The following is a 56,769-nucleotide window of genomic DNA, read 5'->3' as shown; positions in this document are numbered from 1 at the left end:
CACCGGCCGGCAGTCAACATGTTGGCCCGGAGCATCTCGCAATCTTACGGTTGTGCATGTCGCCGACGGCCGTGGTCGAGATCGGTGCTGATCTCGACCTACCCCTGGGCGTGCTCCGCGTACTGCTCGCCGATCTCCACGAGTGGGAATTGGTCTTAATTCGTCCGCCGAACCACGGCGCACTGACGGCCAGTGTGCAACTTCTGGAGGAACTGCTCCATGGTCTTCAGAGACTCTGACAACCCGGCACCGGCCCAGGATCCGGCCTCGGTGAAAATTCTCATCGCCGGAGGGTTCGGCAGTGGAAAGACCACGCTGGTCGCTTCGGTCAGCGAAGTCCGTCCATTTCGTACCGAGGAGGGTCTTAGCCTCCGGTCGGTCGGAGTCGACTCGACCGCCGGCGTCGAAACCAAGCGAACCACCACGGTCGCATTGGATTTTGGACGGATCACGCTCAGTCCGCGGCTCGTCTTGTATTTGTTCGGCACCCCGGGTCAGGACCGGTTCTGGTTCATGTGGGACGAACTGGCGCTCGGCGCGCTCGGTGCGGTCGTACTGGCCGACACTCGCCGGTTGCCCGACTCATTTGCCGCCGTCGACTACTTCGAGCAGCGCGGCATGCCCTTTGCGGTGGCCGTGAACTGTTTCGATGGTGCACCCAAGTATCTGCCGGAAGAGGTGTCCGAAGCGCTGGGGCTGTCCCCCTCGATTCCTGTTGTCCTGTGTGACGCCCGGGATCGAGAATCGACCAAGTACGTCCTCACCACCCTGGTCACCCACGTGCTTGCGCCCAGGGCCCGCGTTCACTGACCAACCCGTACGCGGGGTCCGGCAAAGTCGTCAGGTGATGCCGAGTAGGGCCAGTGATCGGTTGCTGTCGTGGGCGTGGTGGTGGTGGTTGGCGGCGGCGATGTTGGTGACGTCGTTCAGGCGTAGTGTCCGGCCGCCCTGCCGATCAGTACGTGATTCAGCCTGACAATGGTACTTACCAGCAATCGGCTAATGCAGTTCTGAATGCGAGTGCAGTTCGCCATGAAGGAGGATCCTGGATTCGTGGTCGACGTTGCCCCGGCATACGAACCGAATCCAACGACTTGACCAGTCGGTTGGCTCTCGCTACCGCGGCGCCAGTTGTAGATGACCGCTGATGACGACCATGGATGTCCGGTTGCCGTCGCCCCTCGGACACGACCCATAACCCCACGGTGCGCGCTGAGATCAGCTTCAGCGCGCACCGTTTGCGTCTCTGGCTGGTACGTGAGTCGGAGGCCGAGTTGACGGTAGACCTCGGCCTTGTCGGCGGGGTCGGCGTCGCGGAGCACGGTGACGATGTCGCCGAGCGCTTGTACCAGTTTGCTGATTCTGTTCGGTTCATCCGCTGCGAGCTCTTGTTCGGTGTGGCGTGAAGATCGGCTTCGGCACGCGTCCGCTCCGCCTGGGTTTGGGCGATCCAGCTGGTAACGACCGTCGGATCGGCTCCGGCGTCGAGGGCTGCTCGGCAGCGCTCAAGCTTGGCGCCGCAGTCGGCGATGGTTGCCCGGGCTGCGGTGCCGAGGGCGGGTAGATCATCAGCGGCCTGGGCATTAGCCATAGCGCTGATCGTTCGTTCGATGCGGTCCGGGGCGAACGCGGAGGTCAGCCAAGTGTCGAGCGGGTCGGTGAGGGCGTCCTCGCGCAGGTAGACGTTGCGGGGGTGCGCGACCTGGTTGACGAGGGCATATTCCTGGGGGAAGCGGCAGCGGTAGTACGCGTCGCCGTGGTTGTACTGGCCCTGCATTCTGCGTTCGCAGGCGGCGCAGTAGATCAGGCCGCGGAAGACGTACGGGTTGCGGGTGCGCTTCCTGGTTCTTTCGCCGTCGGTTCTTTGCCGACGCTGGCTGCGGAAAGCCTGCGTTTCTTCGAAGGTCGTGTCGTCGATGAGCGATGGGTGGGACGTATGGACCTATAGCTGTACCCGGCCATAACGTTGGTGACAGGCGGCTGGTCGGAAGTCCGCCGAGTGCGGTGTGACGCCGTTGAGTGTTGTACTGCTCGAGCCATGGGGCAAGGGCGGCTGATCGGTCATCGTTCCCTTGCGGACAGGGTCCCGATGAGTTTCCGCCCCGCCGGTTGTCCATCTCTGAGAGCCAACCCCAGTCGCGTACGTTCCACGCGACGCATACCACCGGCGGGGACGCGTAGCTTGTGCCGCCGTCCCCGCGCCACCGGTCCACTACGCCGCCCTGGAGGTTCATGATGTATTCGACGGTCCACTCGTTCCGCACGTTCGGCGGCGTCATCGCGACGGCGGAGGCGTGATGACGACGGTCGAGGCGGACGGCGTCACGCTCGGGGTAGAGCACTTCGGCGACACGGCGGCGCCGCTCGTTGTGCTCGCGGGCGGCACGACCATGCTCTCCTGGCCCGACGCACTCTGCGAGGCGCTCGCGCGCGGCGGGCGCCACGTTGTGCGGTACGACCTGCGCGATTCCGGCGCGTCGAGGACCGTCGATCCCAAGGTTCCGGCGTATACGCTGCGCGATCTTGCAGCCGACGCCGCGGCGCTCGCCCGCGAACTCGACGACCGGCCGGCGCACCTGGCAGGCATCGGCGTTGGCGGGATGGTCGCCCAGGTCGCCGCGCTCGACCACCCGGACGCGTTCTCGGCGCTCACCCTCGCCGGAACGCGGCCCGTTGCTCCAGGCCCGGTCGACGACGACCTGCCTGACCATGACGCGGCGACGATGGACCGGCTGTTCTCGCGTTCGATGCCCGATTGGTCCGACCGCGTCGCGGTGGCCGAGTTTGCCGCCGCAGGCGCAGAGATCCTCGGTGACGACCCCGTCGCCGCGCGCGCGACCGCCGAGCGCAGATGGGACCGCACGCCGGGCACGGAGCCCGCGGTGCAGATGGCCAACCACCTGAGCATGGTGTTCGCCAAGCTCGACTGCAAGCCGCGCTGGCGCGAGCGCCTGTCCGAGCTCGCGATCCCGTCGCTGGTGGTGCACGGTCGCCGCGACCCGTTGTTCCCTGTCGGCAGCGGCGAAGCGCTCGCGCGCGAGATCCCCGGTGCGCGGCTGCTCGTGCTCGAACGGGCCGCGACGGCGATCCCCGATGCGGCCGCCGGTGAGGTCGCGGCGGCGATGCTCGCGCTCTAGCAGCGGAAATGCCTCTCGGTATCTCTCACCACTCCCTCGCCGTCCGTGGACCTCTTGCGGACCTGGCCTCGCTCCCGGCCGATCCCTGAGGAGCATCGGGGTTCGGGGCGGAGCCCCGAGGTCTTCGAGTCCTGGTCGTCTCCAGCGTGGCCGGCCGGCCCGGCCGATGCCGGCCGGAGGTCGCCAGCAGGCCGGGGCCGGGCCGGCGCGGTGGGGAAGTCGGGCTGGCTGTAGCTACTCCTTGGTCGCTACAGCGGCAAGCGCGTATGCAACCACGATCAGGGTGACCATCAGCAGCCGTGGTGACGCGAAGGCTGGGATTTTGAGAGCTCCCCATCCGCAGATGAGGAGACCCGCCAACATCAGGCCGAGGAGGGAGACTGCCCATGGTCGTGGCAACCCGGCGGCCCAGGCGACGAGTAGGCCGAGAATGACGCTGCTCGGGATGCCGACGCCAAGCGTGATCAATACGGTGGATCCGAGGGTTTCCGGACCGTCGACCTCCGGATGGCGGTCGACGACCGAGTCCGCATACTGCGTCGCGAGATAGAGGGCAGCGGAGACCGCAAGACCGGCCAAGACGCCCCGTAACCCACTCAAGACCCAGTCGGACAGGGCGCGGACGGGCGAAGAGGCCATCATCAGTGTCTACCGCATGGTTGTGCACCACTGACACGAGACCCAGCTGAGACGGGAAGTTTGCAGGGCATGCCAGACGTGGTCCACTACTCGAGTACCGACCTGCGTCGGATCTTCGAAGGAAACGTTCCCCAGGCCGCACGGCTGCTCGACGTGGAGTTGCCACGCGCAGCGGGTGTCTTCTTCGAGGCGTATCCGATCGAGCGGGTCAGCCTGTCGAGGGAGTTTCCTGGACGGCTCGGGATCGGCCGGGCGTGGCACGGTATCTGCGAGGTTCAAGTCGACCTTGGCGACGCAGCGGTGTGGTCGGTCGTTGCGGTGGAGGGCGGTCAGCCGGAAGTCGCGTTCATGAACACTGACGTCGATCGGTTCATCATTTTCCTTCAGCGGGTGCACGGCATGGCTCTTCTCGCCGAGGTGGAGGACGGGCCACGGTATCGGGAGCAGGTCGAGGCCGTCAGCCGAGAACTCGCCCGAACGGACGAGCCGGCGACCAGGGAAGGTGCCTGGTGGTCCGGGATCATTGAGGAGATGGTGGCGATGGCATAGACACGCACGTGGATCTGCCGCTGGACCAGTGCCTCCTGCGTCGGGAGATCTTCGGCGTACCCCCAGGCTTAGGGATCGGTTTGTGGCTACCCGTCGTGATTCAAGATCAACGAGCCGCTTCGTTCGTGACTGAGCGGTGGTCGGTGGTGACCGATTCCGACACGCTGCTCTGCGCCGGAAGGCCGCCCCGGGCGCTGACTGCGGATAACGTCACCTACCTGGTCGGGCCGCTGGCGACGCTGGTCATCGTGCAGGCGGGCGACCGGGCCTGGCGGCAATGGGTGCAGAACCTTGACAGCCTGGAACTGAAGGAACCCTTCCCCGAAGCTGTCGACAAGCGGCTCAGCGGGTCAAAGCCTCCGCTGCTCGGATTCGTTCGCATGGCCAAGGGTTATCTCCCGTTGGAGAAGCTGCGCAACCCGGTCAGCCGACACAAGCCGATCAGCATCGACGGCAACCCGTGGCCATGCGGTGGTACGGGCGGCATGACGTGGTGTCTGCTGCGCCTCGCGGACCGCCCGCCGTTCGACGCTCTCGACCAGGTGCGCCGACACCGCGGCAACCCCCTCCCGGTCTCGACTGGGCTCCGCTTCCTGCCGCACGATCCGGTCGCCGCGGTACGCGACTTCGTGGCCGGGTGGTTCGCCGATATCCCACCTGGCGACGACGGACTTGACGACCGAAATGAAGCTCTCCCTGAGCCGCTGCTGGCCTTCTACCGAGCCGCTGCTGGGCGCCGGGAGGTGTTTGGGCTGCACAACGAGATCTACCCTGCCGGCGAGTGCATGACGAGCATGACGGGCGGGTGCTGTTCGGGACGGAGAACCAGGGGGTCTTCGTCATGTTGCTGGATCCGACCGAGGCCGACCCGGCAGTGCAGTACGAGGGACTCGACGCGCAACGGGAGCGGGCGACACCAAGACCTTCACCCGACCAGCAACGCCGGTCCGCGCCGGGCTTGAATTAACCGCTGCCCGCCGACGCGACCCCGCTCCCGCCGGCCGCACGACCGTGCCATCAAGATCAACGAGAGTCACATTGAGGCTCTGGGTCGCCCCGGCGAGGGCCTCCAGAGTGCTGCGTCGTGGGCGGTGAGCGCGACCAACGCGGCCGGCCCGGGTTCGTCCGCGACCTTGCTGGCGGTGTTCATGGGCCGGTAGGCGGCATCGACGTGGGGCCGTTGTCGCCCTGGCACTCGCCATGCTTGCTCGGCGGGCCAGTCACCCTGATGACTGGCGGCCAGGAAATCTAGGCTCGAACGGCTAGACATCTTCTGTGGTGTGGGATACTCTTCTTCGAGTCGAGAGGAAAGATCCGTCAAGACGCAGACGGGCCGTCCAGTCGTGGGGTCACGACGGGCGGCGAGGAGAGGAACGTTCTTAAGCGTTCCCTCTGGAGGCAGTAGGAGCACGTCAGTCCCGGTGTGACACGCGCCGGGGTGCAGGTGGAGCCGAGGCTCTTTTGGGGCTCCGGCTGATGTTCGCCGTACGTGTCGGGGCCATGAAGTCGCGTGGGCTCCGGTGCCGGTGGACCGTACGACAGCAAGGGAAAGAAGTAGCAGAGGAAAGGGAGGGGCGTACACCGTTGGATCGCCCGCCGTCGGCCGTCATGTCAGGCCGGGCGGACACCGCAGTTTCCATCGAACGAGAGGTGGTCTCCGGTCACGCATATGCGATCCTCGCACCCGAGGCCGTCCGTTACGGCTGGTGCGGATACGACAAGCCGACGTTCCTGTCGGTAGATGGTGTTCTGACCCGTAACCCTGGGCCCCGGCGCTTGCGCGCCGGGGCCCTCGACGTGGAGGTGACATGGGGCTGAACCCCGATGACATGTTCGGCGATGAAAACTACCCGGCCTACACCATCGGCCAGGCCGCGGAGATGCTCGGCACCACGCAGGACTTCCTGCGCCGCCTGGACGAGGCGAAATTGATCAACCCGCACCGCTCTACCGGTGGGCATCGCCGCTACTCCCGCTACCAGCTGCGACTGGCCGCCCGGGCCCGGGAGATGGTCGACCAGGGCACCGCCCTGGAGGCCGCCTGCCGGATCATCATCTTAGAAGACCAACTCGAGGAAGCCCTTCGGCAGAACGAGAAGCAGTAGCGTGGGCCGCGGCGACATGGACGGCCAACCCGCTCTCGTGCGAGGTCGTCGGCGGGCGATGAGCCGGATGGCCCGCCAGGCGATGGTCCCCGTCCCCGCCTCGGTCCTGGCAGCCCCGCTCGTCGCACATCTTCACATCCGGCCGGCGACCGAGATGCTGTGCGTGACCGGGTCCGAGGCGCCGCCGTCTGACGCCGGCATGCCCAGGCGCGGCGGCAGCCCGTTCGGCAGGTCTGGTGGGCCACGGGCTGGAGGACTTCGTGTTGGCGGTGCACGAGTTGATCAGCAACGTGGTGCGCCATGGCGGGGGCAGCGGCGAGGTGCGTCTGTGGCAGCACCACGACCTGCTGACCTGCCAGGTCAGCGACAACGGGCATGGGTTGGGTGAGATGGCCGTCGCCTTGCCGTCGCCGGGGGAGGCCGGCCACCGGGGGCTGTGGCTGTCTTGGCCGAGTCGTGCGATCCCGTCGTGCAGAACTGTGCAGTCGGTGCCTCGAGGTATCAGCGCGGCGGCGCTACCGGCGAAGGCGACCAGGCCCGACGTTGAAGCTCTCCGGTAGGGCGTCGGCGAAGTCGTGTGCCGCGGTCCTGGCCGCGTTCAGTGATGCCCGAAAGGCCAGCGGCTGGCCGGGTTGCGTCTGGTGCCCGCTTGTGACCGCTGCGCTCCACCGGTTACTGGCCCGCAGATGGCCCGAGCACGCGCGATCCCTAGCTGGGGCGACCCTCAGCCGTGGCAGCGAAGATCCTCCCCGCCGAGCAGGAAGCTGATCTGAATCTCAATCTTGCCGTAGGTGTTCGGGCGAGGAAATCGCCCATGCACCAGGAGTAGGCGAACCTGTTTCCCGTTCGTCGCAGGCCGCCGCTGGATGCGCGACTGGGATGGCTTCCGTGCCAGGAGGAGGTCGCGTCCTAGATCTTCGGTGCGACGGATTGGGCGATCTTGATCAGTGCCTCCTTGTCGCCCGGCGCACCGTGCACAATCAGCACCCGCATCTGCGAGCCCGTCACCTTCGCGGCGGCGACCGAACCGATGCCGTACACCTCGTCGTAGGCGGCGGTGTCACCGATACCGTTGAGCGGCTCGCCGGTCCGGTTGGACAGGGCGGCGCGGACGTTGGCCTCCGCCGACGAGCCATTGTTCGGCGCGACCGACACGCCGACGGTGAGGAACAGCCGGCCGGCGTTAGCGAAGCTGCCGGGCGCATTGGCCTCGCCCGTGGCTGGGCGTCGACGAAGATCAAGTGAACTGATCTCCCGCTGAGAACGCTCGAGCCACTCGCTGCCGTCGACGCACTGTGAGCGGCGGGGGGTGCCGTGGGTGGTGCAGCAGCGCTGGTGGTGGCCCGGGTCCGGGCTGCCCTGGTCGGCGGCGGCCCGCCGACCAGGGCCACCGGTCAGCGGCGGCCGGTGGCCAGGGCGACGAGGTACTGTCCGCCGCCGGCGTCGACGCTTGCGGTCACCGGCAGTCCGGGCACCAGCCGGGAGAACCGGTCGACCAGCCAGTCCGCCGCCTCCTGGGCGTCCTTCTTGCTCGGACAGCGGGCGACCAGCTCGCGCCCACCCTTGCGTTCGAGTCGCTCGGCGACGGTGATCAGTGGCGCGGGCTCCACCACGTGCAGATGGTCCGGCCAGGCGATGACCACCTTGACCGCGCCCTTGCGAGTGTTGCAGGCACGGTGCGCGAGTCGCTCGGCGACCTTGGCCTTCTTGTCGGCAGTGCGGCTGTCGACGCTGGGACCACGCGGGTCGTTTACCGACATGTCGGCGTCGACCGGCTCGTCGCACACCCAGCATCGCCAACTGTCACGCCTCGCGACGTCATCGAGGAGACTCATCCAAGCAAACTAGCCTGTCAATCCCCGGCCAACGACAGCCCCGGCCGCGGCGAGCGCCGCCAGTCCGTACGGCGCCGCCGCCGTGTTGTTGAAGGAGACGTTGCGGGGCCCGGTGGAGCCGGACGGCGCGCAGCGTGAGCGCGACCGCGGACGACGGCGTCAGCGACGGGTGGGCGCACAGGAAGTAGAGCTGAAGCGTGTCGTCGGCCGGGGCCCCGGGCGTCGGCTCCTCGTCGACGAGGTCCTCACGCCGGCGGCAGGCGGCGTCGGCCCGGTCGCGTCGAGGAACCGGCGCCAGGCCACGGTGACCAGCCAGCCTTCGGGTCCCGCGGCGGGTCGGCCGGCCAGACGCGGATCTGTTCAGGCGAGCGAGGCTGCCGTCGTGACCGTCCGCCAACAGACCGTCATCCTGCCCGGGGCGGCCGCTGCCCTGGTCGTGCCACACGTGGTCACTGACGTCCCCGCCCATCAGCAATGGCGGCTCGGCGTCGCCGAGCCGGCCGAGCACCAGCCTCCGGCACCCGTAGCTTCCTGAGCGGTCGATGAAGGTTTTTACGTGATCGCCGTCTCATGCCGGCCGCAGGTGCGTGCGGCGGGCCTTGCGCCCGCCTCGTACCCGGCGCGCGCGGCCTGCGTTTCGCCGCGCGCGGAGACCTCGGCGACCGGTACGTCCCACCAGGCCCCCGCGTCCGGTCCGGTGACGAGCGGGTCCGTCTCGACATGGATGACGGTGGTCCGGTCGGCGGCCTTCGCGGCGGCCAGCGCGGCCCGCAGCTCCTCGATCGTCACCACTCGGATCAGGTCCGCGCCGAGGGCTCGCCGCATTGGCACCGAGGTCGACGGCGAGCGGAGCACCCGACCGGTCCTGGTAGGCGGTGCCGAGCCGCTGCGCGCCGACGCTCTCGGAGAGCCGCCCGATTGAGGCGAAGCCCCGGCCTGAGCGCGACGCCGGAGCACAGCCAGCTCAAACACCGGTTGAGACCGATGCGCGGGCTACGAACCGACACGACAGCACAAGTGATCATCGCTGGCCACGCGTTCATGCAGAACCTGCGCCGCGGGCACTACGAACTCGCCATCGACACCCCGCCCGCTCTGCGGGTCGTAGCGGCGTTTGTCGAACTCGCCCAAGCGACCTGACCGCCCACCGGCACGGGCTCAACGCGTCTTCCGATCCCACAACGCGACGGCGCCGCGTCGGCCGACCCTGAGCTCCTGGAACCGGTAGAAGTGCGCGACCTCTGCCCGCGTGGTCAGGACGGGCGAGGGGCACGGCGGTCCTTGCGCCGGGCGAGCTCTTCGTCGTCTACCAGGGTGAGCATCGGCTTGCCGGGCTCGCACAGCATCGTGACGGTAAACCGCAGCGGGATGTCGTCGCGGTTGTTGCCGTCCTGGTAGTGGATGATGTCGCCACCCGGCTCCCAGAACGCCTCGCCGGCTCGCACGACCCGCTCAGGCTCGCCTTCGACCTCCAGCAGCATCTCGCCTTCCAGCACGTAACCGAACGCGGGGCCGGAGTGGCGGTGCGAAGGCGTACCGGGGTCGCCCGGCGGGAACTCGATGACCACGGTCATCGCATGCGCTCCCGCCGGAATGAACGGCGGCTCGGCCTCCTGCAGCACAGTGAGCGCCGTCTGCCACGCGGTCGATCTGCTCTTCGGCCCGGCGTTGCCTGGATCGTTGGCGGGCATGGGACGTACCTCCTTGGCTGCTGGATGATGAGCCGGGCCGACGGGCTACCTGGCGGACTTGGTGCGGCCCAGCCAGTCGACGTACGTGATCTCGCCGAGGACCGCCCCGTCGTCCGGCACCAGACTCCGCTCGCTCAACTCGGAGCCGAAGTAGCGCGCGTGCGGGTCGGTGACCACCTCACGCGGATCGCCCAAAGCAGCCAGGGCGGTCCGGAAGAACTCGTCCATCCGAAGCCGCTCGGGCCCGGCCACCTCGACCCGCCCCTTCAACGGCGACCCCACCGCCACCCGGCCGACCGCCTGGGCCACCTCGTCGCCGGCCATGGGCTGAAAGAGCACCGGTGCCATCCGGACCTTGTCACCGTCCGCGCCGCCGTCGGCGATGCCCTTGACGAACTCGAAGAACTGCGTCGCGTGCACGAGCGAGAACGGGATCGACGACTCCGCGATCAGCTTCTCCTGCGCATTCTTCGCCCGGAAGTAGCCGTTCTCGGGCAGCCGCTCGGTCCCCACGACCGACAGCGCCACATGGTGGCTCACACCGGCCGCCGCCTCCGCCGCGAGCAGATTGCGGGTGGAGGTCGTGAAGAACTCCATCACCGCGGCGTCTTCCCACGAGGGGGAGTTCGACACGTCGATCACCACCGACGCCCCGGCCATCGCCTCGGTCAGGCCCTCGCCGGTGAGGGTGTCGACGCCGGTATTCGGTGCCGCCGGCACCGCCTCGTGGCCGTGCTCGCCGAGCTTGGCCACGATCTTCGACCCAATCAGGCCGGTGCCGCCGATTACCACGATCTTCATGACAAACCTCCTGTTGGTCGGGGCATCGGTTGCCGTCCGGTCACCAGTTAAGACCGGGAAGCCCCCTGGCCTGTGACACCTTCGCGAAATGTCCCCGAAGTCGCTGATACCCGGCGCCGAGGTGTCACAGGCGGGGGCGCTGTCCCGCCTTGTCAGCTGCAGGACGGAACACATGTAGCGACAGGAGCGTGACCGTGCCGCCAGCAAGTACCGGATGCCGGATCCGGGGTCGGACGAGCGCGTGCGATCGACGAGCCGCACCGCGCCGCAAGCCAGAGTGCTGGCACCTGCTCCCGGAACGTGCGCCGTGTGCAGCCGGGGGCACGCCGGCCGACCGCGTGGTCCGCGACCCGTCAGGCACGAACGGCGCGACAGGCACGATGCATCGTGCGCGGGCGGATCCGTCGAAGAATCGCTGCCAGGCGGCGCCGGGCAGGGCGGCGCCGATCGCGCCAACGAGACCGCGGTGGGCGTCGGGGATGACCAGGCGGACGCCGGACAGGCCGCGGGCGGTCAGCGAGCGTAGGAACGCCAGCCAGCCGGCGCCGTCCTCGTCGCTTCTCCACCTGCCGCGTCGAGACGCCGAGCAGGTAAGAGGTGGCCACGACCGAGACCAGGGCCTGCTCGGCCCGCCGCCGATGCGTCAGCAACCAGTCCGTAGCTGCCCTGCCGCAGCTTCGGGATCGCCAGGTCGATCGTGCGGCCCGGGTGTCCCACTCCCGATGCCGGTAACCGTTGCGCGCTGTGGCCATCTCTCATCTACCCAACACGCCCATCACGGGCAAGTCGTACACCACTCCCGTGGACGCAACCGGCTGCGTGAGGTGTTGCGTGAACCCGGCAACCGCACCGGCGTTGTGGTCGATATGGCTCGAGTGACGTTCATCGACTCGTCGGTGATCGGCGTGCTCATCAAGGCCCGCAGCGACGCTGCCGCGGCCGGCGGGTGTCTGCGGGTGGTCAACCCGACCGGGCATGTGCGGCGGGTGTTGCACGTCACCGGTGTCCTTGCTTTGGTCACCGACGAGGCGTGACTCGGCATGGTGGGCAGTAGGCCGTGTCGCGGCCTTGAGGGGTCATGCGCGGGTCGAACCGTATCCGAGGGTGGCTCTTGATAGCCCTCGATTCAGTGGCTGTTCCACTGATGTCGGCGGTACCGGTGCTGCACTCGGAGCAGCCCGCAGAACTGTCGCCCGAACAGGTCCAGGTGGGCAACATCGCCACTGCGATGGGCGAAGTCGTGTAACAGCCCTGAGACGAGCAACGCCTGTGCTTGAGGGAGGTCCGGCCGCAGGGCCTCCCTGGGGGCGTGACCGGATGCTCTCGGTGTCGCACTCGCCCGGCCCTGGTCCGCTCACAGGAAGTGTCTATGGCTGAGCCCAGACCGCCAGTTCCGCCCAATCAGCCGACGTCCCGGCACGCTGCGGGCGCCGGCCATCCGGGGTCTCCCACGATGACATCTACCGCATCGGACAGCGCACCTCAGGTGCCTGAGCCGGAGCCCGAGCAGCGACGAGCAAAGAGTTGCCGGCACTGTCGGCAGCCCCTGTTCGAAGACTTGTTGTGGGGGTGGATGCACGATGGTGACCGATATTTATGCCAGGACCCGGCCACGGGCGAGTTGCTATGCCAACCGGCAACGCCCAATTGACGCCTCGGGCGCTGACCGGGCACCGTGCTGGCTTCGAGGTCTTCGCCAGGGTCCCCTCCGCCGGTGAGTCCTACGTACAGAAGGCGGGATTCCCAACCGTGACGGTGCGCGGCCGGCCGGCCGCGTGCTGTTCATCAAGTCGTTGGACCAGACGTGGGACACCGTTGTCGACGCGGCGATAGGGAAGACCCTGTATTGGGCCGTCCCTGGTGGCACGTGACAGGTTCCTCGGCTGGCCCGCCCGGCAAGGCCGCTCCCTACCGAATGACCGAGACCGGCTCGCCGCAGGCCGAGGGGGCATAACCATGAGCGGCACCGTGTCATCACTTTGCTGAGGGTGCTGACAGTCGCCACGATTCTCAAGAGGAGGCCAGCGACCGTGGCCGAAAGATCGACCGCTCGTTCTGCCGATGGGGCTTTCCAAGATCAGGACGACGCGTCGAGTGTCATAGACAGCTGGATCGGTCGACGGTCGCGGCTGGAAGCAAGCGATTCCGACTCGTACTACGAGCAGCAGGTAGCAGCCCCGCCGCAGGGGCGCGACGACGTGTCGGACCAGTACCAGGAGTCGCGCCAGTCCGAGAACACCTACGAGGACCAAGGGCGAGGAGCAAGGCAGTGGGCACACCCGCAGTATGAGGATGAGTACGAGCAGTACGACGGGGCCCATTCAGCACATGAGCACGCGCAGCGGCGGCCCGACCCACTGTTCTACCAGTACGACGAGCACGACCAGGCCTACTGGGAGGAACACCGGGCCCAAGAACCGTGCGGACCGACTGATGCCATCTCGGTCCACGACGAAGTGCACGCCGCGCAGCAGGAGAGGTACGCCCAACCGGAGGACGGCTACGCCCACGAGGAGTACGACCGGCACGCTGATTCCGCCAGCCGTAACGAGTACCGCCACGAAAGGCTCAACGCGGAGGACCCCGACGCCCACCTGGGCGGGCGGGCACGAAGGACGCACAACCGCGGCCTTCGTGCCCGCCCACGGCCAGCCAGCCGCCGGCGGCGCTGGCTGATCCCGGTTGGCGGGCTCGCGATGGCGGCGCTGCTCTGCGCTCTGACGCTCATGTGGGTGTCCGGTCGACCGCCGGAAAGCGGACTGGCGGTGTCTACGGCCACCACCCCGCCGGACCCGCTTGAGCAGCCGGTCACCCTGGCGGAGATACCGTCGACGTCGCCAAGTTCCGCGACATCGGCCGGCTCCTCCGCACCACCCAGTGCCACACCGTCGATCAAACCTTCCGCCACGCCCAGCGCCGCACCGTCTGTCACGCCTTCCGCCACGTTGACGCCGACGCCCACCGGGGCCACGCCGACGAAGACCCGGAGCCCGGACCCGGTCCTGCTCGGCCCATCGAGCAGCCGCGGCGTGTCGCGCATGGCCCAGCGGTACTGTGACCGGTACACCGGGGGCTCAGCGGACCCCCGCAACGACGGCCGCTGGCAATGTACGCGGCTTCTCTCGACGTCCATCGTCGACATGGACGTCGCCTGCCGCGACACGTTCGAATCCGGCGCCTACGCACAGACATCGGATTCCGGCGACCCGTACGCCTGGCGGTGCTACCGCTGATCACCCGCTGAGGTCACGCGGCCGCGCCGGTCGGCACCAGGTAGAGGTGATGGGCTCGCTGGCTGGGTGGGCTTGGAGAACCCAGTGCATGACTTCAGCGGGCACGGCCAGTACCGGCAGGGCGGCGGCCTCAACAGCTCGATGCAGGGGTGCGCCGAGACGATGCCGGCCACGCCGACCATGATGTCGATGACTGGCTCGGCGGCGGGCCTCGGCCCTGCGGTGCTGCCGGCGCGGCGGAGGCCGGTGATCAAGGACCGAGGGCCTCGCTGATCAGGATGGGCTCCTGGGCAAACCGCCGGGGCCAAGCGGCGACATAGGGATCAAGGTAGATTCCGGCTCGGCCTCGCGTGAGTCGCTGCGATGGCTGTCCAGCATGACGGTCACTGTGCCAGGGATGCTGGTTCCTCGCGGTTTGGACCGATGCACAGGGCCCGCACGGCGCGGGTCTGACAGGAACCGCGAGCCGAGTAGTGGACCACTGGCGCTCGCTCTACTGCCGAGGCGGCACTGCGGGTTGGGGTATCCGCGTCAGAGGCCGAGCAGCTGCCTCTCCTTCGCCTCGAACTCCTCCGCAGTGACAGTCCCGGCGTCGCGCAGCTCGGCGAGCTGGCGCAGCTGGTTCAGCGGATCCGGCTGGGATGGGACAGCCGTTGCGGCGGGTCGCTGTCCGGCCCGTGCACGCAGCAGCTCGGCGATCCGGGCGACGTCCCCGGTGTGGATCCGCTTCAGGCTGACGTCGTTACCCGAGTCCGCAAAACGAAAAGACTGCCCCATCAGACCCTTGCTCGACTCGACCGACGAGATGTTGGCATACGGAAATGTCTCGAGGTCGTGCCCGTCGAGCTTCTTCGCGGAGAACACGAGCCCCCGGTCCGTGCCAGCATCACACCGTCTCGCACGGGTGGACTGCCCCATCATCTTCGTGTCGTATGCGCCGAGCACCGCGGCCTCGATCTGCTCGCCCGGCTCCAAGTGAGCGCGGGCACAAACCGCCCATCACCAGGTTGACCAACGTCCCTGGGCAGTACAACTAGGCCGGTCCTGCCTGAACCGCCGTTCGTCGAGGGCTGCCACCGGACACGTCCGGTGGCAGCCCTCCGCCCTTTCAGGGCAGGTGATGGAGTTGGCGCGGGGGAGCGGTTGCGCGCCGCGACCGCCGACCCGCAAGTGGACGCGGTGCTGGACCGGCACGCCGACGAGATCCTCAAGGCTGCGCCGGTGCTGGCCGGCGGGGACCTGAGCGCGGTCGGCAACGTGGACACGGAGGCTCTGGGTGCCGCCGAGAACAAGCTCGATGGGCTGTGCGGGGCCGGGGAGGCGCAGGCCGGAGCCGCGCCGCTGGGCGCGCGGGCGCGGGCGGCGCTCACGGGGGCCTGCGCGGCTCTGGCAAAGGTCGGCTGCGGCCGTTGTGTTCCGCCGCCCCGACCCCAGGAGTACCTGCCGGGCGCAGCGCAATCTCTTGCCGCCGCTGCGACCGATGGAGCACGCGACCCTCGGCGGCGTACCAGCCGGCGCGGGCAAGCCTCTGCCGGTGCTCGTCCTGATCCGTCTGGACCACCTGGTGGCGCTGTCCCTGGCGATCGGCAGCGCAACGCGGATGCCCCCGCTCCCGGAGGAACCGGCCCGGCCGTCGGAAACGGTTGTCGGCGCTCGCTCGGGCTGCAAGATCCGCCGGCGTTACTCGGTTGTAACAAACGCAACCGTTGCGCAACTCATCCGCGGCTCTGAATACTTCCTCATCAACACGAGTTGATACATCGATTCGATGGGACGGCCATGGCCAATCGCAGTGATGTCGCGCGCCTTGCCGGCACGTCGCCCAGCGTGGTGAGCTACGTGCTGAACGACGGGCCCCGCGGCGTCGCCCCGGCCACCCGGGAGCGGGTGCTCGCGGCCATCGCCGAGCTCGGGTACCGCCCGAACGCGGTGGCCCGGTCGCTGCGGATGAGCCGCACGATGACGTTCGGGCTGGTGATCCCGGACAACTCCAACCCGTTCTTCGCCGAACTCGCCCGGTGCATCGAAGAGGTCGGGTTCGAGTACGGGTACACGATGTTGCTGGGCAACGCGATGGACGACGACGAACGTGAGGCCGCCTACGTCCGCGCTCTGCTCGACCGGCAGGTCGACGGCCTGATCCTGGTACCGGCGCACGGGGCGCGGACCTGGATCGCCGAGCTGTCCCAGACCCCGGTTCCCCGGCTGGTCCTCGACCGGCAGATCGCCATCCCGCACGCCACCCAGGTACTGGTGGACAACGAGGCGGGCGCGTACGAGGCCACCGCCCACCTCCTGTCGCACGGGCACCGCCGTATCGGCTGCCTGGCCGGCCCCGCGGACCTGTACCCGACGGTCGACCGGGTCGCCGGTTGGCGGCGCGCGCTGTCCGAGGCGCGGCTCGATGCGGATGCCTCACCGCTGGTGCACGTGCCGTTCGGTCGGGCGCACGGATACCGGGCCGGGCGGCAACTGCTCGGCGGCGCGCAGCCGCCGGACGCGCTCTTCGTCGCCAGCGACGAGCAGGCCGTCGGGGTGCTGCGGGCGGCCGCGGAGTTGGGTGTCCGCGTGCCGGCCGACCTGGCACTCTGCTCGTTCGACGGGATCGAGGCGAGCGCGTACACGGTGCCGGCGTTGACCACGATGCGGCAACCGTTCGAGGAGCTCGGGCGGGCTGCGGTGGAGTGGCTGGTCAATCGGGTCGAGACACCGGCGACGCCGGCCACCCGGATCGTCCTGGCCGCACGTCTGGTCGCGCGGGGCTCGTGCGGTTGCGTCGACCCGGCCGGCGGCGACCACGCCATCGACGGGGACCAGCCGTGAGCGCCGAGCGGGCCACCCGGGTGGTCGTGGTGGGCAGCCTCAACATGGACCTGTGCGTGCGGGTGCCCCGGCTGCCGGAGCCCGGCGAGACCGTCGCCGGGCGGTCGCTGGAGCGTTCCCCGGGCGGCAAGGGTGCCAACCAGGCGGTCGCGGCGAGCCGACTGGGTGCCAGCGCGTCGCTCGTCGGGTCGGTCGGGACCGATTCGTTCGGCACCGAGCTGACCCGGCGGTTGACCGCCGAGGGGGTGGACGTGGCGGCGGTGACGTACTCCGCCACGGCGCCCACCGGCGTGGCGATGATCATCGTCGAAGCCAGCGGCGAGAACATGATCACGCTCGCACCGGGCGCCAACGGAGAGCTGCGCCCGGCTGACCTGGCCGGGCTCGGGCCGATGCTGGCCGACGCCGACGCGCTGCTGCTCCAGTTGGAGATTCCGCTGGCGACCGTCCGGGCCGCCGCCCGCACCGCCCGCGACCACGGCGTGCCGGTGATCCTCAACGCCGCGCCGCTGCCGCTCGTCGACGCCGAACTGCTGGACCTGCTGCACCTCACCGACCTGCTGGTCGTCAACGAGACCGAGGCGGCCGGGCTGACCGGCCTCGACCGGGCAGACCCGGCGGCGACCGCCGTGGCGCTGCGCCGACTGGGCCCGCCGGAGGTGGTCCTGACGCTCGGCGCGCAGGGCGCCGTAGCCGCGGACGCCGCCGGCGTCCACCGGGTGCCCCCGTTCGCCGTGGACGCCGTCGATGCGGTCGGTGCCGGCGACGCGTTCTGCGCCGAACTGGTCCTCGCCCGCGCCGGGTGCGACACCGCCGATGCACTGGCCGCCGCCACGGGCCGCGCCTGCGCCGCGGGTGCCCTGGCCACCACCCGTCCCGGGGCGCAGACCGCAGCCCCGTGGCGCGCCGAAGTGGACCAGCTCCTCGCCGAGCAGCGGGGGGTGGGTAGCCATGCGCGCTGACGGGCTGTGGCACCCACGGCTGACCGCACTGATCACCGCCGCCGGGCACGGGGATCGGATCGTCGTCGCCGACGCCGGACTGCCGGTTCCGCCCGGCGTGGAGACCGTCGACCTGCTGTGGCGGCGCGGCGAGCCGGGCTTCCTGCCGGTGCTCGCCGCGGTACTGGCCGAATGCGTGGCGGAGGCGGCCGTGGCCGCCACCGAGCTGACCGACCGGCCGATCCGGCAGGGGCTCACCGACGCCCTCGGGCCGGTGCCGCTGGAGCTGGTACCGCACACCGAATTGAAACGACGCACCGCCGGTGCCCTGGTCATCGTCCGCACCGGCGAGGCGACCCCGTACGCCAACGTGATCCTGCACTGCGGCGTCCCGTTCTGACCCGATCGTTCCCCACCCCCAACCCCACCCCCGGAAGACGTAGGAAAGGAACACCCCGGTGAACCGAAGAATCGCACTGACGGCGCTCGCTCTGGTGATGACCGTGCCGCTGGCCGCGTGCGGCCAGGAGGGCGACAGCACGGCGGCACCCCCGAAGGCCGGCAAACCGACCGTGTGTCTGGTGATGAAGTCGCTCGCCAACGAGTACTTCCAGCAGATGCAGCAGGGCGCCAAGGCGCACGAGACCAAGCGCGGCGACTTCACCCTCAGCGCCAGCGGCATCCAGAACGAGACCGACGTCGACGGCCAGGTCTCGCTGGTCGACACCTGCATCACCAAGCAGGTCCAGGCGATCGTCATCGCGCCGGCCGACTCGAAGGCCCTCGTCGCGTCCGTCGCCAAGGCGATGAAGGCCGGGGTGAAGGTGGTCAACATCGACGTGAAGCTTGACGACGCCGCGCTCAAGGCCGCCGGGGTCGACGTGCCGTTCGTCGGGCCGGACAACCGCGACGGCGCCAAGCAGTCCGGAACGGCCCTGGCCAAGCTGCTCGGCAAGGGCGCCAAGGTGGTCATCCTGGAGGGCAACCCGGGCGCGGACAACGCCGCCCAGCGCAAGGCCGGGTTCACCGACGCGATCGCCGAGGGCGGGCTGACCCTGGTGGACTCCAAGACCGCGCACTGGGAGACCGACGAGGCCAACGCGGTGTTCGGCAACATGCTCACCGCGCACCCGGAGATCCAGGGCGTCCTGGCGTCCAACGACTCGATGGCGCTCGGCGCGCTCAAGGTCATCGAGGAGCGCAAGGCCGACGTGAAGGTCGCCTCGTTCGACAACATCCCGGCCGTCAAGCCGTTCCTGGCCAACGGGGTGATGGTCGCGACGCTGGACCAGTACGGCTCGCAGCAGGCCGCCTTCGGCATCGACTACGCGATGAAGATGATTGGCGGGGAGCAGCTGACCGGCTGGCAGAAGACCGAGGTCAAGCTGATCACCAAAGAGAACGTCGGCTGACGGTTCCCGGACCACCGGTGGGGCCGACGACCCGGCCCCACCGGACGGCTAGCGAGGTGAGGTGATCGTCGTGCCCCTGTTGAGCGCCACCGGACTGACCATGCGCTACCCCGGCGTGACGGCGTTGGACGGCGTCGACCTCGACGTCCGCGCCGGTGAGGTGCACGTTCTCATCGGCGAGAACGGCGCCGGGAAGTCGACCCTGGTACGGTGCCTGTCCGGCATCGACCGCCCGGACGCCGGCACGATGGTGTTCGACGGGGCACCGTACGCCCCGGCCGGGCCCGCGGAGGCGCTGCGCGCCGGCATCCAGGTGGTGCACCAGGAGCTCTCCATGCTGCCCTACCTGTCGGTGGCCGAGAACCTGTTCCTGCAGCGCCTGCCGCGCCGGTTCGGGCTGGTCGACCGCCGGACGCTGGAGCGGCGGTCGCGGGCGCTGCTGGATCGCGTCGGGCTGGACCTCTCCCCCCGGGTGCGGGTGGAGCGGCTGGGCATCGCGCAGATGCAGCTGGTGGAGATCGCCCGGTCGTTGTCGGCGGATTGCCGGCTGCTGGTGATGGACGAGCCGACGGCGACGCTGACCCCGCGCGAGGTGTCCCGACTCTTCGACATCCTGCGTCAGCTCACCGCGCAGGGCGTGGCGGTGGTCTACATCTCGCACCACCTGGACGAGATCTTCGATATCGGCGACCGGGTCACCGTGCTGCGCAACGGCCGGCACGTCGCCACCCGGGAGCTGGCCGGACTGACCCCGGCCGACCTGGTGCGATTGATGGTGGGCCGGGATCTGGCGCACGAGTACCCGCCGGTGCTGCCCCGGGACGTCGGCGACGAACTGCTACGGGTCGACGAGCTGCGGGTGACCCCGACCGCACCGGCGATCTCGCTGTCGGTGCGGGCCGGCGAGGTGGTGGGCGTGGCGGGTCTGGTCGGCTCCGGGCGTACCGAGGCGATGCGCGCCATCTTCGGTGCCGACCGCCCGGCCGCCGGCCGGGTCGCCATGCGCGGCGTACCGGTGCGTCCGGGCCGGCCCGGCTCGGCGGTCCGGCGCGGGATCAGCTTCCTCACCGAGGACCGCAAGAGCCAGGGCCTCGTCCTCGACCTGCCGATCGCCGCCAACATCAGCCTGGCCAGCATCGGCAAGGTCAGCCGGGCGGGCCTGCTGCGACCCTCGGCGGAGGCCGCGTCGGCGGCCGACCTGTCCCGTCGGCTGCGGGTCAAGGCGACCGGGGTACGGCAGCATCCGCGCGCACTCTCCGGCGGCAACCAGCAGAAGGTGGTGCTCGGTCGCTGGCTGGCGGCCGACAGCGACCTGCTCATCGTCGACGAGCCGACCCGGGGCATCGACGTCGGCGCCCGCTACGAGATCCATCAGCTGCTGCTCGACCTGGCCGCCGCCGGCAAGGGCCTGCTGGTGGTCTCCTCCGACCTGCCGGAGCTGCTCGGCATCTGCGACCGGCTGCTGGTCTTCTCCCGGGGCCGCATCGCCGGCGAGGTGGCCCGCGCCGACTTCGACGCCGAGCGGGTCCTCAACCTCGCCTACTCCGCCTATCGCAAGGAAACCACTGTGGATGGTGACCCCCGATGACCGCGCTCAGCGTGCCGGCAGTCCGACCGCGTACCAGCCGCGTCGCCAGTCATGTCCTGGGTGAGGCCGGCATCGGCGTCGCGCTGGTCGTGCTCGCCGCCTTCTTCCTGACCTTCGCTCCGTACTTCGGTACCGCACAGAACGTGCGGGACATCATGACCCAGATCACGCTGAACACCATCCTCGCCGTCGGGATGACGTTCGTGATCCTGGTCGGTGGCATCGACCTCTCCGTCGGTTCCGGCATCGCGCTGTGTGCCGTGGTCGCCGGCACCGTGCTCACCTCCGGCGCGACCGGTGGCACCGGCCTGCTGCTCGCCATCGGGGTCAGCATCCTGATCGGGGCGGCGGTCGGGTTGATCAACGGCTTCGTCACCGAGTTCTGGCGGGTGCCGTCGTTCATCGTCACCCTCGGCATGCTGTACGTGGCGCGCGGCGCGGCGCAGGAGTTCACCGGGGCGGCCACCATCTACAACCTGCCGCCGGCCCTCACCCGGTTCGGCACCGCCACCGTCGCCGGGCTGCCCGCGGTGTTCATCGTGGCGCTGGCCATGGTGGCGGTGGCCTGGTTCGTGCTGTCGCGCACCGTGTTCGGCCGGATGGTCTACGCCACCGGCAACAACGAGGAGGCGGTGCGCCTGTCCGGGCACCGGACCGCCACGATCAAGGTCGCCTGCTTCACCATCGGCGGCGCCACGGTCGGTATCGCCGCGATCATCTACATGGCCCGGCTCGGTGTGGCCAGCCCGATCCTCGGCCAGGGGTACGAGCTGAACGCCATCGCCGCTGTCGTCATCGGCGGCGCCAGCCTCACCGGCGGCCGTGGCTCGGTGATCGGCACCCTGCTCGGCGCCTGCCTGCTCGGCGTCCTCAGCAACGGACTGCTGCTGATGGGGGTCTCCGACTTCCAGCGCACGATGATCACCGGTGGCGTGATCATCGTCGCGGTCATCCTCGACGCGTACCGCCGCCGCCTGTCCCTACGGCTCTCGGCCAGCTGAGCCGCCCCACTTCCCACCCCCCCCCGTCTGACCCCCACGGAGACCGCCATGCGCCGTACCCGGAAATGGTTCAGCACCGTCTGCGCCAGCTTGATGGTGAGCGCCACGCTCATCGTCGCCGGCCCGACCACCCCCGCCCACGCCGCCGACCCCGTCCGGATCATCTTCGACACCGACGTCGAGGACGACGTCGACGACGCCGGGGCGGTGGCCGCCCTGCACGCCCTGGCCGACAACGGCGAGGCGCAGATCCTCGCCATGATGGTCAACACCAACAGCCAGTGGGGTGCCCCGGCGCTCGACGCGATGAACACCTGGTACGGCCGGCCCGGCGTGCCGATCGGCACGCTGAAGCCGACCACCGACGGCACCAGCTCCCGGTACACCCGTCAGATCGCCCAGGAGTTCCCGAACGACCTGCGCACCGGCCACAGCGCACCCGACGCCACGGCGCTGTACCGACAGGTGCTGGCCGCACAGCCGGACGGCAGTGTCGTGATCGTCTCGGTCGGCTTCCTTACCAACCTCGCCAACCTGCTCGCCTCCGGCGCCGACGGGGCCAGCCCGCTGAGCGGGCGTGACCTGGTCGCCCGTAAGGTCCGGCTGCTCTCGGCGATGGCCGGCGCGTTCCCGTCCGGCTCCGAGTTCAACCTGAACCAGCGTCCGGCCGCCGCCGCGGCGGCGCTGAACAACTGGCCGGTGCGCGCCGTGTTCAGCGGCTACGAGATCGGCGACTCGATCTACACCGGCGGGGCGCTCACCCAGACCCCGACGACCAACCCGATCCGGCGCTCCTACGAGCTGTACCAGGGCGCCGGCAACAACCGCAGCAGCTGGGACCAGACCTCGGTCTACTACGCCGTGCGCGGCACGGCCGGCCTGTTCGGGCACGCCGGTGGCACCGGCTCGATCAGCGTGGACGCCGGCAACGGCTCGAACTACTGGAACACCTCCGTCGACAAGGACCAGAACTACCTGACCACGGTAGTCTCCGACAGCACCATCGCCAGCTCCATCGAAGCCCTGATGCTCCAGCCGCCGCGGACGGGCAACCCGCCGCCCGGGTTCGTCCTCGGCGTCAACCTCAACGGCCCGGCCGTCACGGTGGACGGGGCGCCCTGGCGCTCGTACAGCGCGGCGCTCGGCCAGGGGCTCTCGGTCGACGCCGGCGCGAACCTCGCCACCAACGCCGTCACCCCGAATCCCGCCGCGCCGGCCGGGGTCGGCCCGATGCTCAGCAGCGAGCTGTGGCGCACCGGGAACATCGGCATCAACCAGTCCCTGCCCAACGGCGGATACCAGGTCTACGTCTGGGTGATGGAGGACTTCCAGGCCGGATACCGCTCCTTCCACGTCAACCTGGAGGGGGCGACCGCCACCACGGTCAGCACCGGCGCCGTCGGCTCGTGGCAACGGTACGGGCCGCTGCCGGTCACCGTCAGCGACGGCACCCTCGACCTCGACCTGATCCGGATCTTCGGCGACACCCTGATCCAGGGCTTCGCCGTCTACTCCGGCAGCGCCGTCGCCAACACCTTCCGGGTCAACCTGAACGGCTCCTCGACCACCATCGACGGCAAGCCCTGGCAGTCGCACGGCGACGCGCTGACCGCCGGCATGACCGTCGGCCCGGCCAACTACGCCACCAACGCGGTCAGCCCGAACCCGGCCGCCCCGGCCGGCGTGACGGCCATGCTCGGCACCGAACTGTGGCGCACCGGCGACCTCAACCTCTCCGTCCCGGTCCCGAACGGCGCCTACGACGTCTACCTGTGGGTGATGGAGGACTACCGGGCGGGGTACCGCAGCTTCGATGTGCGGCTGGAGTCCGCCTACGCCACCACCGTCAGCACCGGCGCCGTCGGCTCCTGGCAGCGGTACGGGCCGCTGCCGGTGACGGTGCCGGACGGCCGGGCGAACATCGACCTGATCAAGCTGTACGGCGACACCCTGATCCAGGGCCTGTCGGTGGTGCCGCGGGGCCAGCCCGCATAACTGCGCGCCGGTCCGTCGACGACCGGCCGCCGGCGCGGGCGACGATCTTCCATCGGACCTCGCGGGTCAGCCACACGTCCTGGCGGACCAAGCGCTGGGCGTACCGGTTCGTGGCCCTGCTCACCACCAGCGGGAGCGGGCCGCTGTATCCGAGCCGGTGGTTGTTGCAGTCGGGCGCGCCCCTACCTGCGTTCTGTGGAGGCATTCGGGTCGGTCCTCAAGCCCGCGCCGACCGCCGAGCGGTGGTCTGAGCTGCTGGTCGACGAGGATGCGGGGGAGCTTGACTGGTATATCCATGGCGGCATTGGCCTCGTCCTTTCCGTGCGACCGAAACCAGCACCTCGTCGGGCCGTCGCGCAGGGGTACTCGATGGCCGCCCTGTCCAAGGCCTCACTGCGGCACCACAGCGATAACGTCGATCTCTATCAGCATTCCGTCCAATGCCAGGGCGGGCACCGGGATCAGAGTCCATGCCGGCTTCCGGTCACCCCATACGCGATCGAACTCCTGTCTCACCACCCCGAACTTCTCCTCGTTGTGGTCAACGACCAGGAGGTTGAACTTCGCTACGTCCGACATCGTGGCGCCGGCGGCTGCAAGCACAGTTGCCGTGTTCGCCAGCGCTTGCCTGAGCTGCGTCCCGAAGTCCTCCGCCAGAATGCCGTCCTCAGTCTCGCCGCCTTGTCCTGCCGGAAGGATCATCCGCCAGCCGGCCGGGAATACCGCAAGATGTGAGTAGGCGTTCGGCCGAGGATCGTAGAGACCCCTTGGGTTGATGAACGTCAGTTCGCCAACTTCTCCCGCGTGAACGTCATGGGCCACGTGGTTCTTCCCCTCTGCGCCTGGTGTGAGGACGTCTGCCCTTAGCGACCTAGGCGTGCCACACAAGGTGCTTGGACCGCTACCCTCCGTCATCGCGAGTCTAGTGCTCCAGGCATAGCTGGTGGGGCCGGAGTCTGCGCAACCTGCTATTCGACGGCGCATCCGGCGCCGGGAGCCGATGCGATCAGATCGTGACAGTGGGCTGGGTTGGCCGGTGGTGCAGCGCGTCCCACGTTCAAGGTATTGACCAGGCGTTTCGCCTTGGTGACCTCTTCGGCGGGCCCGAAGAGATCATCAAGGCGGCTACACATGCGTGAGTCCGTGTCGCCCCTCGGACACCAGTACTTGGCCCGTGCCGTGACCTGATCCAGGCCGGCGTCGCGCCACAGGGCGGCGAGCGGGTCCGGCCGGCACAGCGGGAAGCGGACACCCTTGTCCGTGCCGCCACCCGGATCGGCCTCCGCGGCGGCGTCCCAGAACAGCCCTTTGACGAACTGGGCGCGGTCGGCCAGTGGGCTGCCGCGGTTCCGGCCTGCGAGCGCGCTGCTGGAGGGTAGGCGGCTCGATAGGCCTGGCGGTGCTCGCGACCGCCGCCAGCGCCAGAGCCGGGATGGGGTCGATGTGAATTCCCCGGCGACCCTCGCCGCCGGCTACGACCTGGTCTCCTTGCGGCGGCCGGGCTCAGCCTGGCCATCGCGGTAACCAGCGTGCTGCTGCCACCGTAGCGGCGCGGCTGACCACCGGTGACGCCGCCGTGCTTCCTCGCCGCACCCTGCGTCCACGCGACGAGGGGTGCGGCGAGCGACCTCACGTGGCGGTGCGTCTGACCCGTCCTTTGAGTTCCAGCGCTCCACGGACAGGAGATGCCATCGTTTCCGTAGAGGCATCGCGGGCGAAGATGGCCGCCCGGCAGTGCCCCCGCGAGACCCGTTGGGCCGACATCAGACCCGCTCAGACCTCCGGTCAATTGACAGTTGATCGACATACTGCTATCTGTTAACACAGTTTCCTGATGCTTGCGGCACCCACCGGTGCGGATCCGCCGCACCGGGCCACCGACCGGCCGGCAGCACGCCGCCCCTTCCCGAGGAGCGCCATGGTTCGCACGAGAAGAGCCGCCTACATCGTGGGCGCCCTGCTGATCGGCGTCGCGGCGGTCGGCTACGGCCTGCCGTCGGCCAGCGCCGCGACTGCGGGCCCGATCATCGGCCTCGCCGGCAAGTGCGTCGACGTCGCCGGGGCCAACCCGGCCAACGGCACCCCGGTTCAGCTCTACGACTGCAACGGCACCGCCGCCCAGACGTGGACGGTCGGCAATGCCGACAGCTCGGTCCGGGCACTCGGCAAGTGCCTCGACGTCACCGCCGCGTCGACCACCAACGGCGCCAAGGTGCAGCTGTACGACTGCAACAACACCGGGGCCCAGAAGTGGACGGCCAGCAACGGCTCGCTCGTCAACTCCGGCTCCGGCAAGTGTCTCGACGTCACCGACCGGAGCACGGCCAACGGCGCCCGGTTGCAGATCTGGAGCTGCGCTGGCACCCCCAACCAGCAGTGGACCCTTCCCGGTGGGGGTACGCCCACCCCCACCACCCCGGCCGGGGCCAACCTCGACGACCCGGCGAAGAAGGACGTCGCCATGCAGCTCGTCTCGGCGGCGGAGAACTCCTCGCTCGACTGGCGCGCGCAGTTCTCCTACATCGAGGACATCGGTGACGGGCGCGGCTACACCGCCGGCATCATCGGCTTCTGCTCCGGCACCGGCGACATGCTGGAACTTGTCGAGGCGTACACGCGCGCCAAGCCTGGCAACGTGCTGGCGGCGTACCTGCCGGCGCTGCGCGCCGTCAACGGCACCGACTCGCACGCCGGCCTCGATCCCAACTTCCCCCGCGACTGGCGGGCCGCGGCCACCGACCCGACGTTCCGGGCCGCCCAGGAGGCCGAGCGCGACCGGGTCTACTTCAACCCGTCCGTACGCGACGGCAAGTCCGATCAGGTCCGCGCGCTCGGCCAGTTCGCCTACTACGACGCCGCGGTGATGCACGGGTACGAGGGCATGCGGGCAATCCGTAACCGCGCTCTCGCCCGGGCGAAGCCTCCGGCTCAGGGCGGCGACGAGCGGGCCTGGCTTCACGCCTTCCTGGACGAGCGGGTCATCGAGATGAAGAAGGAGGCGGCCCACTCGGACACGTCCCGCGTGGACACGGCCCAGCGGGTCTTCCTCAACAACGGCAACTTCGACCTGAACACGCCGTTGGCGTTCGCCGTCTACGGCGACCAGTACCGCATTGGCTAGGTACCTGCGGATTCGATGGCGACGGGCGCCGCGGCCTGCTCGGCCTGCTGCCACAGGACGGTAGGGCCGGCGCCACCGTCACCAGCATGCACAGGCGGCTGATCGGGAGCAGATCGAGGGTGACATCGGCAGGACGATCGCGACGAGCAGCAGTGGGGCAGTGCGCCATCGCAGCTGCCGCTCAGCGGCGAGCGTGCCCTCGAGGATGACCAAGCCGAGGAAAAGATTAGGGATACGACGTCGTAGAAGGCCACCTCGACGCCGGAACGGCCTTGAAGTCCACGCCGAGCGCCGACATCTCCGCCCGAATCGCTCCCTGAGCCCGAGCTTCATCTACCGCGCCAGTAACGGCAGCTACCCGGGGACCGCTCCGCCTATGCCTCCCGTGCTCCGGCTTGACCTCAACCTCACTCGAGGTTCTAGCCTGCTTTCCGGAGGTACGGCATGAGCATGGAAGTGACCGCGTGGATGTCTCTGCACCACGCGATGAACGCGCAGGACGAACGACCACTGTCGCGGGCGACGTTGAAGCGCATCGCGCGGTTCGCGCGGCCGCACCGCACCTTGATCATGAGGTTCCTGCTGTTGAGCGTGGTGACGGCGGTCCTCACGGTGGCGGCGCCGGTTCTCGCCGGTCGGGTGGTCGACGCCATCGTCGACGGCGCCGACAGCGGCATCGTGATCCGGTTGGCGGTGCTGATCGCCGTGATCGCTCTGGCCGAGGCCGGCCTGGGTCTGGTGACGCGGTTCCTGTCAGCGAGCATCGGTGAGGGACTGATCGTCCAGCTGCGGACGGCCGTCTTCGACCATGTCCAGCGCATGCCGGTGGCGTTCTTCACCCGAACCCGCACGGGAGCGCTGGTCAGCCGCTTGAACAACGACGTGATCGGCGCGCAGCGGGCCTTCAGCGACACCCTGTCGAGTGTGGTCGGCAACGCCGTCACACTGATCCTGACCCTGGCGGTCATGCTGAGCTTCTCGTGGCAGATCACGCTGCTGGCGCTGGTGCTGCTGCCGATCTTCGTCCTCCCGGCCCGCCGGATGGGTTCGAGGCTCGCCCAGTTGCAGCGCGAAGCGGCCGAGCACAACGCGGCCATGAGCACCCGGATGACCGAACGCTTCTCCGCCCCCGGAGCGACACTGGTCAAGCTGTACGGGCGTCCGGCCGAGGAGTCGGCCGAGTTCGCGGTCCGGGCACGGCGTGTGCGCGACATCGGCATCCGCGCCGCCATGCTCCAGTGGGTCTTCATCACCGCGCTCACCGTCGTCGGCTCGCTGGCGTTGGCCCTGGTCTACGGGCTGGGTGGTCTCTACGCCCTGCGGGGCAGCCTCGACGCCGGCACCGTGGTCGCGCTCGCGCTGCTGCTGTCACGCCTCTACGCGCCGTTGACGTCGCTGGCCAGCGCCCGGGTCGAGGTGATGAGCGCCCTGGTGAGCTTCGAGCGGGTGTTCGAGATCCTCGACCTCAAGCCGCTGATCCTCGACAAGCCCGACGCACGCCCGCTTCCCGACGGGCCGCTCGCCGTGGAGTTCGACGCGGTACGGTTCGGCTACCCGTCGGCTGACAAGGTGTCGCTCGCGTCCCTCGAGGATGTCGCGAAGCTCGATACGCGCGGCGGCGAAGAGGTGCTGCACGGCGTGTCGTTCCGCGCCGAGGCGGGGCAGATGGTCGCCCTGGTCGGGTCCTCCGGAGCGGGTAAGTCCACCATCGCCCAGCTCGTGCCGCGCCTGTACGACGTCGAGGATGGCGCGGTGAAGCTCGCCGGCATCGACGTACGCGACCTGTCGGCCGAGTCGATCCGGACGGCACTCGGCGTGGTGACCCAGGACGGGCACCTGTTCCACGAGAGCATCCGCGCCAACTTGGCGTTCGCCCGGCCGGGCGCGACCGAGGACGAGATGTGGGACGTACTGCGGCGCAGCCGACTCGACGCCCTGGTCCGCTCACTCCCGGATGGGCTCGACACCATCGTTGGTGAACGCGGGTACCGTCTGTCGGGCGGCGAACGGCAACGGCTCACCATCGCGCGGCTCCTGCTGGCTGGTCCCCGTGTGGTCATCCTCGACGAGGCCACGGCGCATCTCGACTCCACGTCGGAAGCTGCGGTGCAGGACGCCCTCTCCGAGGCCCTGGACGGTCGGACGAGTGTGGTCATCGCGCACCGGCTGTCCACCATCCGCGCGGCCGACCAGATCCTCGTCATCGAGGACGGACGCGTCGTCGAACGCGGGCGACACAGCGACCTGCTCGCCGCTGGCGGCCGGTACCAGGAGTTGTACCGCACCCAGTTCGACCAGGATGGGCCGCCGGTCCCGAAGGACCGCGTCGCGACCGTCTGAGAGCGGCAACGCGATGGGCAAGGCCGGCGGAGCGGCCGCTGCCATCGGGCGCCGCCCCTTCGCGGGTGTCGCCGACGTACCGGAGGCATGGCGAGGCAACGCCGCAGACAGACTCCGCGAGATCGAGCTCACCCTCGCTACGGCGACCGTGAGATCGGACCGCAGAGGCGATCAAGAAGCGGTGCGACGTCTCCGCCAGTGCGATCGACGACCTGCTCGACCTGCTTCTGGTGATCAGCGGATGCCTGGCCGTCGGCACCGCCACGATCGAGACCATTCTCGATCGCCGGCTACCCGACAGCCACGTCAGGGTGGTTTCGATCAGGATTCCTCTTTACTCCCGATTTGGCGCTGCGCCCGCTCGGCGATCTCGCCGGAGACCTTGCCCATCATCGATCTGGCCCGGCCGAAGGCCCCAACCCCGAAACGACTGGCGACACCTACGCCCTCCGCCCCGGTCTCCAGAACCTTGTCCCTCACCTCGGTTCCAGTGTCGAGGACCTTGTCGCGCACCTCGGTCCCCGTTTCGAGGACTTTGTCCCGCACTTCCACGGCCGCGTCCAGCCATCGCCGGGCATCCCATGACTGACGATCGCGGTCGATGCCGAGCCGTCCGTGGAAATCGACGACGGTGGTCGCGACGTGGTTGCTCGCTTGCACCACGACGCGGGAGGTGGTCGGGTTCAGCAGCACCTTCGCATTGGCCGTGCCGGCGGCCGCGTCCATCCGGGCCATCAGGCGCTCGGTGCTGCGGGAGATGAGTTCGAGGCGGTTCCGCCGGGCGGTCCGGATGGCGACGCGATGCTCTTCCAGCTCTTCCGGAGACGCGTCCAGCACCCGGTCGAGTTCGAGCACGGCGACCGCGTCCTGGAGTTGGAAGCAGCGGGCCAGGACGGCGAGCCACTCCTGAACCTTGACCTCGGCTTCCTTGGACGTCTTGGCCAGGTCACCGACCTTGGTCTGGGTCTCCAGCTTCTCGGCGATGGCGTCGAGCTGCCGCAACGCGTACACCTGGGTCCGGGCCAGCGGCACCGGCGTGGCCTGCACCTTCGACCAGGTGACCTCGGAGACCCGGCCCACCCGCTCCCGGATCGTCAGGGCCTCGTCGATGACGAGCTCCACGCCGATCATGTCCGCCACCACGGCGTCGGTCTGGGCGCGGAGCACGGCGTCGACCTTCGCGTCGATCACAGCGAGATAGTCGGTGATCTCGTCCATGGCCTGTTGCATCGCGAGTTGCGCCATGAGTCCGGCGGCGCCGGTCAGGATCGCCGGGTTGGTCAGCAGCGCGCTGGGGGCCTGCGCCACTTCGAGCAGGCCGGTGATCTTGCCATGGTCGGTCAGTACGGCACGGCTGACACCGCTCTCCGAGCCTCTCATCAAGTTGTACTTCTTCATCGCCTGGGCGGACTCCGCGGTCAACTGGACTGAGCGACCGGAGTGGTCGGCGATCTCGGAGCCGGCCTTGGCGATCGTGGATCCGGTACGGAGGGCGGAGCTGAGCCGTTTCAGTCCGAGGTCCTTCGACGGCAGTCGCTCTGTGGTGAGGAAACGATCGACAGCCGCCGGATGCCCGATGACCGCCAGGCCATCGCCGTCACTGATCAGCTGAATCTCGTTGTCCAACGTCTGCTCCTTGAGGTGTGGCACGGGCTGGCCTCACGCTACGTCGGCGTCTTCGGCCTCACCATGGTCCGCTCGTCTCGATGATCTCGGGATCGGAGGATGTCGTGCCGCAGGTGGAGCCGGGCCCGCCCGGGTGATGCGAGACGGAACCGCCACGGTAGACACTTACGAGCTGACCAGCCCGCAAACGCGTCGTGCCGAGGCCAAGGTCGCGCAGATGGCGAACCGCGCGGGCGGATCGGTCCCCGACCTCAACTGGCGAGCCGCCGTCGGTCAGCGGCGGCTGCTCGACCTGGCCGCGCGCGGAGAGGCGCTCGACGACAACCTGTACACCACCCCCGGCAGGTTCGGCGGCGGCGCAGCGGACACCACCTGGCTGGTCGGCTCGGCCGCCGACGTGGCCAGATCGCTGCGCAGGTACCAGGCGCTCGGCATCACGCAGTTCGTGCTCTCCGACACGCCCTACCTGCCCGAGATCAAGCGCCAGGGCAACGAGCTACTGCCGCTGCTGCGCCGATGAGTGACCACCCCGATACCGCCTCGGCCTCGACACCGGCCGCGGATGGCTGTGGTGAGCAGGTCCGGGTCCAGGGGCGAGGTCCACTAGCCTGGCCGACGTGACGGCATTCGATTGGACCACGCTCTCGGCCGCGCGGGACGCGAGGCTGGACGCGGTTCCAGAGATGATCAACCACGCGCTACGGGTCCTGGAGGACCTCCTGGAGGAGACCGACCACGCCTGCACCTTCGTTCTCACCGACGGACCGCTCACGCGGGATGTGACCACTGCCGTGAACGCGCTGCTACCGACGCACTGCCGGGTCTCTCGGCTGGAGCCGGTCAGGTCCTGGTCCGCGCTGGTCCACGCGGCGCTACCCGGGTTGTTCTTCCCCGGGCATCCGCCGCACGCCTGGGCCGAGAAGATGCCTGCCCGGCAATTGGCCGAGGCGCTCGCCGCATGGGCCGTGGCACTGATGAGGCGGCTCTGGCCGGGCTCCGTCGAGTCCTGGGAACTCACCGTCGATGCCCGCCACTGGTACGAAGCCGTCTATGTCGACCTCGTCGTGCGCGTACACGACCGGGTATGGCTGCTCCACCTCGGTCTCAGCGACTGACGCACAGACCGATGGCGTGTGGCTGCGCAAGAAGGCCGTCCCGGCGGTCAGTCGTCGGCCGGTGACCACCCTCCCGGCCCGGTCGGCTTCATTCGGTGTGGCCCTGCGCTTGGGCGTCGTCCATCCACTCACCGCAGTGACCCGGCGCCCTCCATGCGGAGAGAAAGGCGCCGGGCCGAGGTGTTGTGCGACGCCGTCAGACGGCGGCGCGGGCCCATTGCTGGTTGGCCGCGCCGGTGGTGCTGCAGGTGTACTGGATGAGCTGTGTGCCCGGGTTCGTCGAGCGTGCGGGCACGTCGAGACATTTGCCGCTGTTGCGGTTGACGACCTGGTTGGCCGAGGTCAGGGCCCACTGTTGGCTGGTGGTGGCGCTGTTGCAGGCCGCTTGCACGATGAGGGCGCCGTTGGTGAGCGATGATTCGCTGACGGTGGCGCACTGACCGGTGGAGCGGTTGACGAGGTTGACGTACGAGCCGTTGGCTCGGACCTCCCATTGTTGGAGGGTGGAGGTGGCGGGGGTGCTCTGCACGACGTTGTTCGTGCCGCTGGCTACGGCCAGCCGCAGGGTGCTGCTGACGGAGGTGAACGTCGAGTACGGCACGGTCGGTGTCGGTGTCACGGTGGGGGATGCCGGGGATGCGGGGCCGGTGCCGACCGCGTTCGTCGCGGTGACCTTGAAGGTGTAGGCGGTGCCGTTGGTCAGTCCGGTCGCGGTGCAGCTTGTCGCGCCGGTCGTGGTGCACGTGCCGCCCGGGGTGCCGGTCACGGTGTAGCCGGTGATGGGTGAGCCACCGTTCGGTGGGGCCGTCCAGCTCACGGTCGCCGACGCGTTGCCCGCCGTCGCCGTGACGCCCGTCGGCGCACCCGGGACGGTGGCGGGGCCGCCGGCCTCGAGGATGAGCAGCCAGTCGTTCATGTTGGCGCCGTTGTTGCCCGGTGTCGCGAACGTCCGCGAGCCCGTGTTCGCGAACGTGCCGATGTTGGGGTAGGCACCCGAGGCCGGGTTGAACCACTTGGCAGCTACGGACGGGGTCGTCAGTCGCGTCATGTTGACCGTCAACGTGCGGGTGCCGGTTCCGGTCGAGGGCAGGTAGGCCATGACAAGCGTGCCGTCCGCGGTGCGGGCTGCCGTCACGTAGTCGCCGCCACCACCCGAGGTGGAGTTGGTGTTGTTGAACGTGCCGTAGCCGGCGGTGACGGTGGTGTGGCCGAAGTCCGGCACGAGGTTGTACCACGGCCGCGACGCGAAGACCGCGGCTGCGCGACCCGCGCTGGTGGTGAGTGGGTCGTTGAGGTGCGCCTGCCACGTCTGACCCGAGCGACCGTAGACGGAATCGCTGAACGGCCAGATGTCGCGGTTGCCGTAGCCGAAACCGCTCGATCCGCTCAGGACCGGCCAGTACATGGCCGCCCGAACGAGTGCCGGAGTGGCACCGTCGTTCTCGTAGCCGCTCTCCAGCATCACGTACGGCATTGCCGGGCTGCGCAGATACGCGTCCTTCGCCATCGCGTAGACATACCGCGAGCTGTTCTTTCCGGGGTAATAGGTGTAGACGCTGTTCAGCGTGAGCCACGGAGCGTTGCTGCTGTACACGGCGCGAGCCTCGGACGACGGCTGACCGTGTGCCGTGATCGGAACAGTGGTGTTGATGCTGCGAATACCGTTGGCGATCGCGTTGATGCGGTCGCGGGTGGCGGTGTCGGGAACGGCGTCGCCGCCCATCTGGAAGAACACGTTGGTGCGTGCGCCAGTCGCGTAGCGCCGGCCGATGAACTGACCGAAACCGGTGGCCGCCGAAATGCTGTTGCTGGCGAGCTGGCCGCCGCCCCACTCGTTGTTGCGGTAGCCCAGCCAGGTGAGCGCCATGTTGACCGCCAGGCCCCGGGCTCGTGCCTTGTCGACGAACGAGTCCATGTGACCCCACCAACCCGCGTCCGGGGTGGAGAGGTTGCCTGCCGTGCTGAACGGCAGCTGGTTGTAACGGTTGCGCTCCGTCCAGTGGTGCGGCGCCATCACCATGACCGTGTTGAAGCCCTTGGCCACGCGGTTGTCGAGGTAGGTGTCGACTTCGGCGTCCGTCAGGTTCTCCAGCGCGAACCACGCGGTGTCCGCCGCGAGGAGGATCGGCTTGTTGTTCGCGTCGACGAGGTAACGGGCGTTGCTACCAACCTTCAGCGGGAAGGCCGTCGCGGCGGCTGCTGGCTCACCTGTGGTGGCGAGCAGCCCGCCGGTGACGGCGAGGACGACGGCGGAAAGCGCCGCGCCCCAGCGCCGCGATATCCGATGACCAAGACTCATGACCTTCTCCTGTGTGGCAATTGGGAGCCGAATGCTGGCGTGGGGTTGTCGTGTGGTGAAGGCGTGCTGTGGAGCAGGCCCGGCGTCCCCAGGAGGACGCCGGCCGATCGCCGTCGAACTCGGATGACGCGTGCTAGACGGCGGCGCGGGTCCATTGCTGGTTGGTGGCGCCGGTGGTGCTGCAGGTGTATTGGATGAGCTGTATGCCCGGTGTTGTGGAGCGTGCCGGCACGTCGAGGCATTTGCCGCTGTTGCGGTTGATGACCTGGTTGTTCGACGTCAGCGTCCACTGTTGGCTGGTGGTGGGGCTGGTGCAGGCTGCCTGCACGATCAGGGCGCTGTTGGTCAGCGATGATTCGCTGACCATGGCGCACTGACCGGTGGAGCGGTTCACCAGGTTGACGTAGGAGCCGTTGGCTCGTACTTCCCACTGTTGGAGGCTGGAGGTGGCGGGGGTGCTTTGCACGATGTTGTTCGTGCCGGTCGCTACGGCCAGCCGCAGGGTGCTGCTGACGGAGGTGAACGTCGAATACGGCACGGTCGGTGTCGGTGTCACGGTGGGGGATGCCGGGGATGCGGGGCCCGTGCCGATGGCGTTCGTGGCCGTGACTCTGAACGAGTAGGCGGTGCCGTTGGTCAGCCCGGTGACTGTGCAGCTTGTCGCGCCGGTCGTGGTGCACGTGCCGCCCGGGGTGCCGGTCACGGTGTAGCCGGTGACGGGTGAGCCACCGTTCGGTGGGGCCGTCCAGCTCACGGTCGCCTGCGCGTTGCCCGCCGTCGCCGTGACGCTTGTCGGCGCACCCGGGACGGTGGGTGTGCCGACGCCGCTCGATACGTGGATGACCCAGTCCGGCTTGCCGCTGGCGTTGTTGCCGGGCGTGGTCATGGTGACGGCGGCACCCGAGGCCGCGGTGGTGCTGCCGGACCGGTACGTGCCGTTGCTCGGGTCGAACCACCGCAGCGTGTACGTCCGCCCGCTCGCCGGCATCCGCAGGTTCAGGCTGTGGGCCGTCGGGGTGTAGACGACGGCGAACGACTTGTCGTCGGCCACCGCGGCGACCGCGTGGTCCAGGTACTTGAACCGGCCGTAGCCGCCGGTCAGGAACGTGTGGTTGATGTCCGGCTGCAGGCGCGTCCACTGCGTGCCGGTCAGGAACGACTTCATCCGCGCCGCGTCCTTGCCGCTCTCCCAGGTCAGCGCCGTTGCGGGGGTGATGCCGTTGTAGCGGTGCAGCCAGATCGGCTCGGCCCCGTACGCGTACCCCCCGATGCCGCCGCTGACGGTCGACCACCAGGCCTGACGGCGCAGCCCGTGCCGGTCGCTCCAGCGGGAGCCGGCCGACGTGCCGTTGTTGCGATCGTAGAAACCCTCGCCGAACATGATCGGCATGGCCGGCGTCTTCACCCAGTCCTGCCAGTTCTCCACGTACGGGCTGCCGCCGGTGCCCTCGGCGCCCGTGAACGGCGGGGCGTACTCGTACGACCAGTCCAGGTTGAGCCAGTCGGCGCCGGTGCTGAACGCCTCGCGGCTGCTCTCGCCCGGCTTGCTGTGGTACGCGACGAGCGGCTTGGGCTTCCCCGCCGCCGCGTAGGCGTCGAGCACACCCAGGCCCTGCGCGTGGAGCTCGGGGCGGACGGCGAGGGGGGCGGCGTCGCCACCGATGAAGTACCCGACCCGCGGGTTGTGCACGAACCGGCCGGCCAGGTACCTGCCGTAGTTGCGGTTCTTCGTCTCCCCCTGGCCGTCCAGGTAGGTGTCCATCGTCTTCTTCCAGAACGGGTTGAGGATCACGACCAGCCCCCTGCTGGTCACCGTGTTCACCACCCACTCGACGCGGTCGAAGTAGCTGTCGATCGGTTGGGCCATGTCGCCGTTGGTGAAGATGTCGTTGATGTCCTGCAGCGGCTCCGTGCTGCCCCGCTGCAGCTCGGGGAAGGCAGCGGTCATCTGTATCGAGGTGAAGCCCTGCGCGGCCCGGGTGGTGGCGTGGTTGATCACCTCACTGTCGGAGTACCGGCCGGGCATCAGCCAAGCGGTGTCCGACAGGAGGAAGACCGGGGTCCCGTCGCTCCACTGCACGTACCGGCCGTTGGCCGACGGCTGCAGTGTGCTGCCCGGGGCCTCCGCCGAGGCGGGCGCGGGGGCGGTCACGCCGGCCACCACAAGAGCGCCGGCCACGAGTGCTCCGAGACCGATCGTGAAGGACTTCCGCAGATTCGCTGTGATCACCGCCCGCCAGCGGTGAGATGGACGGTTGCCAGAACCCATGGTTGAGCCTCCTGCCTGGGATGAGGTAGCCGAGTGCTTGGGCGGGCCGCATGTGGGCCGTGTGCTGGGAACCTGTCGCGTCAGAACGGCTGCTCGATGCACCCGTCGGCTTGCCGATGGGTGGCGACATTCGCGCGGACGGCCCGCCGCGTTGCATAGATATTCGTACATGGGTAAATATTCACCCAATGTTAAGACCGTAACTCCGGTCGATATATGTGTCAAGAATTCGCGTCGAACGATGCGGAAGGAAGAATCGACGGCAATCTCTGACCATCACCTCCCCAGGTCGACCCTGGTGGCACCGCATCGGGCCAGGCTGCCTGGCTGGTCGCGTCGGCCGCCCCTGCTGGGCTCGTATCTCCCGCACGGCCGGATCGAGGGTGGGCCCGCCAGGCATCACGGTGGGTCCGGACATGGGGCCGGTGCCACCGCCGGCGGTGGGGGTGTGCAGGAGCTGCTCGCGGACGAGATCGCGTGAGTCATGGCACGACTGAGCAGGTACTCCTGTCAGCCGCCGCAGTGCGCTGATCGGCCGGGCCGACCCGGGGTCCCGCCGCCGACGCGTGGTCGTCGTCGATGGCGGAACACCTCGATGGCCGGGTCCTCGGATCCTCGCGTCAGGTCTCTGCAGGGTGTTGGAAGATCACCAGTCTTGGCTCGCGCGAGGGATCCTCGTCGATCACCTCGCCGGCGGACAGCTGTCCGCCGGCGGTCGACTTTCCGGTGCGGGGGTCGATGATCGTGTAATGACGGGGCGTGTCGTGGTCGTGCATCATGCGGAGGGCGCCGCCGTGCGGTTGGTAGATGATGTGCAGCCTTCCGGGGACCCGCAGGCCGTGCGGGTTGAGGAACGTCTCCCAGTCGGGCTCCATGTCCGTGGTGGGCAGGCCCTGCAGGACCCGGCCGACCAGTCCGACGTACGTCGATCCCTCGAAGGACAGCGCGTCCTGCCAACTCCCGGCCGGGCCGAGGAAGTACGGCGCGTGTCCTGGTTCCCCGTCGCGCTGCACCCATTGCCAGATGTTGGCGGCGCCGTAGACCACGCCCATAGTGGAGCCGGCGCAGAGGTTGCTCCACGCCTCGTGTCCTTGCCACCAGCCCGCGGCGAGGTCGGCGTGGCGGGTCCGCTCATAGCTCGGTTCTCCGTTGGCCACCGCCTTGACCGGGGTGTTGCGCCACATGTCGGCGACCCGTTGGGGAACGTGTTCGCCGCCGTGCCCGGTCTGGCACCACTGGAAGTCGAGCCAGTCCGCGTCCTGGTGGGCGTGGGCGTGGGCGTGCGGCCGGTAGTGGATGCCGGTCGGCTGGGCGTAGCAGTCCCAGGCGTGGACCTCGCGGCCGCCGGCCTCGATCTGCGGTTCCTCGCCTGAGCCGTCCGCGCCCACGAGGTAGATCGTCGGGCGGGCACCGTAGCGGGCGACGAGGTAGCGGCAGTAGCGCGCGTACTCCTCCGGTGGCACGACCGTGCCCGCGACGTCGAGGCCTTTCCACCCGAAGCCCTGGAACACCGGCTGCAGCACCGGGACGATGCCGTGCTCCACCAGGATGTCGATGAGCCGGTCGAGGTATTGGAAGTACGCGGGGTTCAGGTCGTTGATGTGCCCGTCGGGCAGGTCCTCGAAGCCGACGTCGAAGCCTTCGTCGGCGGTCCGGTCGCGGGGTCCGACCGCGCGCATGTCGGGCTGCACCGACATCAGCAGCACGGCGTTGAATCCCTTGTCCCGGCGGTCCCGGGCGTACACGCGGACCTGATCCTCGGTGGCCCGCCAGGGCAGGGCCCAGGCGGTGTCCGCGACGAGGACGGCGGGCGTGCCGTCGGCGTGCTGGAGGCTGCGCCGGCCGGGGGACATGCGCCAGAACCCGTGCCGGTGGAACGGATTCGTCGCCGGCGAGGGCGCGACGTCCAGCGTGCCGGTGGCGTCACCGAGTCCGGCGACGGCCGACGTCGTGCGCCACCGCCACCGCCCGTGGTCCAGGGGTGAGGCGAACCGGACCCGCCACGTCCGGCCGCCGTCGTAGAAGGCCGGCCGCCGCAGGGTGACGCCGTCGTCGTGGGTGAAGTCGGCCCACACCTCCACGCCGGTGTACGGGTCCGCGACGTCCTGCCCGGCGGTCAGGACGATCTCCACCTCTCGCCAGGGGCCGGCCGTCACCGCGTCTCTCCGCGTTCGGCGCCGAGCAGCGCGGCCCGGGCGATCCGTTGCGCGGCCAGGGCGTCCTGGCGCGACTGTGCCTCGGCGAGCGCCTTGACGTCGAGGATCTGCAGGGCCCGCCAGATGGTGCGCATGACGTCGATGCCGGCACGGGCGGCTTCGACGTGGTCCTCCCGGAACGGGAACTGGTCGAGTTGCCACACGCCGGTCCAGCCGGCCTGCTGCAGCGTGTGGAAGAACTCGAACGTCTCGACCAGGTGGACGGACCCGACCACCATGTCGTCGTCCCAGCCGCGGAAGTTGTCGTTGACGTCGATGGCGTACAGCTTGTCGCGGGCCAGGATCATCCCGGCCGCGTCGGCCGGCGACTCGAGTCCGTACAGGGAGTGGCCGAAGTCGAGCAGGATCCCGACGTTGGGCACGTCCATCTCGTCGATGGCCAGCAGCGTTCGTGCCGCGGAGGAGAACGTCATCCGGTTGCGCGGCTCGCGCGGTTTGTACTCGATGGCGAAGCGCAGATCGGGGTGGCGCTGGGCCAGCTCGCGAACGGCGTCGACGGACAGCTTCCAGATCTCGCGGTAGTCGGCCTGGAACGGGTAGTCCCAGCCGTCCTGGCCGGGCCACAGCTTGACGTAGTCGCAGCCGAGCCGCCGCGCCAGGTCGGCGGCGTCGCTGACCAGCTCGATGGCCTGACGGCGGACGGCCGGGTCAGGGTTGGTGAAACCACCGCGGCAGAAGGTCCGGGTGTAGATCTCCGGGGTGAGGGCGATGGCCCGCAGGCCGTTGGCCCGCAGCCGCTCCTGCAGCGCGTCGATGTCGGTGTCGGCGGGGTTGAACGGGTAGTTGATGTCGACCACGGACAGGTCGCCGACCTGGCCGGCCCGGTCGATGGCCTCCAGGGTGGTGACCGGCGGGCCGTAGCCGTCGGTGGCGTACCGGTCGCGAAACTGTCCGAAGTGCCAGAGTCCGGCGCCGTACAGCGGTTCGTCGGGCATGGTCGTTACCTCCTGTGCGCAGGGACGGTCGGAGATGTCCTGACGGCGGCCACGGCCGCGTGCCAGGCCGTCATGCGGGCGTGGCGCTCGGCGGGGGTGGTGGTGGGGTGGAAGTCCTCGCCGGCGTCCGCGATCGCGGTCGCCTCACCGGCGGTCAGGTGGCCGACCGCCGAGCCGGCGAGCAGAGCCACTCCGAGCGCCGACAGGTCGGGCACGCCGGAGCGACGGACCCGGCGGCCGCTGATGTCGGCCTGCAGTTGCATCAGACCGGCGTTTCGTGAGGCGCCGCCGTCGGCGAGCACCGTGTCGACGTGGCCGGCCGCGGCGTCGACCTCGACGACGACGTCCTCGATCTGGAATGCCACGGACTCCAGGGCCGCGCGGGCGAGCTGGGGGAGCGAGGCGCCGAAGGTCAGCCCGGTCACGGCGGCCCGTGCTTCGGCGTCCCACCAGGGCGCGCCCAGTCCGGTGAACGCCGGAACGAGGTGGATGCCGGCGCTGTTCGCCGTGGCGGCGAGGTCGGCAAGCTCCTGCGGTGTTCGTCCGACGAGGTCGGCGAGCCAGCTCAGGGTGCTTCCGCTGGAGCGGATGTTGCCCTCGACGGCGTAGTGCACGCGGTCGGTGGCCCAGGCCACGGTGCGGCACAACGTGGTGCCGACCGGGGCGCCCGGCGCGCACAGGCCCATGACGGAGGAGCCGGTGCCGTAGGTGGCCTTGACGTGACCCGTGCCGGTCCTGCCGTGGGCGAAGAGGGCGGCGTGCGAGTCCGCGAGGACGGCGGTGACGGGTACGCCGGACGGTAGCGGCGCCAGGCCCGTGGCGGCGGGAAAGGGACCGGTCGACGGCACGACCCGCGGCATGACCTGCTCGGGGATCCGGAACAGGTTCAGCAGGTCCGGGTCCCAGCCGGTGGTGTGGATGTTGCACAACTGCGTGCGTGCGGCGTTGCCGACCTCGATGAGGTGGTCACCGCCGAATCGGCTGAGCAGCCACGAGTCGATGGTGCCGAGACAGAGCCTGCCGTCGCGGGCTCGCCTGCGATCGTTGTCGAACTGGTCGAGCAGCCATTCACCCTTGGCGGCGGAGAACATCGGGTCCAGGGGGAGGCCGGTGCGATCACGGACGAGGCCGCCGTGTCCCTGGGCGGTCAGCTCCGCGCACCGGCCGGCGGTGCGCTGGTCCTGCCAGCTCAGGATGGGGGAGACGGCGTCGCCGGTCGCCCGGTCCCACAGGAGCAGGGATTCGCGTTGGTTGCTGACGCCCACCGCGGCGACCACCCGGGGGTCCAGGCCGGTGAGGCAGGCGTCCACCGCCTTGACCACGCTCGCCCACACCTCGTCGGCGGACTGCTCGACCCACCCCGGCGCCGGGTGGGTCCGCCTGATCGCGTGTGAGCCGCGGGCGACCACGGTGCCGTCGCCGCGGACGAGGATGGCCTTGGAGCCGCTGGTGCCCTGGTCGATGGCGAGGACGAGCTCACCGTCGGCCATGGCCCGCCAGCTCACGGGCGGCGGTCATGATGCCGTCGGCGGTCAGACCGAAGTGCTCCAGCAGGAACGCGGTGTTGCCGGTCGGCGCGAACACGTGTGGTACGCCGAGGATGCGCATCGGGATCGGGTGGTGCTGGATGAGCAGACCCGCGACGGCGGCGCCCAGCCCGCCGGTGACGGTGGCTTCCTCCGCGGTGATCACACCGCGTGTCTCCCGTGCGGCGCGCAGGATGGCATCAGTGTCGAGCGGCTCGATCGTGGCCATGTTGATGACGCGTAGGCCGATGCCTTCGGCGCGAAGCTGCGCGGCAGCCGTGACAGCCCGCGACACCATGGTCCCGGCGGCGATCACCGTGACGTCGTCGCCGTCGGCGAGCTGGGTGGACCGCCCCGGCGTGAAGGTGATGTCGTCGGGGTTGACCGCCGGTACGGGGAAGCGGCCGATGCGCAGGTAGCTCGGTCCGTCGTGCTCGACGGCCCAGCGCAGCGCCGACCGGGTCTCGGCCGGATCGGCCGGTACGACGACCGGCAGGTCGGCGACGGCCCGCATCCACGAGAGATCCTCGATGGAGTGGTGGGTGGGGCCGAGCTCGCCGTAGGCCAGGCCGGGGCTCTGCCCGCAGAGCACGACGTGGGTGTTGCTGTAGGCGACGTCGGTCTTGATCTGTTCGAGGGCCCGCCCGGTCAGGAACGGTGCCGCGGCGCTGACGACCGGGATCAACCCGCCGTTGGCGAGGCCGGCGCCGACGCCGACCAGGTCCTGCTCGGCGATGCCGACGTTGATGAGCCGGTCCGGGAATTCTTCGCGGAACCTCACCAGGTTGCTGGAGCCGACGGAGTCGTTGCAGACCGCCACGATGCGGTCGTCCTGGCGGGCCAGCGCGATGAGTTCGTCGGCGAACGCCTGGCGGCAGTCGTGGGTCGCCGCCCGGTCGATGATGGTGGTCATCGGGTCAGCTCCTCGAAGGCCGCGGCGGTCTGATCGGCGCTCGGCACCTTGTGGTGCCACTCGACGCGGTCCTCCATGAATGACACACCCTTGCCTTTCGTCGTGTTGGCAATGACGCAGACCGGCCTGCCGGTCGTCGAAGCGGTGAAGGAGGCCAGCAGGGCGGTGTGGTCGTGCCCGTCCGACTGGCGCACCTCCCAGCCGAAGCTGCTCCACTTGTCGGCCAGGGGTTCCAGTCGCTTGGTCTCCTCGGTGGGCGCACCCTGCTGGAGCCGGTTGCGGTCGATGATCGCGGTCAGGTTGGACAGGTCGTGGTGGCTGGCCGTCATGGCGGCCTCCCAGTTGCTGCCTTCCTGCAGTTCTCCGTCGCCGAGCACGACGAACGTCCGGCTCGGTGATCCGCGCAGCTTCGCGGCGAGGGCGATCCCGACGGCGACGGGGAAGCCGTGGCCGAGAGGGCCGGTGTTGGTCTCCACCCCGGGGACCTTGGTGCGGTTCGGATGGCCGTTGAGCGCCGACAGGGGCGCGGCGAACGTCTGGAGTTCGGCCTTGGGGAAGAAGCCGCACTGCGCGAGGACGGCGTAGAGCGCCCCGGCGGAGTGGCCCTTGCTGAGGATGAGCCGGTCACGGCCCGCCTCGTCGGGGTTGGCAGGATCCACGGACAGGACCGCGCCGTAGAGCGTGACGAGGATGTCGATCACGGAGAAGTCGCTGCCGATGTGGCCGAGCCCCGCTCGTTGGATCATGGACAGGTCCTCGCGCCGGACCTCGCGGCTGAATTCGACCAGCATTGCCGCTCTGTCCGCGGCGCCGGCGCTCGCCACCTTCGTACGGAGCTCGCGGTAGCGGTCGGCCTGCGTGCGGTCAGCGGTAAGCATGATTGTTCCTCGACTCCGGTTCGAAGCGGTGGATCGGACAGGACTGCTGGATCGGACGACAGCGCCGCCCGGGAGTGAATGCTCAGCCCTTCACCGCCCCGGCGATTGCGCCCTGGGTGAAGAAGCGCTGGAACATCAGATAGACGATGAGGACCGGCAGGATCGACATGACGATGAAGGCGTTGAGCTGCGCGTAGTTCGAGCCGAACTGGGACTGGAAGGCCTGCAGTGCCAGGGGCACCGTCGCCTGCGTCTGGTCCTGCAGCAGGACGAGGGCTATCCCGTACTCGTTCCAGGTGGCGACGAAGTCGAGGATGAACAACGCCGCCAACGCCGGCTTGGCCAGCGGCAGGATGACCGTCAGGAAGAGCCGCAGGTTGCCGGCCCCGTCGATGCGCGCCGCCTCGTCGAGGTCGGCCGGGATGGAACGGAAGAAGCCGTACAGGAAGAAGATCTGATAGGGCAGACCGAAGGCCAGGTACGGCAGGATGATGCCGTTGGTGGAGTCGAGCAGGCTGAGGCTGGACATCATCGTGAAGATCGGGGCGAGGGCGACCTGTACGGGGACCATGGCGCCCAGGGTGAGGACGATCAGCAGACCGCGGTGCCACCTGAACCGGAGGCGGGCGATCGCGAAAGCGGCAGCCGCGGAGAGGAACAGTCCGAGTGGCACCTTGATCAGCGCGATGTAGGCGCTGTTCTTCACCACGGTCCACAGGTCCCCGCGTTCGGCCGCGTCGGCGTAGTTGTGCCACTGCCATTGCCGTGGCAGGGACCAGATGGCGGAGTTGTTGATGTCGGCCGTCGACTTGAGTGACGTCAGCACCATGAAGACGAACGGTGCCAGCCAGATGAGGCAACTGACGACCAGGCCGATCCAGAGACCGATCAAGGGGTAGTCCGGCCGGCGGGGTGCCTTGGCGGTGGCGGGGGGGCTGGGGGCGCGTGCGGGGGCCAGGGCGGTCACCGGTCGTCCTCCTTGAGGGTCCACAGCAGGTAGGGCAGGACCAGCGCGAGAGTGATGGCGAGCAGGATCACGGCGAGCGCGTTGCCGCCGCCGAAGTTGTGGTTGATGAACGACTGGCTGTAGGACCACAGCGCCAGCACCTGGCTCGACTGGGCCGGGCCGCCGCCGGTCATGCCCACGATGAGGTCGAAGACCTTCAACGAGTTGATGACGGTGAGCACCAGGACCACCGTGATGGTCGGCCGTAGGGCGGGCAAGGTGACGTGCGTGAAGACCTGCCGCGGATCGGCGCCGTCGAGACGGGCGGCTTCGACGAGGTCCCGCGGCACCGATTGGAGGCCGGCCAGGAACAGCACCATCGAGAATCCGGTGGTCTGCCACACGAACGCGACGAACACCGAGTAGATCGCGATCGTGGGATCACCGAGCCAGTCGCGGATCCACGACTCCAACCCCAGCCCGGTGAGGCTGCCGTTCACCAGACCCGCGTTGGGGTTGTAGATCCAGCTCCACATCGTGGCGACGGCGATCGAGGCGAGGACGGCGGGAATGTAGAAGACCGAGCGCATCAGGTTGCGGCCCAGGAGCCGGCGATTGAGGGCCAGGGCGAGCACGAGCGCAAGGACCGTCGGGATGATCAGCGACAGGACCGCCCAGATCAGGCTGTTGCGCAGCGCCGTGTAGAACACGGTGTCGTTGGTGAGGACGTCGACGTAGTTGTCGAAGCCCACCCACACCTGTGGGGTGGTCGGGAAGCCGTTCCACTTCAGGAAGCTGAGGTAGATGGCCGAGACGATGGGGAAGAGGAGGAAGACCGCGTACAGCACCACCGCCGGCGCCAGGAACGGGAGCGCCCCGAGCAACGAGGTCGGGCTGCGTCTTTGTCGCCGTGGGCGGGCGGTGACGGGGGCGGGCGGCAGCGGAGTGGTCGCAGTGGCTGTGGGCGCCATGGCAGGCCCTTCTGCGTCGTTCGATCGGGTCCGGTAGGAGCGGCTGGGCGCGGGTGTTGCCGGTCCCGCGCCGCTCTCGTCGTCGTGTGCGCTGCCGGGGTGAACCCGCCGCCTACCGGTGCGAGTCAATGAACTTCTGCAGTTGCTCGCCGGCGTCGGCGGGCTTGATCGAGCCGGCGGTGACGGCGTTCTGGATACGCCAGTACTCGGTCGTCACGTCGGTCGGGAAGTTCTGGTCGTTGTTGAGGAAGAAGCCCTTGGCTGCCTTGGTGAGATCGGCGATCTGGATGTTCAACGGTTGCTGGGCGGTGGCGGGCTTCGTGTCCTTGTTGACGGGGATGGCCGCGAAGACGCCGAGATTCTTGCTCTCCACCTCGGCCGACGACAGGTAGTCGAGGAACTTGGCGGCCTGATCCGGGTGCCGACCGGCCTTGGCGAGGTACTGGCCTTCGGAGAAGCCGTACAACCGCCCGGTGCCGGTCGGCATCGGGAAGACGCCGATGTTCTCGGGCTTGGCGCCGGCCTCGATGGCCTGCGGGGTGAACCAGTCTCCTTCGAGCGCCATGGCGGCCTTGCCCGAGGTGAACAGGGCGGCGGCCTGGGTCTGCGCCAGCCCGGCGAAGCCCCTGTTGAAGTAGTTGTCCGACCAGGTCTTGAGCTGTTCGAAGGACTTGTCGACGCAGGGCTCGCCGGCCCAGCTGGCCTTGCGGGTGTTGAGCTGGTCGCCCTTCTCGGCGCCGCAGTTGGTCTCGATGAAGGTGTCGAGCAGGCGCATCACGTGCCAGTTGTCCTTGCCGCCCATCGCGATGGGGGTCAGGCCGGCCGACTTCAGCTTCTGGGCGCTCGCGGTCCATTCGTCGTAGCTGGTCGGCGGCGCCGTGATGCCGGCTTTGGCGAACTGGTCCTTGTGGTAAAAGACGACCTCGGTGCGTTGGGTCCACGGAACGCCGTGGTAGCCGCCGTACTGGGTGTATGCCTTCAGCGTCGACTCGTTGAAGCGATCGGTCCACTTGTACTGCTGGTAGTACTTCGTGAGGTCGAGGCTGACGCCGGCGTCGACCATCTCGCCACCGAGGCCCGGCCCCGCCCAGTTGTAGTAGATGTCCGGTCCGGAGCTGCTCCCCGCCGTGGTGCGGAGCGCGTCCTTGTGCGCGTCGACTCCGCGGAACTGCACGTTGACCTTGATCGTCGGATTCGCCCGCTGGAAGTCCGCGATGATCGACTTCAGGGTCTCGGTTCCCTTGTCGGAAGTCTGCGTGACGATCCACCAGTTCAGCGTGACGCCGCCGCCTGCGGCGCCGTCGTCACCGCCGATGGCCTTGCCGGTGCACCCCGTGAGGGGAAGCAGAGCGGCCAGAGCCACCGTGGCCAGCATGCGTATCTTCATGGACCCTCCAACAGCGTTATATATTCATACGCGATTAGAGATACCGTAAGCGGGAGCATGATGTGTGTCAATCATGTTTCAAGTCAGCATGGAGGACCTCTTCGACGCGTCGTCGCCGACACCGCCGGCCGGCGGCGCGCAGGGACACGTCGGTGTGGCCGCATCGGCGGCGGCATCGCCACCGTGCGAACAGGCGGTCGGGAGGTCGGGACCGCGCTGATTCCGTCAGGCCCGGACGGGCCGTCTCCTGCTAAGCCTCGGGCGCTGCCAGACGGCGCGCCACCTGCAGGTCCGTGACGAGGACATTCACCCATCCGCCGCGCAGCGCCGCCCGGATGGCCGTGTACTTCCGCGCGCCTCCGGCGACGCCGACCCGGCGTGGCACGCGGCGCAGCGCGTCCGCTGAGATACCCAGTACGCGCTGGTCGAGCCCGGACGCGACCTGAGCGCCGCTCTCGTCGAAGAACCGCAGGCACACGTCGCCGACCGCCCCCGCCCTCGACAATGCCGGCAGCTCGGTCTCGGCGAAGGCGTTGCCGCTCTCCCGCAGCAGCGGCGACGGCTCGATGCTGCCGATACCGACCAGGGCCATGGTGAGCTGCTCGCACGCCTGCAGTGCCGGTCCGATGTTCGGATCGGTCAGGAACATCTCCCGCATGTCCCCGGAAGCGAGCACGCCCGGCGCCGGCAGGAACACGGCGGCGGCGCCGGTCAGCCGGGCCAGCCCACCGGTGATCCGGGTGGCCTGCGTCTGCGCCGTCAGATTGCCGAGGCCACCGAGCATCTGCACGACCTGATCGGCGACCGGGGTGGGCCGCGGGTGCATGGCATCGACCGTCGCGAGCAGCGCGGAGCTCCACGAGGACACCCCGATGCGCTCCTTGCCCATCAGCGTCGTCTCCAGGTAGATCGCGGCCGCGGAGCCGAGGGCGCGCTGGATCTGCAGCTCGTCCGCCTGCTCGTCGGTGTCGGCGATGACGACCTCACTGATGCCGTACGCCTGCTCGATCTGCTCCTCGAGCTCGGCGTGCACGCCGCGTGGGCTCACGACGGTCGTGCGGACGATCCCGAGATCCACGGCGCGCCGCAGCAGCCGCGACACCCTCGGTTGGGAGATGTGCAGCTGCTCGGCGATCTGCGGCTGTCGCATCCCCCGCTCGTGGTACATGCGGGCGACCTTGGTCAACAGGCGGATCTGATCCGGCGGGACGTCTCCTACGGCCGTGCTGGCGACCGTTACCGAACGTTCCGCCATTCCCACTCCTTCGCGCCTCTGCTCCGCCGTCTGCACGCCGGAACGACAACGACGCACGCCCCAGAATACCCATTCAGCCGCGACGGTCCGTGCGGGCCGACCGGGGTGCTCGGCCCGGCCAACCGACGGCGCCGGCCCCGCTTCTGCTGGCCCCCGGGCCACGCCGACCCGGGTACGGTCCAGCAGAAACGCTCTCAGGAGCCCACGAGCGAGAAGTCGCGTACCTTTGCGGCGTTCGCGGCATTGACCAGCACGCAGTCCACCGACTGCTTCTCCGGCTGGCCCGCCTTGCCGGTCTTGAGGTACGTGTCCGCCTGGTCGACGGCCATCTGCGAAATCTGACTGGCCGGTTGCAGCACGGTGGCCTTGATCCCGTTCTTGAGGATGGAGCTCACGACGTCCGGGCTGCCGTCGAAGCCCGTGACGATGATGTCCTTGCGACTCGATGCCTGGACAGCCGCATACGCGCCCAGGGCCATGGTGTCGTTGCCGGCGATGATGCCCTTGATGTTCGGGTGCGCCTGCAGGATCGTCTGGGTCTTGGTCAGCGCCTCCGCCTGATCCCAGTTGGCGCTCTGCTGCGCGACCATCTTCATGTCGGCGTACTGGTCGAGGACGCCGTGGTAGCCCTGGGAGCGGACTCCCGCGTTGGTGTCGGTCGCCTTGCCGGTCAGTTCGGCGTATTCGCCCTTGCCGCCCATCAGCTTGGCGAACTCCTGGGCGCCGAGCCCGGCGCCCTGGGCGTTGTTGGACACGATCTGCGCGACCGCGACGCCGGTCTTGTTGATCTCCCGGTCGATGAGGAACGTGGGGATGTCGGCGTCCTTCGCGCGCTGGATCGCCGCCACCGAGGAGTCGGCGCCGGCGTTGTCGAGAATGATCGCCGCGGCCCTGCGGGAGATCGCGGTGTCGATCTCCTGGCTCTGCTTGGTCGGATCGTCGTCGTGGCTGAGCACCAGCGTTTCGTAGCCGAGCTTCCTGGCCTGGGCGGCGGCCGCGTCCTGCTCGGCCTTGAAGAAGACGTTGTCCGGCGACGGGGTGATGATCACCATCAGCTTGGCGGCGCCCGCGGGCGCCGACGCGGCCGGACTGTCGGCGGAGCCGCCGCCGCACGCGGCGAGGGCCAGCATCGTCGCCGTGCCGGCCGGCAGCAGAAGCCGGCGAATCAGGGAAGTCCTGTTCATGGGAGCGCCTCTCGGTATGCGGTGCGATGTCGGGTCGCGGGAAGGGGAGAAACGTCAGGCGGCCCGGTCGGAAAGGCCGGCCTGCAGCCGCTGCTGTGCCTGCTCGGCGATGACGGCGATGATGATCACCGCGCCTTTCACCACCGATTGCCAGAACGTGGAGACGCCGACGAGGACGAGCCCGTCGCTGAGGAAGCCGATGACGAAGGCGCCCATGACGGTGCCGACGATGGTTCCGCGTCCGCCGCTGAGCGCCGTCCCGCCCAGCACCGCGGCCGCGATCGCGTTGAGCTCGTACGTGGTCGCCGTGTCGGGATAGGCGGCGCCCAGCTCGGAGGTGAGCAGCAGTCCGGCCAGGGCGGCGCACGAGCCGGAGATGACGTACACGGCGATCTTGATGCGGCGTACCCGGATGCCGGAGAGCACCGCCGCGCGCTCGTTGCCCCCGACCGCGTAGACGCGCCTGCCGAAGGGGGTCCTGGTGGTGACGACGACCGCCGCGGTGGCGACGAGCACCATGATCCATACGGCGACCGGTATGCCGAGGAAGCTGTCCACGCCGATGACTCCGAAGCCCTGGTTGCCCCGCTGCGGCGTACCCGCCAGGTCGGGGAAGGTGCCGCCGTCACTCAGCAGCTGCGCCACGCCCCGGGCGACGTACAGCATGCCGAGCGTGGCAATGAACGGCGCCACCGAGAATCGCGTGACCAGCAACCCGTTGAGGGCGCCCGTCAGGGCTCCGACGACGATGCCGATCACGACGACGACGGCCACCGAGAAGAAGACCGTGCCACCGGGCACCTGCAGGCCGGTGAACAACAGGCCGCCCGCCACCATGCTGGACAGGCCGGCGATGGAACCGACGGACAGGTCTATGCCACCGGTCAGGATCACGAAGGTGACGCCGATGGCCAGGATGGCGTTGATGGCCACGTGCTTGGTCATCAGGATGACGTTGCTCTGCGTCAGATACTCCGACGACACGGCGCTGAAGAACAGCACGAGCACGATGAGGACGACGAGCGTCCGCCCGCGGAGCAGGAGCAAGGCGGTCCGGGCCAGGCTCCGGTTGCGAGGGGCCCGCCCGGGCTGTGTCGGCGCGGGCGCCTTGCTGGCGACATCGGTGCTGGTCATCGCTGTGTCTCCAGGGCGCTGTCGGAAGCGGAAGCGGTGATGAGTGCTTCTTCGGTGACGGTGTCGGCCGCCAGTTCCGCGGTGACGCGCCCGCGGGCCATGACGAGGACCCGGTCCGCCATCGCGATCACCTCGGCGAGCTCCGAGGAGGTGAAGAGCACGCCGAAGCCAGCGGCGGTGAGCTCGGACATCAGAGCGGCGATCTGGGACTTCGCCCCGACGTCTATGCCGCGGGTGGGTTCGTCGAGCAACAGCACCACCGGCTCGGTGAGCAATGCCCGGGCCAGCACCACCTTCTGTTGGTTGCCGCCGCTCAACGACGTGACCGGGGTGGTGAGGGCGGGAGTCTTGATCGCCAACTCGGTGATCTTTCCGGTGGCGACGGACCGTTCCGCCCCCCGACGCAGCAGGCCCGAACGCGACAGGCGGCCGAGAACGGACAGCAGGATGTTGTCCCGGACGGTCATGGTCTGGATCAGGCCGTCGCGCTGGCGGTCCTCGGGTACCAACGCGAGGCCGGCGGCCATGCGGCCGCGAACTGTCGGGTCGGTCGGGGGCCTTCCGCGGACGAGGATCTGCCCTCGACCGGCGCGGCGCAGGCCGATCAGGCACTCGACGAGTTCCGTTCGGCCGGCGCCCATCAGGCCGTAGATGCCGACGACCTCGCCGGCGCGGACCTGGAACGAGACGTCGTCCACCACCGCCCCGGGGGCGCCGCGGGTGGACAGATGGCGGACGTCGAGCAGGACATCGCCCGGATCGGAGCTGCTGTGGGGGAACAGCAGCTCGGGATCGCGTCCGACCATCTGGCGTACGATCCACGCCGTGTCCGTGTTCGTCATGGACTCGTGGGCCACCAGACGTCCGTCGCGCAACACGGTCACGTAGTCGCCGATGCGGCGGAACTCGTCGAGTTTGTGCGAGATGTAGATGACGGTCACGTCGTGGTCCCGCAGGTCCGCCATGACGCCGAAGAGGACGTCGACCTCGTGGTTCGACAACGCCGACGTGGGCTCGTCCATGATGAGGATGCGTGCGTCCTCGAGCAGCACCCGACCGATCTCTACGAGTTGTCGCTGTCCGATCGGCAGTTCCCCGACCGGCGTGGACGGGTCCACGTCCAGGCCGAGCCGCCGCAGGACCTCGTGGGTCCGGCGACGCTGGCTGGCCCGGTCGACGAAGTGACGTGCCCGGCGCAGCTCGCGCCCGGCGAACATGTTCTCGGCGACGGACAGGTTGGGAAACAGGGTGAGTTCCTGATGGATGATGCCGATGCCGGAGGCGATCGCATCCCGGGGGCCGGCCAGCTTCACCGGCCGGCCGTCGAGGACGATGTCGCCGGTCGTCGGCTGTTCCGCGCCGGACAGGATCTTCATCAGCGTCGACTTGCCGGCGCCGTTCTCGCCGACCAGGACGTTGACCTTGCCGCGGTACGCGCTGAAGGCGACATCGCGCAGCGCCTGGACGCCGCCGTAGGACTTGCTGATGCCGCGCCCCTGCAGCGCTACCGGCGGGCTGGTCACGAGCCGACCCGCAGCTCGGTCGGCACGACGGTGATCTGGTCCGGCACCACGTCGCTGTAGGCGCCGTAGAAGGTCAGCTTCCTGCCGGGCAGGTTCCCGGCGTCGACCTTGGCCGCCACGTCGGTCCGCACCTTGGCGTTGATCTGATTCGCGACCTCGGCGTAGGCGATCTGGTTGGTGAAGTCGCCGAAGGCGATGAAGCCGACAGCGTCCCGCAGGGCCGTTCCGGCGATCACCGGACCGGTCACCACGGTCACGGTCACCGGCTCGCCGCCGCCGGGCGCGGGCACCTCGACGGTTACCGGACCGGTCGCCGCCGTCGGGTCCGCCTTCGTCACCGTGCCGGTGCCCTTGACGAGGTAGGCGTACGGGCTTCCGGTGCCGGACTGGCGCCCGAACCGCTGACCGGCGGCGGCGGGATCGTCGGCGACGGCGGCCGAGACGGTGACGACATCGACGGCCTGGTCACGCACGGTGGGGACGATCCGGGAGGACCAGACGCCTTCGACGTAGGCCTTCGGGTCGAACGCAGCCGTGGCGCGGGACTGTCGGTCACGCGTTGTCTCGTAGACGTAGACGCCCGGAACGCCGGTGCAGGCCGACAGCGAGGTGGCGACGAGCAGGAGAACGAGCGCCGAGGGCGGGCGCCGGTGACCATTCACCCGAATATCCATTCATTGGCGACTGGAGATGCAAGACATGCAATACTGTGAGCGCCGGATCACAGGCTTGTCAACAGCCGACGTGACGTTGTGGGCGGCTCCGCATGCGTCGCACGCGGAGTGCTCCGGGCCGCGTGCGACACCGGAAAGGTGTGTCTGCTCGACGCCGGCAGCAGGTCCATGTCACGTCATCAGACCAATATGGAGCGGCCTTTGGACTTCGTTGCCCGGCGCAGCGGCAACGCCACCGCCCAGCACCATCGCGCGCCCCCACGCGCGATGGGCGACGCGAAACGGGCGCCGGTGTACTCCTGGCGCAGGAGGCCGTTGGCCGGCTGAGCTCACGCAACCACACCGCCACGGACTGCGACCTGCAGTCCAGGTGGCGGCATACCGCGGCCGTCGGGCCACCGGATGTCGCCGCGCACGCCGCACGAACCCCCGCCGCTCGTCCCGCACCCCCGGAGAACTCATGCCTCTCATCACCCGCCTGTCGCATCGGATGGTCGCGGTCCTCACCGCCATCGTGCTGGCGGTGACCGCCGGCATCCTCGCCGTGGCGTCCGCCGGTACCGCCGCCGCGGCGCCGGCCACCGTGTTCCCGCTCAAGGTCGGCCCCACCGCGCGCTACCTCGTCGACGCCAACAACAACCCCTACTACTTCGCCGCCGACACCGGCTGGTTCATGCTCGAGAACGCCACCGCCGCGGAGTTCGACCTCTACCTCGACAACCGCAGGGCCAAGGGCTTCACCGCCGTCATGGTGATGGCGCCGCACCACTGGACCGAGCGCAACCGCGCCGGGCACCTGCCGTTCACCTCCGCCGGCAACCTCTCCACCCCGCACGAGGCGTGGTGGGCCCACATGGACGCGTTCGTGGACAAGGCCGCCGCCCGGGGCCTTGCGGTCAACATGGGCCTGGTGTGGCTGGGCTACCGCAACGAAGAGTGGGGCGCCGGGCAGCTCGCCAGCAACAGCATCTCCGCCGCCACCGGCTTCGGGCAGTTCATCGCCCGGCGCTACGCCACCGGCGCCCGCACGAACGTCATATTCCAGATGGGTGGCGACGCCAACCCGAACGCAGCCACCCGGGACCGGATCAACGCGATCGCGAACGGCATCCGCAGCATCAACGCAACGGTCCCGATAACGGCGCACACCGCCCCGGGTGGTGAAGGCCGGGTCGTCTACAGCAGCAACGCACCATGGTTGAACCTCAGCACCGTCTACACGTACTACCCGGAGAAGGGCAGCGGCTCCCGGTACGTCTACGCCGTGTCCAAGGACGCCTACCTGCGCAGCCCCGCCATGCCGTTCGTCATGATCGAGAGCGGCTACGAGGGAGACGGCGCGTCGCCGGCGTACGTGCGGGCCGAGCAGTACTGGCCCACGCTCAGCGGTGCCGCCGGGTTCGCCTACGGCAACCGTGACATCTGGCCCGTGAACGACTCCGTGTTCGCTCGCAGCGGTCAGACCTGGCAGAACCATCTCAACGACCGGGGAGCTGTCAGCGCCGGCCACGCCGCGAGGGTGATGATCGACAGGCCCTGGTGGAACCTCGTTCCGGACTTCACCCACACGACGGTCACGGCCGGGTTCGGCACCTTCAACAACGGCACCAGCATCGGGGGCGCCGATTACGTGACCGCGGCGCGTACCGCCGACGGCACCCTGGTGATGGCCTACATCCCGTCGACCGGCACCAGCGCCCGCTCCCTGACGGTCAACATGGCCAGGCTGAGCACCAGCTCGGTGTCGGCGAAGTGGTTCAACCCGGCGAACGGCACCTACACCAGCATCGGAACGTTCGCGAACTCCGGCTCACGGGTCTTCACCAGCCCCGGCGACAACGGCCAGGGCATGAACGACTGGCTGCTGATCCTGGAGTCCGGATCGGCCCCGAGCCTGCCCGGTGCGCCCACGGGTGTGACCGGTGTCGCCGGCAACGCGCAGGTGTCGGTGAGCTGGACGGCGCCGTCGTCCAACGGCGGCTCCGCGATCACCGGCTACCGGGTGACCGGCACCCCCGCCGGGACCTGCACGACGACCGGCGCGACCAGTTGCACGGTGACCGGGTTGACCAACGGCACGGCGTACACGTTCCGGGTCACGGCGACCAACGCGGTCGGCACCGGACCCGCGTCGGCCGCCTCGGCGGCGGTGACTCCGACCGCCAGCAGCACCACGTACTCGACGTTCACCTCCCGCAGGAGCCTCAAGCGCATGGAGGTCCTCAGCGGGACGAACACCGTCGTGCAGAACGCCCCGACCACCGGCTTCAACCAGCAGTGGGAGGTCCGCCCGACCGGCACCAGCGGCTTCTTCAACGTGGTCAACCGGGCCAGTGGCCAGTGCGCCACCGTCACCGGTGCGTCGTCGAGCAACGGCGCCACCATCACGCAGTCCGCATGTGGCACCGCGACCAGTCAGCAGTGGTCGCTGACCGACGTCGGTGGCGGCTACCTGAACCTCATCGCCCGGCACAGCGGCAAGTGCCTCGATGTGCCGGGATCGTCGCTGGAGAACGGCATCGGCCTCATCCAGTACACCTGCAGCACCACCGGCGCCACCAACCAGCAGTGGCAACGCGCCACCGCCTAGCGTGACGCACGAGTGCCGGCGCCCTCCCGACCCTGGGGAGGGCGCCACGCCGGACGCTGCGACTTGTGCCGAAAAGGGCCGGCGGACCGGGCGCAGCCGATGCCGTCCAGACGGGACGACTCGAAGGCCCGGATCCTCCCACGGCCGTAGGACGGGCCAACCAAAACGATCGCGCCGGTGGCGAACCTCAGGTGTCCACCACCGGCGCGGCCGTCGCGTCGGGACTGTCCCTTACGACCGACAAAAATCAGATGTCGTTCAGGTCGGTTACGCCGAGGATGTTGCCGCCATAGGAGAATGAGTAGAGCGAGGCCTCCACCACGACGAGACCTCGGAAGGCTCCGTTGTCGTCGATGATCTGCAGGGCCGGCTTGAGGTGGCCGGCGGCCGTCGTCCCAGTGCCGATGCAGGCGTCGCGGTTCACCTCATACAGCTGGTGGTTGTAGTACATCTTCCGGTCCAGGCCGTTGCCCGCCAGGTAGACCTTGTTGCTGGGAACCACCCCGCCCGCGCCGTCGGATTTCATCGTGGACAGGTTCATGCAGTTCGCGTTGCACAGCCGCACCGAATTGTAGGCATCCGGGTGATGAATCGTCTGCGACGATGCCGGGAATTCGGTGATGGTGCCGTAGTTGTTCTCGACTCCGGGCCCCGTGTAGGTGCCGTGGGCGTTGTAGATGTCGGTCACGCTGACTCCGGTGCGGAAGTGCACCGTGCTTCCCCAGCCGAACCCGCGGTTGGCGGTCGGGTGACTCGCCAGGTCCAGCTTGGTCACGGTAGCCATGTTCGAGAACTTCCACCGCTCGGTCTGGGAGTTCGTCGTCCACTGGATCGTCAGATCGCTACCGGAGACCGACCAGGTCCCGTACAACTGCTTGGGGTCGTTCTCGAAGCCCGCAGCGGTGTACACCTTGCAGGTCTGCGCGCAGCCAGCGGTGGTGAAACCCGTCTCCGCCCGGCCCGAGAGGGTCTTGGCGTTCCAAGCCCAGTAGTCGGCACGTGCCGTACCGTCGGAGCGCAGGCTGTACTCGGCCAGGCGCACGAACGACTCCGTGCCGACATTGCGCATCAGGGCCACGACGTAGTTCGCCCGCCCACCCGGGGGCACCGCCACGGCCTGCGCCGGTGTCGGCGCCGCCGTCAGAACGGTCAACGCGACCAGCAGCAATGTCATCAGCCGGGCACCGAACGGCGACGGTCTGAAGCGGCTCATCAGCACAGACATCAACTCCCTCTCTTCACCAGCTGGCAACCCGTCCTCGGGCAGCCGTCGCCGGCACGGGAAGTATCCGCTATGCCGACTGCCGGGGAGCTTCGCACAAGACCGTGTTCTCCGGGGCCCCGCTGCATCGATCGAGGCGATGCCTCATCGTCAATACCGGACGACCTCGCCGAGCCCCGGGAACGATACCGGTGAAAGGGCCGCATCCAGCCGGAGAAGGTGTAGGAAGATCACTGCCTGGGCCACGATGATCCGCAGCAGATCGATCTCGGACAGCCGCGTCACTCCAGATCCACCGGCCCGTACCGGGTCCGGGCGGCCCCGGTGCTCAGCGCCCAGTAGCGGTCGCCGAACGACCAGTGCCACCATTCGGTCGGGTAGTTGACCATGCCGGCAGCCGAGAGCGCCTGGCCCAGGATGCCGCGATTGGTGCGGGCCTGCGGGGAGATGTCGGGTGATCCGGTGAAGCAGGCGTTGGCGCTGTCCACCGGGCTGGCGTTGACGATCGTGCCCAGGTCCAGTTCGAGCCCGTCGGCCGTACAGAGCGTGAGGTCGACCGTCCCGCCGGTGCTGTGCGGAGCCACCTCGGGCGGCGAGACGTACTTGCTGGCCTCCACGTGCCGGCGCGCCGGGTCCCACTCCGGGTACCTGCGGCGCAGTTCGTCCTGGTAGCTCTCGAAGTAGGTCGTCTGCAGGCTGAGTGGCCGGTACCCCTCGATGATCAGCAGCCGCAGCTCTCGGGGCAGCGTCCGCTGGGCGGCGAGCAGGCGCTGGACCGTTGCCTCACGGAGGTGGGCGTAGGCCCCGGCCTCGTCGGCCAGGCGATCGTCGACCCGAAGTTCGGCAACCTGGCGTACGTCGACCAGGGCCTCCCCGTTGTCGCCGAGCGGGATGG

Annotated in this window: 50 protein-coding genes and 6 pseudogenes (2 of these 56 only partly in view); 24 read left to right on the top strand and 32 right to left on the bottom strand. The window is 69.0% G+C overall.

What is annotated here, in order from left to right; translation table 11 throughout:
• Together AC5L3Z_RS20120 and AC5L3Z_RS20115 are read left to right on the top strand one after the other, a co-directional pair.
• Nucleotides 1–239, top strand: partial view of a DUF742 domain-containing protein gene (locus tag AC5L3Z_RS20120; RefSeq protein WP_494844170.1) — the 3' portion only. It extends 151 nt beyond the left edge of the window; 239 of the gene's 390 nt are visible here — the last part of the coding sequence; its start codon lies off the left edge, out of view; its stop codon occupies nucleotides 237–239.
• Nucleotides 220–810, top strand: coding sequence for a GTP-binding protein (locus AC5L3Z_RS20115; protein WP_494844140.1), 591 nt, complete (start codon nucleotides 220–222; stop codon nucleotides 808–810). Before AC5L3Z_RS20120 ends, AC5L3Z_RS20115 begins: the two co-directional genes overlap by 20 nt.
• 175 nt (nucleotides 811–985) lie before the next feature.
• Here the strand turns inward: AC5L3Z_RS20115 and AC5L3Z_RS20110 are convergent, their stop codons facing one another.
• Entirely contained in the window at nucleotides 986–1,777 is a 792-nt protein-coding gene (locus AC5L3Z_RS20110; RefSeq protein ID WP_494844138.1) for a hypothetical protein, read from the bottom strand.
• Here AC5L3Z_RS20110 and AC5L3Z_RS20105 point away from each other — a divergent pair.
• Nucleotides 1,694–1,948, top strand: coding sequence for a hypothetical protein (locus AC5L3Z_RS20105; RefSeq protein ID WP_494844172.1), 255 nt, complete (start codon nucleotides 1,694–1,696; stop codon nucleotides 1,946–1,948). The genes AC5L3Z_RS20110 and AC5L3Z_RS20105 overlap by 84 nt on opposite strands.
• Before the next feature lie 16 nt (nucleotides 1,949–1,964).
• Here the strand turns inward: AC5L3Z_RS20105 and AC5L3Z_RS20100 are convergent.
• A pseudogene (locus AC5L3Z_RS20100) lies at nucleotides 1,965–2,069 on the bottom strand (integrase core domain-containing protein); the annotation flags it as partial.
• Between the two features lie 228 nt (nucleotides 2,070–2,297).
• Between AC5L3Z_RS20100 and AC5L3Z_RS20095 the strand changes: the two are divergent.
• Nucleotides 2,298–3,137 (top strand): alpha/beta fold hydrolase, encoded by an 840-nt coding sequence (locus AC5L3Z_RS20095; RefSeq protein WP_494844137.1) that lies wholly within the window; start codon nucleotides 2,298–2,300, stop codon nucleotides 3,135–3,137.
• A 234-nt stretch (nucleotides 3,138–3,371) separates the two neighbouring features.
• On the opposite strand, the gene AC5L3Z_RS20090 is transcribed toward AC5L3Z_RS20095, so the two are convergent.
• Nucleotides 3,372–3,776, bottom strand: coding sequence for a hypothetical protein (locus AC5L3Z_RS20090; RefSeq protein ID WP_494844135.1), 405 nt, complete (start codon nucleotides 3,774–3,776; stop codon nucleotides 3,372–3,374).
• Nucleotides 3,777–3,845: 69 nt separating this feature from the next.
• Between AC5L3Z_RS20090 and AC5L3Z_RS20085 the strand changes: the two genes are divergently transcribed.
• From AC5L3Z_RS20085 to AC5L3Z_RS20070, 4 genes are all read left to right on the top strand, one after another.
• Nucleotides 3,846–4,325 carry an SUKH-4 family immunity protein gene (locus AC5L3Z_RS20085; protein WP_494844133.1) on the top strand — a complete coding sequence of 160 codons (480 nt, stop codon included), beginning with the start codon at nucleotides 3,846–3,848 and terminating at the stop codon, nucleotides 4,323–4,325.
• Nucleotides 4,326–4,333: 8 nt separating this feature from the next.
• Nucleotides 4,334–5,287, top strand: a complete 954-nt coding sequence (locus AC5L3Z_RS20080; RefSeq protein ID WP_494844131.1) for a hypothetical protein — start codon at nucleotides 4,334–4,336, stop codon at nucleotides 5,285–5,287.
• Nucleotides 5,288–6,133: 846 nt separating this feature from the next.
• Nucleotides 6,134–6,430 carry a helix-turn-helix domain-containing protein gene (locus AC5L3Z_RS20075; RefSeq protein ID WP_494844130.1) on the top strand — a complete coding sequence of 99 codons (297 nt, stop codon included), beginning with the start codon at nucleotides 6,134–6,136 and terminating at the stop codon, nucleotides 6,428–6,430.
• Between the two features lie 236 nt (nucleotides 6,431–6,666).
• Nucleotides 6,667–6,990, top strand: coding sequence for an ATP-binding protein (locus tag AC5L3Z_RS20070; RefSeq protein WP_494844128.1), 324 nt, complete (start codon nucleotides 6,667–6,669; stop codon nucleotides 6,988–6,990).
• A 349-nt stretch (nucleotides 6,991–7,339) separates the two neighbouring features.
• Here AC5L3Z_RS20070 and AC5L3Z_RS20065 read toward each other — a convergent pair whose 3' ends face one another.
• The 4 genes and pseudogenes from AC5L3Z_RS20065 to AC5L3Z_RS20050 form a co-directional block, all read right to left on the bottom strand.
• The gene (locus AC5L3Z_RS20065; protein ID WP_494844126.1) at nucleotides 7,340–7,585 is read right to left on the bottom strand and encodes a hypothetical protein; all 246 of its coding nucleotides are present in this window, start codon (nucleotides 7,583–7,585) and stop codon (nucleotides 7,340–7,342) included.
• Nucleotides 7,586–7,824: 239 nt separating this feature from the next.
• The gene (locus AC5L3Z_RS20060) at nucleotides 7,825–8,265 is read right to left on the bottom strand and encodes a hypothetical protein (RefSeq protein WP_334523735.1); all 441 of its coding nucleotides are present in this window, start codon (nucleotides 8,263–8,265) and stop codon (nucleotides 7,825–7,827) included.
• Nucleotides 8,266–8,386: 121 nt separating this feature from the next.
• Nucleotides 8,387–8,627: pseudogene (locus AC5L3Z_RS20055) on the bottom strand (RNA polymerase subunit sigma-24); the annotation flags it as partial.
• A 190-nt stretch (nucleotides 8,628–8,817) separates the two neighbouring features.
• The gene (locus tag AC5L3Z_RS20050; RefSeq protein WP_494844124.1) at nucleotides 8,818–9,054 is read right to left on the bottom strand and encodes a hypothetical protein; all 237 of its coding nucleotides are present in this window, start codon (nucleotides 9,052–9,054) and stop codon (nucleotides 8,818–8,820) included.
• Between the two features lie 162 nt (nucleotides 9,055–9,216).
• On the opposite strand from AC5L3Z_RS20050, the pseudogene AC5L3Z_RS20045 reads away from it, so the two are divergent.
• Nucleotides 9,217–9,405: pseudogene (locus AC5L3Z_RS20045) on the top strand (DDE-type integrase/transposase/recombinase); the annotation flags it as partial.
• 113 nt (nucleotides 9,406–9,518) lie between these two features.
• On the opposite strand, the gene AC5L3Z_RS20040 reads toward AC5L3Z_RS20045, so the two are convergent.
• The 4 genes and pseudogenes from AC5L3Z_RS20040 to AC5L3Z_RS20025 form a co-directional block, all read right to left on the bottom strand.
• Complete coding sequence (locus AC5L3Z_RS20040; protein WP_494844122.1) at nucleotides 9,519–9,956, bottom strand: cupin domain-containing protein; 438 nt, start codon at nucleotides 9,954–9,956, stop codon at nucleotides 9,519–9,521.
• Nucleotides 9,957–10,001: 45 nt separating this feature from the next.
• Nucleotides 10,002–10,757 carry an SDR family oxidoreductase gene (locus AC5L3Z_RS20035; RefSeq protein WP_494844120.1) on the bottom strand — a complete coding sequence of 252 codons (756 nt, stop codon included), beginning with the start codon at nucleotides 10,755–10,757 and terminating at the stop codon, nucleotides 10,002–10,004.
• A gap of 412 nt (nucleotides 10,758–11,169) precedes the next feature.
• A pseudogene (locus AC5L3Z_RS20030) lies at nucleotides 11,170–11,310 on the bottom strand (transposase); the annotation flags it as partial.
• A gap of 66 nt (nucleotides 11,311–11,376) precedes the next feature.
• Nucleotides 11,377–11,509 (bottom strand): annotated as a pseudogene (locus tag AC5L3Z_RS20025) (IS256-like element IS1395 family transposase); the annotation flags it as partial.
• Between AC5L3Z_RS20025 and AC5L3Z_RS20020 the strand changes: the two are divergent.
• Complete coding sequence (locus tag AC5L3Z_RS20020; RefSeq protein WP_494844118.1) at nucleotides 11,480–11,791, top strand: STAS domain-containing protein; 312 nt, start codon at nucleotides 11,480–11,482, stop codon at nucleotides 11,789–11,791. The pseudogene AC5L3Z_RS20025 and the gene AC5L3Z_RS20020 sit on opposite strands and share 30 nt — an antisense overlap.
• 996 nt (nucleotides 11,792–12,787) lie before the next feature.
• Nucleotides 12,788–13,990: a hypothetical protein gene (locus AC5L3Z_RS20015; RefSeq protein WP_494844117.1), complete on the top strand. Its 1,203-nt coding sequence runs from the start codon at nucleotides 12,788–12,790 to the stop codon at nucleotides 13,988–13,990.
• A gap of 531 nt (nucleotides 13,991–14,521) precedes the next feature.
• Here the strand turns inward: AC5L3Z_RS20015 and AC5L3Z_RS20010 are convergent.
• Entirely contained in the window at nucleotides 14,522–14,965 is a 444-nt protein-coding gene (locus AC5L3Z_RS20010; protein ID WP_494844115.1) for a PH domain-containing protein, read from the bottom strand.
• Nucleotides 14,966–15,470: 505 nt separating this feature from the next.
• Here AC5L3Z_RS20010 and AC5L3Z_RS20005 point away from each other — a divergent pair.
• The 8 genes from AC5L3Z_RS20005 to AC5L3Z_RS19970 all read left to right on the top strand — a co-directional run bounded on the left by AC5L3Z_RS20005 (nucleotide 15,471) and on the right by AC5L3Z_RS19970 (nucleotide 23,750).
• Nucleotides 15,471–15,746, top strand: a complete 276-nt coding sequence (locus AC5L3Z_RS20005) for a hypothetical protein (protein ID WP_494844114.1) — start codon at nucleotides 15,471–15,473, stop codon at nucleotides 15,744–15,746.
• A 23-nt stretch (nucleotides 15,747–15,769) separates the two neighbouring features.
• The gene (locus tag AC5L3Z_RS20000; RefSeq protein WP_494844112.1) at nucleotides 15,770–16,813 is read left to right on the top strand and encodes a LacI family DNA-binding transcriptional regulator; all 1,044 of its coding nucleotides are present in this window, start codon (nucleotides 15,770–15,772) and stop codon (nucleotides 16,811–16,813) included.
• Nucleotides 16,810–17,775 (top strand): ribokinase, encoded by a 966-nt coding sequence (locus tag AC5L3Z_RS19995; protein ID WP_494844110.1) that lies wholly within the window; start codon nucleotides 16,810–16,812, stop codon nucleotides 17,773–17,775. The genes AC5L3Z_RS20000 and AC5L3Z_RS19995 overlap by 4 nt, the downstream gene beginning before the upstream one ends.
• Nucleotides 17,765–18,154 (top strand): D-ribose pyranase, encoded by a 390-nt coding sequence (gene rbsD, locus AC5L3Z_RS19990; protein WP_494844108.1) that lies wholly within the window; start codon nucleotides 17,765–17,767, stop codon nucleotides 18,152–18,154. The genes AC5L3Z_RS19995 and rbsD overlap by 11 nt, the downstream gene beginning before the upstream one ends.
• Before the next feature lie 58 nt (nucleotides 18,155–18,212).
• A complete protein-coding gene (locus tag AC5L3Z_RS19985) occupies nucleotides 18,213–19,166 on the top strand; it encodes a sugar ABC transporter substrate-binding protein (protein ID WP_494844106.1) in 954 nt (317 codons plus the stop codon).
• Between the two features lie 61 nt (nucleotides 19,167–19,227).
• The gene (locus AC5L3Z_RS19980; RefSeq protein WP_494844104.1) at nucleotides 19,228–20,754 is read left to right on the top strand and encodes a sugar ABC transporter ATP-binding protein; all 1,527 of its coding nucleotides are present in this window, start codon (nucleotides 19,228–19,230) and stop codon (nucleotides 20,752–20,754) included.
• Nucleotides 20,751–21,755, top strand: coding sequence for an ABC transporter permease (locus AC5L3Z_RS19975; RefSeq protein ID WP_334523903.1), 1,005 nt, complete (start codon nucleotides 20,751–20,753; stop codon nucleotides 21,753–21,755). Before AC5L3Z_RS19980 ends, AC5L3Z_RS19975 begins: the two co-directional genes overlap by 4 nt.
• A gap of 48 nt (nucleotides 21,756–21,803) precedes the next feature.
• Complete coding sequence (locus AC5L3Z_RS19970) at nucleotides 21,804–23,750, top strand: nucleoside hydrolase (RefSeq protein ID WP_494844102.1); 1,947 nt, start codon at nucleotides 21,804–21,806, stop codon at nucleotides 23,748–23,750.
• A gap of 390 nt (nucleotides 23,751–24,140) precedes the next feature.
• On the opposite strand, the gene AC5L3Z_RS19965 is transcribed toward AC5L3Z_RS19970, so the two are convergent.
• The gene (locus tag AC5L3Z_RS19965; protein WP_494844100.1) at nucleotides 24,141–24,665 is read right to left on the bottom strand and encodes a RidA family protein; all 525 of its coding nucleotides are present in this window, start codon (nucleotides 24,663–24,665) and stop codon (nucleotides 24,141–24,143) included.
• Between the two features lie 1,003 nt (nucleotides 24,666–25,668).
• Here AC5L3Z_RS19965 and AC5L3Z_RS19960 point away from each other — a divergent pair.
• Nucleotides 25,669–26,871, top strand: a complete 1,203-nt coding sequence (locus AC5L3Z_RS19960) for a chitosanase (RefSeq protein WP_494844099.1) — start codon at nucleotides 25,669–25,671, stop codon at nucleotides 26,869–26,871.
• Between the two features lie 444 nt (nucleotides 26,872–27,315).
• Entirely contained in the window at nucleotides 27,316–29,211 is a 1,896-nt protein-coding gene (locus tag AC5L3Z_RS19955; RefSeq protein ID WP_494844097.1) for an ABC transporter ATP-binding protein, read from the top strand.
• Between the two features lie 321 nt (nucleotides 29,212–29,532).
• Here the strand turns inward: AC5L3Z_RS19955 and AC5L3Z_RS19950 are convergent, their stop codons facing one another.
• Nucleotides 29,533–30,837, bottom strand: a complete 1,305-nt coding sequence (locus AC5L3Z_RS19950; RefSeq protein WP_494844095.1) for a hypothetical protein — start codon at nucleotides 30,835–30,837, stop codon at nucleotides 29,533–29,535.
• Between the two features lie 217 nt (nucleotides 30,838–31,054).
• On the opposite strand from AC5L3Z_RS19950, the gene AC5L3Z_RS19945 reads away from it, so the two are divergent.
• Together AC5L3Z_RS19945 and AC5L3Z_RS19940 are read left to right on the top strand one after the other, a co-directional pair.
• A complete protein-coding gene (locus tag AC5L3Z_RS19945) occupies nucleotides 31,055–31,357 on the top strand; it encodes a hypothetical protein (RefSeq protein WP_494844093.1) in 303 nt (100 codons plus the stop codon).
• 97 nt (nucleotides 31,358–31,454) lie between these two features.
• Nucleotides 31,455–31,952, top strand: a complete 498-nt coding sequence (locus AC5L3Z_RS19940) for a hypothetical protein (protein WP_494844091.1) — start codon at nucleotides 31,455–31,457, stop codon at nucleotides 31,950–31,952.
• 196 nt (nucleotides 31,953–32,148) lie between these two features.
• Here the strand turns inward: AC5L3Z_RS19940 and AC5L3Z_RS19935 are convergent, their stop codons facing one another.
• From AC5L3Z_RS19935 to AC5L3Z_RS19865, 15 genes and pseudogenes are all read right to left on the bottom strand, one after another.
• The gene (locus AC5L3Z_RS19935; protein WP_494844089.1) at nucleotides 32,149–34,251 is read right to left on the bottom strand and encodes an apiosidase-like domain-containing protein; all 2,103 of its coding nucleotides are present in this window, start codon (nucleotides 34,249–34,251) and stop codon (nucleotides 32,149–32,151) included.
• Between the two features lie 133 nt (nucleotides 34,252–34,384).
• Complete coding sequence (locus tag AC5L3Z_RS19930) at nucleotides 34,385–36,430, bottom strand: apiosidase-like domain-containing protein (protein WP_494844087.1); 2,046 nt, start codon at nucleotides 36,428–36,430, stop codon at nucleotides 34,385–34,387.
• 710 nt (nucleotides 36,431–37,140) lie between these two features.
• Nucleotides 37,141–38,676, bottom strand: a complete 1,536-nt coding sequence (locus tag AC5L3Z_RS19925; RefSeq protein ID WP_494844085.1) for a glycoside hydrolase family 140 protein — start codon at nucleotides 38,674–38,676, stop codon at nucleotides 37,141–37,143.
• Nucleotides 38,673–39,671, bottom strand: coding sequence for a sugar phosphate isomerase/epimerase family protein (locus AC5L3Z_RS19920; protein WP_494844083.1), 999 nt, complete (start codon nucleotides 39,669–39,671; stop codon nucleotides 38,673–38,675). Before AC5L3Z_RS19920 ends, AC5L3Z_RS19925 begins: the two co-directional genes overlap by 4 nt.
• 5 nt (nucleotides 39,672–39,676) lie before the next feature.
• Complete coding sequence (locus AC5L3Z_RS19915) at nucleotides 39,677–41,161, bottom strand: FGGY family carbohydrate kinase (RefSeq protein WP_494844081.1); 1,485 nt, start codon at nucleotides 41,159–41,161, stop codon at nucleotides 39,677–39,679.
• Nucleotides 41,148–42,110, bottom strand: coding sequence for a transketolase family protein (locus tag AC5L3Z_RS19910; protein WP_494844079.1), 963 nt, complete (start codon nucleotides 42,108–42,110; stop codon nucleotides 41,148–41,150). The genes AC5L3Z_RS19915 and AC5L3Z_RS19910 overlap by 14 nt, the downstream gene beginning before the upstream one ends.
• Nucleotides 42,107–42,988, bottom strand: coding sequence for a transketolase (locus AC5L3Z_RS19905; protein ID WP_494844077.1), 882 nt, complete (start codon nucleotides 42,986–42,988; stop codon nucleotides 42,107–42,109). Before AC5L3Z_RS19905 ends, AC5L3Z_RS19910 begins: the two co-directional genes overlap by 4 nt.
• Nucleotides 42,989–43,070: 82 nt before the next feature.
• Nucleotides 43,071–43,955 carry a carbohydrate ABC transporter permease gene (locus tag AC5L3Z_RS19900; RefSeq protein WP_494844075.1) on the bottom strand — a complete coding sequence of 295 codons (885 nt, stop codon included), beginning with the start codon at nucleotides 43,953–43,955 and terminating at the stop codon, nucleotides 43,071–43,073.
• On the bottom strand, nucleotides 43,952–44,818 hold the full coding sequence (locus AC5L3Z_RS19895) for a carbohydrate ABC transporter permease (protein WP_494844073.1): 867 nt from the start codon (nucleotides 44,816–44,818) through the stop codon (nucleotides 43,952–43,954). The genes AC5L3Z_RS19900 and AC5L3Z_RS19895 overlap by 4 nt, the downstream gene beginning before the upstream one ends.
• A 199-nt stretch (nucleotides 44,819–45,017) precedes the next feature.
• Nucleotides 45,018–46,280 carry an ABC transporter substrate-binding protein gene (locus AC5L3Z_RS19890; RefSeq protein WP_494844072.1) on the bottom strand — a complete coding sequence of 421 codons (1,263 nt, stop codon included), beginning with the start codon at nucleotides 46,278–46,280 and terminating at the stop codon, nucleotides 45,018–45,020.
• Nucleotides 46,281–46,542: 262 nt separating this feature from the next.
• Nucleotides 46,543–47,583: a sugar-binding transcriptional regulator gene (locus AC5L3Z_RS19885; RefSeq protein ID WP_494844070.1), complete on the bottom strand. Its 1,041-nt coding sequence runs from the start codon at nucleotides 47,581–47,583 to the stop codon at nucleotides 46,543–46,545.
• A gap of 311 nt (nucleotides 47,584–47,894) precedes the next feature.
• Nucleotides 47,895–48,599, bottom strand: a pseudogene (locus AC5L3Z_RS19880) (D-ribose ABC transporter substrate-binding protein); the annotation flags it as partial.
• A gap of 186 nt (nucleotides 48,600–48,785) precedes the next feature.
• A complete protein-coding gene (locus tag AC5L3Z_RS19875) occupies nucleotides 48,786–49,865 on the bottom strand; it encodes an ABC transporter permease (RefSeq protein ID WP_494844069.1) in 1,080 nt (359 codons plus the stop codon).
• On the bottom strand, nucleotides 49,862–51,388 hold the full coding sequence (locus AC5L3Z_RS19870; RefSeq protein WP_494844067.1) for a sugar ABC transporter ATP-binding protein: 1,527 nt from the start codon (nucleotides 51,386–51,388) through the stop codon (nucleotides 49,862–49,864). Before AC5L3Z_RS19870 ends, AC5L3Z_RS19875 begins: the two co-directional genes overlap by 4 nt.
• The gene (locus AC5L3Z_RS19865) at nucleotides 51,385–52,050 is read right to left on the bottom strand and encodes a DUF2291 family protein (protein ID WP_494844066.1); all 666 of its coding nucleotides are present in this window, start codon (nucleotides 52,048–52,050) and stop codon (nucleotides 51,385–51,387) included. The genes AC5L3Z_RS19870 and AC5L3Z_RS19865 overlap by 4 nt, the downstream gene beginning before the upstream one ends.
• Before the next feature lie 472 nt (nucleotides 52,051–52,522).
• Here AC5L3Z_RS19865 and AC5L3Z_RS19860 point away from each other — a divergent pair, with 472 nt between their 5' ends.
• Nucleotides 52,523–54,652: an apiosidase-like domain-containing protein gene (locus AC5L3Z_RS19860; protein WP_494844065.1), complete on the top strand. Its 2,130-nt coding sequence runs from the start codon at nucleotides 52,523–52,525 to the stop codon at nucleotides 54,650–54,652.
• A gap of 247 nt (nucleotides 54,653–54,899) precedes the next feature.
• On the opposite strand, the gene AC5L3Z_RS19855 is transcribed toward AC5L3Z_RS19860, so the two are convergent.
• The 3 genes from AC5L3Z_RS19855 to AC5L3Z_RS19845 form a co-directional block, all read right to left on the bottom strand.
• The gene (locus AC5L3Z_RS19855; RefSeq protein WP_494844063.1) at nucleotides 54,900–55,877 is read right to left on the bottom strand and encodes a hypothetical protein; all 978 of its coding nucleotides are present in this window, start codon (nucleotides 55,875–55,877) and stop codon (nucleotides 54,900–54,902) included.
• A gap of 147 nt (nucleotides 55,878–56,024) precedes the next feature.
• The gene (locus AC5L3Z_RS19850; protein ID WP_494844062.1) at nucleotides 56,025–56,159 is read right to left on the bottom strand and encodes a hypothetical protein; all 135 of its coding nucleotides are present in this window, start codon (nucleotides 56,157–56,159) and stop codon (nucleotides 56,025–56,027) included.
• Nucleotides 56,156–56,769: the 3' portion of a M15 family metallopeptidase gene (locus tag AC5L3Z_RS19845; RefSeq protein ID WP_494844061.1), read on the bottom strand. Its footprint extends 31 nt past the window's final position; 614 of the gene's 645 nt are visible here — the last part of the coding sequence; its start codon lies beyond the right edge, outside the window; its stop codon occupies nucleotides 56,156–56,158. The genes AC5L3Z_RS19850 and AC5L3Z_RS19845 overlap by 4 nt, the downstream gene beginning before the upstream one ends.

This window comes from Micromonospora sp. LZ37, assembly GCF_059359015.1.
Note: the sequence above shows the minus strand (reverse complement) of the source record. Positions and strands in the feature narration are given on the sequence as shown.

Coding starts and splice junctions, on each gene's coding strand:
- AC5L3Z_RS20115 (WP_494844140.1), top strand. CDS start 220: ATGGTCTTCAGAGACTCTGACAACCCGGCACCGGCCCAGGATCCGGCC.
- AC5L3Z_RS20110 (WP_494844138.1), bottom strand. CDS start 1,777: ATGCAGGGCCAGTACAACCACGGCGACGCGTACTACCGCTGCCGCTTC.
- AC5L3Z_RS20095 (WP_494844137.1), top strand. CDS start 2,298: ATGACGACGGTCGAGGCGGACGGCGTCACGCTCGGGGTAGAGCACTTC.
- AC5L3Z_RS20090 (WP_494844135.1), bottom strand. CDS start 3,776: ATGGCCTCTTCGCCCGTCCGCGCCCTGTCCGACTGGGTCTTGAGTGGG.
- AC5L3Z_RS20085 (WP_494844133.1), top strand. CDS start 3,846: ATGCCAGACGTGGTCCACTACTCGAGTACCGACCTGCGTCGGATCTTC.
- AC5L3Z_RS20075 (WP_494844130.1), top strand. CDS start 6,134: ATGGGGCTGAACCCCGATGACATGTTCGGCGATGAAAACTACCCGGCC.
- AC5L3Z_RS20060 (WP_334523735.1), bottom strand. CDS start 8,265: ATGAGTCTCCTCGATGACGTCGCGAGGCGTGACAGTTGGCGATGCTGG.
- AC5L3Z_RS20040 (WP_494844122.1), bottom strand. CDS start 9,956: ATGCCCGCCAACGATCCAGGCAACGCCGGGCCGAAGAGCAGATCGACC.
- AC5L3Z_RS20035 (WP_494844120.1), bottom strand. CDS start 10,757: ATGAAGATCGTGGTAATCGGCGGCACCGGCCTGATTGGGTCGAAGATC.
- AC5L3Z_RS20020 (WP_494844118.1), top strand. CDS start 11,480: ATGCCGGTAACCGTTGCGCGCTGTGGCCATCTCTCATCTACCCAACAC.
- AC5L3Z_RS20005 (WP_494844114.1), top strand. CDS start 15,471: ATGGAGCACGCGACCCTCGGCGGCGTACCAGCCGGCGCGGGCAAGCCT.
- AC5L3Z_RS20000 (WP_494844112.1), top strand. CDS start 15,770: ATGGCCAATCGCAGTGATGTCGCGCGCCTTGCCGGCACGTCGCCCAGC.
- rbsD (WP_494844108.1), top strand. CDS start 17,765: ATGCGCGCTGACGGGCTGTGGCACCCACGGCTGACCGCACTGATCACC.
- AC5L3Z_RS19975 (WP_334523903.1), top strand. CDS start 20,751: ATGACCGCGCTCAGCGTGCCGGCAGTCCGACCGCGTACCAGCCGCGTC.
- AC5L3Z_RS19970 (WP_494844102.1), top strand. CDS start 21,804: ATGCGCCGTACCCGGAAATGGTTCAGCACCGTCTGCGCCAGCTTGATG.
- AC5L3Z_RS19965 (WP_494844100.1), bottom strand. CDS start 24,665: ATGACGGAGGGTAGCGGTCCAAGCACCTTGTGTGGCACGCCTAGGTCG.
- AC5L3Z_RS19960 (WP_494844099.1), top strand. CDS start 25,669: ATGGTTCGCACGAGAAGAGCCGCCTACATCGTGGGCGCCCTGCTGATC.
- AC5L3Z_RS19955 (WP_494844097.1), top strand. CDS start 27,316: ATGAGCATGGAAGTGACCGCGTGGATGTCTCTGCACCACGCGATGAAC.
- AC5L3Z_RS19945 (WP_494844093.1), top strand. CDS start 31,055: ATGGCGAACCGCGCGGGCGGATCGGTCCCCGACCTCAACTGGCGAGCC.
- AC5L3Z_RS19935 (WP_494844089.1), bottom strand. CDS start 34,251: ATGAGTCTTGGTCATCGGATATCGCGGCGCTGGGGCGCGGCGCTTTCC.
- AC5L3Z_RS19920 (WP_494844083.1), bottom strand. CDS start 39,671: ATGCCCGACGAACCGCTGTACGGCGCCGGACTCTGGCACTTCGGACAG.
- AC5L3Z_RS19915 (WP_494844081.1), bottom strand. CDS start 41,161: ATGGCCGACGGTGAGCTCGTCCTCGCCATCGACCAGGGCACCAGCGGC.
- AC5L3Z_RS19910 (WP_494844079.1), bottom strand. CDS start 42,110: ATGACCACCATCATCGACCGGGCGGCGACCCACGACTGCCGCCAGGCG.
- AC5L3Z_RS19905 (WP_494844077.1), bottom strand. CDS start 42,988: ATGCTTACCGCTGACCGCACGCAGGCCGACCGCTACCGCGAGCTCCGT.
- AC5L3Z_RS19890 (WP_494844072.1), bottom strand. CDS start 46,280: ATGCTGGCCACGGTGGCTCTGGCCGCTCTGCTTCCCCTCACGGGGTGC.
- AC5L3Z_RS19875 (WP_494844069.1), bottom strand. CDS start 49,865: ATGACCAGCACCGATGTCGCCAGCAAGGCGCCCGCGCCGACACAGCCC.
- AC5L3Z_RS19860 (WP_494844065.1), top strand. CDS start 52,523: ATGCCTCTCATCACCCGCCTGTCGCATCGGATGGTCGCGGTCCTCACC.
- AC5L3Z_RS19855 (WP_494844063.1), bottom strand. CDS start 55,877: ATGTCTGTGCTGATGAGCCGCTTCAGACCGTCGCCGTTCGGTGCCCGG.